At 61.1% G+C, this 56,548-nt stretch carries 55 protein-coding genes (2 of these 55 running past the window's edge); 21 read left to right on the forward strand and 34 right to left on the reverse strand.

Annotation, left to right across the window (positions count from 1 at the left end; translation table 11 throughout):
• Positions 1–822, reverse strand: partial view of a winged helix-turn-helix domain-containing protein gene (locus ACP7EW_RS28300; protein WP_426221400.1) — the 5' portion only. The gene continues 648 nt to the left of window position 1, outside the view; the window shows 822 of its 1,470 coding nt (coding positions 1–822); the start codon lies at positions 820–822; the stop codon falls past the left edge of the window.
• A gap of 148 nt (positions 823–970) precedes the next feature.
• Positions 971–1,921, reverse strand: a complete 951-nt coding sequence (locus tag ACP7EW_RS28305; RefSeq protein ID WP_426221402.1) for a GlxA family transcriptional regulator — start codon at positions 1,919–1,921, stop codon at positions 971–973.
• A gap of 180 nt (positions 1,922–2,101) precedes the next feature.
• Between ACP7EW_RS28305 and ACP7EW_RS28310 the strand changes: the two genes are divergently transcribed.
• Positions 2,102–2,824, forward strand: a complete 723-nt coding sequence (locus ACP7EW_RS28310) for a pirin family protein (protein ID WP_426221404.1) — start codon at positions 2,102–2,104, stop codon at positions 2,822–2,824.
• A 145-nt stretch (positions 2,825–2,969) separates the two neighbouring features.
• On the forward strand, positions 2,970–3,356 hold the full coding sequence (locus ACP7EW_RS28315) for a hypothetical protein (protein WP_061436410.1): 387 nt from the start codon (positions 2,970–2,972) through the stop codon (positions 3,354–3,356).
• Between the two features lie 61 nt (positions 3,357–3,417).
• Here the strand turns inward: ACP7EW_RS28315 and ACP7EW_RS28320 are convergent, their stop codons facing one another.
• A complete protein-coding gene (locus ACP7EW_RS28320; RefSeq protein WP_426221407.1) occupies positions 3,418–4,422 on the reverse strand; it encodes a quinone oxidoreductase family protein in 1,005 nt (334 codons plus the stop codon).
• Positions 4,423–4,523: 101 nt separating this feature from the next.
• Between ACP7EW_RS28320 and ACP7EW_RS28325 the strand changes: the two genes are divergently transcribed.
• Complete coding sequence (locus tag ACP7EW_RS28325) at positions 4,524–5,387, forward strand: LysR family transcriptional regulator (protein ID WP_426221409.1); 864 nt, start codon at positions 4,524–4,526, stop codon at positions 5,385–5,387.
• A 1-nt stretch (position 5,388) separates the two neighbouring features.
• On the opposite strand, the gene ACP7EW_RS28330 is transcribed toward ACP7EW_RS28325, so the two are convergent.
• The gene (locus ACP7EW_RS28330; protein ID WP_426221411.1) at positions 5,389–6,741 is read right to left on the reverse strand and encodes a Fic family protein; all 1,353 of its coding nucleotides are present in this window, start codon (positions 6,739–6,741) and stop codon (positions 5,389–5,391) included.
• Between the two features lie 505 nt (positions 6,742–7,246).
• On the opposite strand from ACP7EW_RS28330, the gene ACP7EW_RS28335 reads away from it, so the two are divergent.
• The 4 genes from ACP7EW_RS28335 (at position 7,247) to ACP7EW_RS28350 (ending at position 10,986) form a co-directional block, all read left to right on the forward strand.
• Positions 7,247–7,975, forward strand: coding sequence for a winged helix-turn-helix domain-containing protein (locus ACP7EW_RS28335; RefSeq protein ID WP_426221413.1), 729 nt, complete (start codon positions 7,247–7,249; stop codon positions 7,973–7,975).
• Positions 7,968–8,663, forward strand: a complete 696-nt coding sequence (locus tag ACP7EW_RS28340; protein WP_033897197.1) for a hypothetical protein — start codon at positions 7,968–7,970, stop codon at positions 8,661–8,663. Before ACP7EW_RS28335 ends, ACP7EW_RS28340 begins: the two co-directional genes overlap by 8 nt.
• A gap of 31 nt (positions 8,664–8,694) precedes the next feature.
• Positions 8,695–9,354 carry a winged helix-turn-helix domain-containing protein gene (locus ACP7EW_RS28345; RefSeq protein WP_033897196.1) on the forward strand — a complete coding sequence of 220 codons (660 nt, stop codon included), beginning with the start codon at positions 8,695–8,697 and terminating at the stop codon, positions 9,352–9,354.
• A gap of 240 nt (positions 9,355–9,594) precedes the next feature.
• Positions 9,595–10,986 carry an undecaprenyl-phosphate glucose phosphotransferase gene (locus ACP7EW_RS28350; RefSeq protein ID WP_269133818.1) on the forward strand — a complete coding sequence of 464 codons (1,392 nt, stop codon included), beginning with the start codon at positions 9,595–9,597 and terminating at the stop codon, positions 10,984–10,986.
• A gap of 35 nt (positions 10,987–11,021) precedes the next feature.
• On the opposite strand, the gene ACP7EW_RS28355 is transcribed toward ACP7EW_RS28350, so the two are convergent.
• From ACP7EW_RS28355 to ACP7EW_RS28450, 20 genes are all read right to left on the reverse strand, one after another.
• Positions 11,022–13,097, reverse strand: coding sequence for a YjbH domain-containing protein (locus ACP7EW_RS28355; RefSeq protein ID WP_426221416.1), 2,076 nt, complete (start codon positions 13,095–13,097; stop codon positions 11,022–11,024).
• Entirely contained in the window at positions 13,094–13,861 is a 768-nt protein-coding gene (locus ACP7EW_RS28360) for a capsule biosynthesis GfcC family protein (protein WP_426221418.1), read from the reverse strand. The genes ACP7EW_RS28355 and ACP7EW_RS28360 overlap by 4 nt, the downstream gene beginning before the upstream one ends.
• Positions 13,858–14,511: a YjbF family lipoprotein gene (locus ACP7EW_RS28365; protein WP_270049165.1), complete on the reverse strand. Its 654-nt coding sequence runs from the start codon at positions 14,509–14,511 to the stop codon at positions 13,858–13,860. Before ACP7EW_RS28365 ends, ACP7EW_RS28360 begins: the two co-directional genes overlap by 4 nt.
• A gap of 12 nt (positions 14,512–14,523) precedes the next feature.
• Positions 14,524–15,636, reverse strand: coding sequence for a polysaccharide biosynthesis/export family protein (locus ACP7EW_RS28370; RefSeq protein WP_033897192.1), 1,113 nt, complete (start codon positions 15,634–15,636; stop codon positions 14,524–14,526).
• Between the two features lie 88 nt (positions 15,637–15,724).
• Entirely contained in the window at positions 15,725–15,964 is a 240-nt protein-coding gene (locus ACP7EW_RS28375; protein WP_426221421.1) for a hypothetical protein, read from the reverse strand.
• Positions 15,965–16,144: 180 nt separating this feature from the next.
• Positions 16,145–17,554: a mannose-1-phosphate guanylyltransferase/mannose-6-phosphate isomerase gene (locus tag ACP7EW_RS28380; RefSeq protein WP_426221423.1), complete on the reverse strand. Its 1,410-nt coding sequence runs from the start codon at positions 17,552–17,554 to the stop codon at positions 16,145–16,147.
• Positions 17,548–18,033, reverse strand: coding sequence for a GDP-mannose mannosyl hydrolase (locus ACP7EW_RS28385; protein WP_033897203.1), 486 nt, complete (start codon positions 18,031–18,033; stop codon positions 17,548–17,550). The genes ACP7EW_RS28380 and ACP7EW_RS28385 overlap by 7 nt, the downstream gene beginning before the upstream one ends.
• A gap of 5 nt (positions 18,034–18,038) precedes the next feature.
• Positions 18,039–19,247 carry a glycosyltransferase WbuB gene (locus tag ACP7EW_RS28390; protein WP_426221425.1) on the reverse strand — a complete coding sequence of 403 codons (1,209 nt, stop codon included), beginning with the start codon at positions 19,245–19,247 and terminating at the stop codon, positions 18,039–18,041.
• The gene (fcl, locus tag ACP7EW_RS28395) at positions 19,247–20,224 is read right to left on the reverse strand and encodes a GDP-L-fucose synthase (protein WP_426221427.1); all 978 of its coding nucleotides are present in this window, start codon (positions 20,222–20,224) and stop codon (positions 19,247–19,249) included. Before fcl ends, ACP7EW_RS28390 begins: the two co-directional genes overlap by 1 nt.
• A 2-nt stretch (positions 20,225–20,226) precedes the next feature.
• Complete coding sequence (gene gmd / locus ACP7EW_RS28400) at positions 20,227–21,348, reverse strand: GDP-mannose 4,6-dehydratase (protein ID WP_033897187.1); 1,122 nt, start codon at positions 21,346–21,348, stop codon at positions 20,227–20,229.
• Between the two features lie 69 nt (positions 21,349–21,417).
• Positions 21,418–22,353, reverse strand: coding sequence for a glycosyltransferase family 2 protein (locus ACP7EW_RS28405; RefSeq protein WP_426221429.1), 936 nt, complete (start codon positions 22,351–22,353; stop codon positions 21,418–21,420).
• The gene (locus tag ACP7EW_RS28410) at positions 22,350–22,919 is read right to left on the reverse strand and encodes a putative colanic acid biosynthesis acetyltransferase (protein WP_426221431.1); all 570 of its coding nucleotides are present in this window, start codon (positions 22,917–22,919) and stop codon (positions 22,350–22,352) included. The genes ACP7EW_RS28405 and ACP7EW_RS28410 overlap by 4 nt, the downstream gene beginning before the upstream one ends.
• Entirely contained in the window at positions 22,916–24,061 is a 1,146-nt protein-coding gene (locus tag ACP7EW_RS28415) for a glycosyltransferase (RefSeq protein WP_426221433.1), read from the reverse strand. The genes ACP7EW_RS28410 and ACP7EW_RS28415 overlap by 4 nt, the downstream gene beginning before the upstream one ends.
• 31 nt (positions 24,062–24,092) lie before the next feature.
• Positions 24,093–25,415: an O-antigen ligase family protein gene (locus tag ACP7EW_RS28420; protein ID WP_269133807.1), complete on the reverse strand. Its 1,323-nt coding sequence runs from the start codon at positions 25,413–25,415 to the stop codon at positions 24,093–24,095.
• Entirely contained in the window at positions 25,393–26,625 is a 1,233-nt protein-coding gene (locus ACP7EW_RS28425; protein ID WP_426221435.1) for a glycosyltransferase family 4 protein, read from the reverse strand. The genes ACP7EW_RS28420 and ACP7EW_RS28425 overlap by 23 nt, the downstream gene beginning before the upstream one ends.
• 1 nt (position 26,626) lies before the next feature.
• Complete coding sequence (locus tag ACP7EW_RS28430) at positions 26,627–27,220, reverse strand: acyltransferase (protein ID WP_426221437.1); 594 nt, start codon at positions 27,218–27,220, stop codon at positions 26,627–26,629.
• The gene (locus ACP7EW_RS28435) at positions 27,210–28,511 is read right to left on the reverse strand and encodes a lipopolysaccharide biosynthesis protein (protein ID WP_426221439.1); all 1,302 of its coding nucleotides are present in this window, start codon (positions 28,509–28,511) and stop codon (positions 27,210–27,212) included. The genes ACP7EW_RS28430 and ACP7EW_RS28435 overlap by 11 nt, the downstream gene beginning before the upstream one ends.
• On the reverse strand, positions 28,508–29,842 hold the full coding sequence (locus ACP7EW_RS28440; protein WP_426221441.1) for a UDP-glucose dehydrogenase family protein: 1,335 nt from the start codon (positions 29,840–29,842) through the stop codon (positions 28,508–28,510). Before ACP7EW_RS28440 ends, ACP7EW_RS28435 begins: the two co-directional genes overlap by 4 nt.
• A 73-nt stretch (positions 29,843–29,915) precedes the next feature.
• Positions 29,916–32,138, reverse strand: coding sequence for a polysaccharide biosynthesis tyrosine autokinase (locus tag ACP7EW_RS28445; protein ID WP_426221444.1), 2,223 nt, complete (start codon positions 32,136–32,138; stop codon positions 29,916–29,918).
• Between the two features lie 122 nt (positions 32,139–32,260).
• A complete protein-coding gene (locus tag ACP7EW_RS28450; RefSeq protein WP_426221446.1) occupies positions 32,261–32,701 on the reverse strand; it encodes a low molecular weight protein-tyrosine-phosphatase in 441 nt (146 codons plus the stop codon).
• A 219-nt stretch (positions 32,702–32,920) separates the two neighbouring features.
• Between ACP7EW_RS28450 and ACP7EW_RS28455 the strand changes: the two genes are divergently transcribed.
• Both ACP7EW_RS28455 and ACP7EW_RS28460 read left to right on the forward strand, forming a co-directional pair.
• Complete coding sequence (locus ACP7EW_RS28455) at positions 32,921–33,229, forward strand: phosphomannomutase (protein WP_241495483.1); 309 nt, start codon at positions 32,921–32,923, stop codon at positions 33,227–33,229.
• Positions 33,226–33,558 (forward strand): hypothetical protein, encoded by a 333-nt coding sequence (locus ACP7EW_RS28460; RefSeq protein ID WP_033897177.1) that lies wholly within the window; start codon positions 33,226–33,228, stop codon positions 33,556–33,558. Before ACP7EW_RS28455 ends, ACP7EW_RS28460 begins: the two co-directional genes overlap by 4 nt.
• Here the strand turns inward: ACP7EW_RS28460 and ACP7EW_RS28465 are convergent.
• From ACP7EW_RS28465 to ACP7EW_RS28475, 3 genes are all read right to left on the reverse strand, one after another.
• The gene (locus ACP7EW_RS28465; protein ID WP_426221449.1) at positions 33,510–34,130 is read right to left on the reverse strand and encodes a hypothetical protein; all 621 of its coding nucleotides are present in this window, start codon (positions 34,128–34,130) and stop codon (positions 33,510–33,512) included. The two genes, ACP7EW_RS28460 and ACP7EW_RS28465, sit on opposite strands and share 49 nt — an antisense overlap.
• 76 nt (positions 34,131–34,206) lie before the next feature.
• The gene (locus ACP7EW_RS28470) at positions 34,207–34,965 is read right to left on the reverse strand and encodes an ABC transporter ATP-binding protein (RefSeq protein WP_033897175.1); all 759 of its coding nucleotides are present in this window, start codon (positions 34,963–34,965) and stop codon (positions 34,207–34,209) included.
• A gap of 1 nt (position 34,966) precedes the next feature.
• On the reverse strand, positions 34,967–35,788 hold the full coding sequence (locus ACP7EW_RS28475; protein WP_426221451.1) for an ABC transporter permease: 822 nt from the start codon (positions 35,786–35,788) through the stop codon (positions 34,967–34,969).
• Between the two features lie 274 nt (positions 35,789–36,062).
• Here ACP7EW_RS28475 and ACP7EW_RS28480 point away from each other — a divergent pair, with 274 nt between their 5' ends.
• Positions 36,063–37,145, forward strand: coding sequence for an LLM class flavin-dependent oxidoreductase (locus ACP7EW_RS28480; RefSeq protein ID WP_061436381.1), 1,083 nt, complete (start codon positions 36,063–36,065; stop codon positions 37,143–37,145).
• Positions 37,146–37,185: 40 nt separating this feature from the next.
• On the opposite strand, the gene ACP7EW_RS28485 is transcribed toward ACP7EW_RS28480, so the two are convergent.
• Both ACP7EW_RS28485 and ACP7EW_RS28490 read right to left on the reverse strand, forming a co-directional pair.
• Positions 37,186–37,980 carry a class II aldolase/adducin family protein gene (locus ACP7EW_RS28485; RefSeq protein ID WP_038846144.1) on the reverse strand — a complete coding sequence of 265 codons (795 nt, stop codon included), beginning with the start codon at positions 37,978–37,980 and terminating at the stop codon, positions 37,186–37,188.
• Positions 37,981–38,087: 107 nt separating this feature from the next.
• Positions 38,088–38,993 carry a LysR family transcriptional regulator gene (locus ACP7EW_RS28490; RefSeq protein WP_016980074.1) on the reverse strand — a complete coding sequence of 302 codons (906 nt, stop codon included), beginning with the start codon at positions 38,991–38,993 and terminating at the stop codon, positions 38,088–38,090.
• 212 nt (positions 38,994–39,205) lie between these two features.
• On the opposite strand from ACP7EW_RS28490, the gene ACP7EW_RS28495 reads away from it, so the two are divergent.
• The 11 genes from ACP7EW_RS28495 (at position 39,206) to ACP7EW_RS28545 (ending at position 52,072) form a co-directional block, all read left to right on the forward strand.
• The gene (locus ACP7EW_RS28495; RefSeq protein ID WP_033897171.1) at positions 39,206–39,817 is read left to right on the forward strand and encodes a cysteine dioxygenase; all 612 of its coding nucleotides are present in this window, start codon (positions 39,206–39,208) and stop codon (positions 39,815–39,817) included.
• Positions 39,814–41,397, forward strand: coding sequence for a rhodanese-related sulfurtransferase (locus ACP7EW_RS28500; protein ID WP_426221453.1), 1,584 nt, complete (start codon positions 39,814–39,816; stop codon positions 41,395–41,397). Before ACP7EW_RS28495 ends, ACP7EW_RS28500 begins: the two co-directional genes overlap by 4 nt.
• A 94-nt stretch (positions 41,398–41,491) precedes the next feature.
• Entirely contained in the window at positions 41,492–42,322 is an 831-nt protein-coding gene (locus tag ACP7EW_RS28505; RefSeq protein WP_426221455.1) for a TauD/TfdA dioxygenase family protein, read from the forward strand.
• A 96-nt stretch (positions 42,323–42,418) separates the two neighbouring features.
• On the forward strand, positions 42,419–44,872 hold the full coding sequence (locus tag ACP7EW_RS28510; RefSeq protein WP_426221457.1) for a TonB-dependent receptor plug domain-containing protein: 2,454 nt from the start codon (positions 42,419–42,421) through the stop codon (positions 44,870–44,872).
• Between the two features lie 10 nt (positions 44,873–44,882).
• Positions 44,883–46,409, forward strand: a complete 1,527-nt coding sequence (locus tag ACP7EW_RS28515; protein ID WP_426221459.1) for an FAD-binding protein — start codon at positions 44,883–44,885, stop codon at positions 46,407–46,409.
• On the forward strand, positions 46,406–46,771 hold the full coding sequence (locus ACP7EW_RS28520; protein ID WP_426221461.1) for a 4Fe-4S dicluster domain-containing protein: 366 nt from the start codon (positions 46,406–46,408) through the stop codon (positions 46,769–46,771). The genes ACP7EW_RS28515 and ACP7EW_RS28520 overlap by 4 nt, the downstream gene beginning before the upstream one ends.
• 156 nt (positions 46,772–46,927) lie before the next feature.
• Positions 46,928–47,902, forward strand: a complete 975-nt coding sequence (locus ACP7EW_RS28525) for an ABC transporter substrate-binding protein (protein WP_426221463.1) — start codon at positions 46,928–46,930, stop codon at positions 47,900–47,902.
• Positions 47,903–47,915: 13 nt separating this feature from the next.
• On the forward strand, positions 47,916–49,265 hold the full coding sequence (locus ACP7EW_RS28530) for an LLM class flavin-dependent oxidoreductase (RefSeq protein ID WP_426221465.1): 1,350 nt from the start codon (positions 47,916–47,918) through the stop codon (positions 49,263–49,265).
• Positions 49,262–49,945: a peroxiredoxin-like family protein gene (locus ACP7EW_RS28535; RefSeq protein ID WP_426221467.1), complete on the forward strand. Its 684-nt coding sequence runs from the start codon at positions 49,262–49,264 to the stop codon at positions 49,943–49,945. Before ACP7EW_RS28530 ends, ACP7EW_RS28535 begins: the two co-directional genes overlap by 4 nt.
• Before the next feature lie 10 nt (positions 49,946–49,955).
• Positions 49,956–51,134, forward strand: a complete 1,179-nt coding sequence (locus ACP7EW_RS28540) for an acyl-CoA dehydrogenase family protein (protein WP_426221469.1) — start codon at positions 49,956–49,958, stop codon at positions 51,132–51,134.
• On the forward strand, positions 51,131–52,072 hold the full coding sequence (locus ACP7EW_RS28545) for a D-isomer specific 2-hydroxyacid dehydrogenase family protein (RefSeq protein ID WP_426221471.1): 942 nt from the start codon (positions 51,131–51,133) through the stop codon (positions 52,070–52,072). Before ACP7EW_RS28540 ends, ACP7EW_RS28545 begins: the two co-directional genes overlap by 4 nt.
• A gap of 7 nt (positions 52,073–52,079) precedes the next feature.
• On the opposite strand, the gene ACP7EW_RS28550 is transcribed toward ACP7EW_RS28545, so the two are convergent.
• The 5 genes in view from ACP7EW_RS28550 to ACP7EW_RS28570 are tightly spaced (at most 47 nt apart) and all read right to left on the reverse strand, a layout consistent with a single transcriptional unit that may run on beyond the window.
• Positions 52,080–52,847 (reverse strand): TonB family protein, encoded by a 768-nt coding sequence (locus ACP7EW_RS28550; protein WP_426221473.1) that lies wholly within the window; start codon positions 52,845–52,847, stop codon positions 52,080–52,082.
• Entirely contained in the window at positions 52,844–53,290 is a 447-nt protein-coding gene (tolR, locus tag ACP7EW_RS28555; protein ID WP_033897159.1) for a protein TolR, read from the reverse strand. Before tolR ends, ACP7EW_RS28550 begins: the two co-directional genes overlap by 4 nt.
• 15 nt (positions 53,291–53,305) lie before the next feature.
• Complete coding sequence (tolQ, locus tag ACP7EW_RS28560; RefSeq protein ID WP_038846126.1) at positions 53,306–53,998, reverse strand: protein TolQ; 693 nt, start codon at positions 53,996–53,998, stop codon at positions 53,306–53,308.
• A gap of 47 nt (positions 53,999–54,045) precedes the next feature.
• Positions 54,046–55,911, reverse strand: a complete 1,866-nt coding sequence (locus ACP7EW_RS28565; RefSeq protein WP_426221476.1) for a phytase — start codon at positions 55,909–55,911, stop codon at positions 54,046–54,048.
• Between the two features lie 24 nt (positions 55,912–55,935).
• Positions 55,936–56,548, reverse strand: the 3' portion of a protein-coding gene (locus ACP7EW_RS28570) for a TonB-dependent receptor (RefSeq protein WP_426221478.1). 1,901 nt of this gene lie beyond the right edge of the window; only the last 613 of its 2,514 coding nucleotides appear in the window; its start codon lies beyond the right edge, outside the window — the gene reads right to left on this strand; the stop codon is at positions 55,936–55,938.

Here is a 56,548-nt window from a genome sequence, read left to right on the forward strand (position 1 = left end):
TGACGGCGCAGGCACCGCCAGCCGGGGCACGCGCTGCACCCATTCGCCGGGGACTTGCAGGGTTTCACGGCTGCTGACCAGTACACTGACCTGGGGCGCCGCTTCGCGTAGCACGCGCACCAGGTGACGGCAGGCGCCGAGCAGCAAGTCGGCACCGTCCAGCACCAGCAGCAACTGACGGGTCGCCAATTGCCGGCCCAGTTCAGCCGCGCTGGCGCGGGGTTCAAGGTGCAGCGCCAAAGCCAGGTGGCGCAACATGCTCATCGGCGCTTCCACCGTGGCCAGGTCGACCCACCACACGCCGTCCCGATAACGCGGCAGCACCCGCTCGGCCAACGCCAGGGCCAGGCTGCTCTTGCCCACGCCGGCACACCCGGTGAGCGTCATCAGGCGTTGGCCGGACAAGCGCCGCACCAGCACACCCAACAGTTCATCGCAGCCCATCACCGGACTAAGGCGTACGGCGAGGTTATGCCGGGGTAACGTGGCCGACATAACGCCGTGTACGGGGGCGGCGAAACAGTAGCCACGCTGCGGATCGTTGAGAATGAAGCGCTGCCCGTCAAGGGCGCGACGCAGTGCAGCGATGTGCACCCGCAGGTTGTTTTCTTCCACCACGCTGCTCGGCCACACGCGCTCTATCAAGACAGCCTTGCTGATGTACTGCCCAGGCGATTCGAGCAGCACCGCGAGGATATCCAGCGCCCGCCCACCCAAAGGCACCGGCCAGCCTGCCTTGCTGACCAGACGTTGTTGCCGGTGAAAGACATAGGCGCCGAAACGCACCGTGCCTTCAGCCTCAATCGCCTGCGGGTTGTTCATCTGTGTAAAGCGCTGAAACACCCGGCCTTGGGCGTTCGCGCATCCTTTTCCATGGGCTTGCCGCTATCTTGCCAGTTGGCGATGACGGGACAATGCTGGCGCGGGGAGCGATACGGACATTCGGGTGCGCGAGACGGACATTCTGTCGTTAACTGAACTGCTGTCGGTATTGGGTCGGGTTGAGGCCCAGTTTTTCACTGAACAGAAAGCGCATGTGCCGCACGCTGCCGAAGCCTGCGTGGAAAGCCACGGTCTTGAGCGGCAGGTCGGTGGTTTCCAGCAATTGCCGGGCGCGGTCGATGCGCGCGCCTTGCAGGAATGCCATCGGCGTCATCTGCACATCCTTGGCGAATAGCCGCGCAAAATGCCGCGCGCTCATGCTGGCCAACTCGGCCATGGACTCGATGGTGAAGGCTTGGTCGAGGTGCTCCAGCACATGCTGCTGCACGCGGGTAATCGCGGTTTCCTGGGGCGCCACCGCCGCCGTCATCGGGCTGAACTGCGCCTGGCCGCCCTGGCGTTTCATCACCACCAGCAGCACCTTGGCCACTTCGACGGCAACCTGCTTGCCGTGGTCCTGGGCTACCACTGACAGCGCCAGGTCAATACCGGCGGTGACGCCACCCGAGGTGATCAGGCGCCCGTCCTGCAAATAGATACGGTCGGTTTCGACAATCGCCTTGGGGAACGCCTTGATCAGCCGCTCGGTGTAGTGCCAGTGGGTGGTCACGCGATGACCGTCCAACAGCCCGGCATGCCCGAGTACGAAGGCGCCGGTGCAGATCGAACCAAAGCGCCGTGCCCGTGGCGCCGCGGCCCTGAGCCAGGGCAATAACGCGGGGTGGCATTCGTTGTAGGCACCGGGACCGCCGGGCACCAGCAGCAGGTCGTAGGCATCCTGGGCCTGGTCCAGCAGCAGGTCGGTCTGTACCGCGACGCCATTGGAGGCGCGCAACGGGCCAGGCTCGGTGCCGAGGGTAAGGATCTGATAGTGATCCGCCGCTGGCAGGTAGCGATTGGCAATGGAAAACACTTCGAGCGGCCCGGCCATGTCGAGCAGGAGGAAGTCCGGAAACAGCGCCATGGCCACGGTTTTCATAAAAAGAAAGGTCCATCGATAAGGAATGCGGCGGCCATTATTACACGTTCACCACTGTCAACTTGAATGAGACAGTTATTCAGATTTCAGCTTCTTAATGAATCTTAGGATAACCATTAACCTTCTTCTCAACGCCGGAGCCCTGCATGTTGCAGCCCGCTCCCACTTGAGGATAAGACCATGCTGACCCTTCGCAAAGCTTCCGAACGCGGCGCCGCCAATCACGGTTGGTTGAAGTCGTTCCACACCTTCTCGTTTGCCAACTACTGGAACCCGAAAGAACAGGGTTTTTCCGACCTACTGGTGATCAACGATGACCGCGTCGCGGCCGGCAAAGGCTTTGGCCAGCACCCGCACCGCGACATGGAGATCTTCTCCTATGTGCTGGAAGGCGCGCTGGAACACAAAGACACCCTGGGCACCGGCTCGGTGATCCGTCCCGGCGATGTGCAGCTGATGAGCGCCGGCAGCGGCGTGGCCCACAGCGAGTTCAACCACAGCCAGACCCGTGGCGTGCACTTCCTGCAGATCTGGATCGTGCCGAATGAAGCCGGCGCCGAACCGCGTTATCAGCAGGAGCACTTCAGCGAGGCGCAGAAACGTGGGCGCTTGCAGTTGATCATCTCGCCGGATGGCAACGACGGTTCCCTCAGCGTGCGCCAGGACGCACGGGTGTATGCCGGGCTGTTCGATGGCGACGAAGCCGCGACCCTGGACCTGGCGCCGGATCGCCACGTGTACATCCATGTGGCCCGTGGCAGCGTTGAAGTCAACGGCCAGCGCTTGCAGGAAGGCGACGGCGCCCGCGTGCGGGATGAACGGCAGATTCATTTGAGCCAGGGCGAGGACGCCGAAGTACTGGTGTTCGACCTGCGCCCGCAGGAACTGCCGCAGATGCCATGACCGGGCTTGCGATGGCTCGCCGAAACGAGCCATCGCTGGCGTCGATAGTCACCATCAGCCCAATGAAGTTCTCTTAAAAAATGCAACGCGTAACATCAACCCCATACCCGCAACAACCCAACTAAAACACTCGGAGCACACCAACATGAAACGCCAAATCTTGCTTAGCCTCGCTTTCTCGGTACTCGCTGCCAACGCATTTGCTCACCCTGTTGTCGCTGAAGGCGGCTCGGATCGACTGATTGAAAGCCGTGTTGCAGAAGGTGGCTCGGACCGCCTGCAAAGTAACCGCGTTGCCGAAAACGGTTCGGACCGCCTACTGGAACGTCGTGTTGCCGAAGGTGGCGCTGATCGTCTGCAGGAACGTGGCCTGGCTGAAGGCGGTGCTGATCGCCTGCAAGAACGCGGCCTGGCTGAAGGCGGTGCTGATCGTCTGCAAGAGCGTGGTCTGGCTGAAGGCGGTGCTGATCGTCTGCAAGAACGCGGCCTGGCTGAAGGCGGTGCTGATCGTCTGCAAGGCAACAACGTTTAATCCCGCGCTGCTGGCGGGAACCCCAAACCGGCCTGATCAGCCGGTTTTTTTTCGCCCTCGTTTAATGCAGGTCGCGGTCGACCCACAGCACGGCCTTGCCAATCTGTTGCCGCGCTTCGATACGCGCATGCACCTGCTGCACGGTCTCCAGCGTGTAATGCCCTTCGATTTCCACCGTCAAAGCCCCTTCAAGCATTGCCGAAAACACCGCATTTGCCCGTCGCTGCACTGTGGCACCATCAGCCATGTGGTCCGCCAGCCGTGGACGCGTCAGAAACAATGAGCCCGCTTCGCCCAGTTCAATCGGATCCAGGTCCGTCAGCGAACCCGAGACATTGCCGTAATTGACGATCAGTCCGCGTGTACGGCAAGCGCGAAAACTGTCGCGCAAGGTGCTTTTTCCCAGGGAATCGAAGACCACATCCACACCCTGCCCGCGCGTGGCCTGCAACACACGGTCGGCAAAGCGGCCGTCGTCATACAGCCAGGCTTGATGGGCACCGCGTTCGTGGGCAATCGCGCATTTCTCGACGGTGCTGCCGGTGGCGAACACCGTAGCGCCCAAGTGCCGGGCCATCTGCACCAACAGCTGACCGATGCTGCCGGAGGCGGCGTGCACCAGGCAGGTGCTGCCTGCGCCCAAGCAGGCCACATCATTAATCAGATAATGTGCGGTGCAGCCCTGGAACATCGCCGCAGCCGCCTGATCGAAGGCGATGGCATTGGGAATCTGCGCGACCTTGGCCGCAGGTACCCGCGCATATTCAGCATAGGCGCCCCAAGCGATGCACCAAGCCACCCGGTCACCTACGTCCAAATGGCTGACGCCGTCGCCCACTTCCACCACCACGCCCGCGCCCTCCATGCCCAAGGTGCAGGGCAGACGCACCGGGTAGGTCGTCGACTGGGCGTATTTGCCCTGGCGCGTATGAATGTCCATGAAGTTGATCCCGGCGCACGCCACTTTGATCAGCACATGGTCCGCCACGCATTGCGGTTTGGGCGCATCCAGATGTAATTGCGCGACTTGCGGGCCGCCGTAGGTTTGCAAGGTAATGGCTTTCATCGGGAACAACTCCGTTCGCACTGGGAAGTCGCCATGGTAAAACGACGCTATCAGTAGGAAAATTCCCCAAACCATCCCAACCTCTGTGCGGAAACAACCCGATGTTCGATTGGCAGGATCTGTATTACTTCACTGTGTTGGCGCGGACTCAGTCGCTGTCGGCCGCCGCCCGTGAGTTGCAAGTGGAACATGCCACGGTCGGCCGCCGTGTGGATGCCCTGGAAAAATCCCTGGGCGTCAAACTGGTAGACCGCCTGCCGCGCAGCCGCCCTCTCACCGCACAGGGCATCGCCCTGGCTGAACTGGCGGCGGGCATGGGTGAACTGGCCACACAGGTCATGCGTCTGTCGAGGGTGGCGTCCATCGAAATGGCCGGCACCGTGCGGGTCAGTTGCCCGCCGTCCATTGCCAATTACTGCATCGCACCCCATGTAGCCCGCTTGCGTGCCAAATACCCGCAGTTGAATCTGGTGTTGATGCCCTCCACGCAATTGGCCGCGCTGGACAAAGGCGAGGCGGATATCGCCCTGCGCACCGTGCGTCCCGATGAAGACGCCCTGGTGCGCCGGAAGGTCGGCGTGGTGCGCTTCGGGCTCTATGGCCCGCCAGGCTTCCTGCAAAAACCCGCCGAGCAGTGGACATTTATCGCCTACGACAGCAGCCGCGACCACCTGCCCCAGCAGGCCTGGATGCATCAGCTGCGCGGCCACCGAGAAATCGCCTTTGCCGCCAGCGATCTGATCACGCAACAAATGGCCGCGCGCGCCCAGGTGGGCGCGGTGGTGTTGCCGACCTTGGTGGGCGATCACGACCCGTTGCTGGTCAAGCTGCCCACCGCGACCGACGGCCCGCTGCGGGATATCTGGCTCACGGTTTATCCGGATATGCGCAGGTCACCGCTGGTGAAGGTGGTGATGGAATTTTTGGTGGGCTGCATCGAGGGTGAAAGGCAGTTGCGGCGTTGAGCTAATGCCCGGACGCGACTTTTATCAAATTGGCCTGTGCATCCTCTCTGGCGATATACAGAAAGCCCTTGCCCTCTTGCACCTTGGATAACACCTTCATCCCGACCCATCGTTCCAAGTCATTGCGGGCCGTGTTTTCCGAAATATCATAGTCATGGGTAAGCTCCTTGGGCGTGAAAATCCGCCCCGGATGCTGCAGCACTTTCTTCAAGAAATGCCCCTGCCGGTAATTCAGCCCGCCGTTCAATTGCAGTGTCTGCACCCAGGCCGTCAGCTCAACGGCCTCCTGCCGTTTGTTCTCGAAATGTTGCATGAACGCTTTGATTGCACGCTCAATCACCCGCAACTGATAGGTCACGAAATAGGTCAAGTCATAGGCGTCGGTTTCCGTATGCACATAGGAACGCCCATATTGCATGGGCGCTTCCTTGAGCAGTGTGCTGATGGAAATGTATTCAAATGGCCAATAGCCGTGTTTGAGCATGAACCAATAAAACAGACAACGTGCCGTCCGCCCGTTTCCGTCCCGGAAGGGATGCTCATAGCCAATCATGAAATGCAGGATGATGGCCTTGACCACAGGATGGATGAAGGGCCTGCCGTTCTGACCATCATGCAGATCATTGGCGAACAGGCAAAGGGCCTCAAGCCTGTCGGGCAGCAGCGAGGCTGGAGGTGGCTGATGGATGATTTCATCCGTTGGGCCGCCCACAAAAATGTCGTCATCCTCACGGATATGGCCAGGATGGGCATCCTCCTCATCAACCCCTGCCGTCGCGATGCTCTGGAACTCGCAGATCAACGCAACAGACAGATTTTCGTCCTTGTTGTACTTCGCATGTTTCATCAGTTGATAGTTGTTGAGGATCATCCGCTCATCATCATTCTGAGGTGCGCGCTCCTTGGCCAACATGTCCTTGGCGATCTTGCGGGTCGTCGACGCCCCTTCCAACTGCGCACTGGAAATGGCTTCTTCCATCATCAACGCGTCAACCAGGTACTTCGCGTTGTCTCGGTAGTGGGGAGAAGACGCCGCGGCGCCCCCCAGCCTGGAGGTCACCTGTTCGATAGCGTGAATCACCGCTTCGCAAAACTCGGTGGTGCACAGGAAAAACGGGCTGCCGCACGCACTACGAAGCTCAAGAGACTTGCTGCCACAGGCCCGGGACAGCTTGATTGCCGCCCACGCTGCCTCCTTCTGTACGCCTGGCGAGGGATACCGACGAAACTCATCCCAATGCAGGTAGCGGCCTTTGTCATCGACCGCCTTGAAAGTGCGGGCGAGCTCAAATACCTGCATGCCGTACTGGTTCAACAGGACATTGAAATCAGTCGGCTTGTGAACTTTCGCCATGGTTGAAACTCAATTTCTGAAAATTGAGTTGATCGTTACGCGAGCGCTTCGCAGTGTCAAGGCCCAAGCCGTAAGGGAATGCACCTATCGGGGTCAGCTGTAAACAGTCACGGCCGGTGTCGCCGGACGACGTGCCACGCTGGCCGCAGAGCCGGACGCCCGAGGCATTCGCTTTGGCTGAAGGTCAGGGTGAAGCGCTCAGCAACCTCGAAAATCTCCACTGCCGCGACGTGCCGTTCCCCCATGGGTGATGCAAGGGTTTTCCCGATTTCGGCAAAAAACCGTTTGGGCTAAAATACTTATCGCGCATTAAAAATTTGCACTAGCATATGTGTACGCCCGTGCAAACATTCCCGCAATAACCGCACTACACCCTTTTCCTTTCTGAAAAAGAAACTGACGAATGTTAAAATTTGTCACGTTTTACCGTATTCAATTCGATTAGTATCTAAACGCTAGCAGCGATTGAACTGACGGCCTTGCATGCTGGAAAAGGGAGTAGGTGATGCAGTTTTCTAATGTCCTCGCTATTGCACGGACTCAATCTAAATCGGAGGACTTTCGGGAGCTGATAGTTCGCACTGTAGCGGATGATTTGAAAGTCGATACACGTTACTACGAACAACTAATTGACACGCAGGAAAGTCACGCAGACTACCGCGCGATCATTATAGAAATCGATACACCCTCGGCCAGCAGCCAAACCCTGGACATCATAAAAAACACCCGAGCCAACAACCCTGGCTGCACCATATTTGTCGTTATCACTTTTGCGTCTACCTTGAGCAAGACCAAATACTATTTGGCCGGCGCGGATTACTGCATCAAAGTGGCAGAGACCTCCCCTGAAAAAAAGTTGAGCCTGTTTGATGAGTTCCTCAGTGCAAACGCACGACTGAACCGGTGCGGCCTGGTGCTCGATCAGGATCGCATGTGCATTTATGGTGACGGTAAGAAACTTGAAATATCCTTCGTCGAAATGAAAGTACTGGAAGCGCTGATCCAACGCCGACTGCTCAGTCACACTGAGATCGCCGCCGCCATGGGCCTTAACACTAAATATTATGACTCTCGAGCGCTGGAGAAATCCATCAGCCGACTGCGCAGCAAGATCAAGGCACACTACGGTGACAATATTATTCAGAATATCCGCGGTTACGGATACAAACTAAGCCGCGGCCTTATTTGCGCCAGCTACTTTCAACCCGCCAAGGAGAGATCGAATCGTGAATAACGAGAAACTGTCCTCTACGCCCAGAGGCGAATTCAACCTTGTCAGGCAGGCCATCGTTGATCGCAACCATTTACTCTGGGGCAATGAAATCAGCCTGACCTGCAAGGACGTTTACGAAAACCATCCACGTGCCTACAACGCGGCGCTACAGCGTATCGGCACACGCCGTAAAACCTCCCACCCGGCAGCAGGCCAGCAGTTTCTGCGGATCAATCAAGCAGCGTTGATGAACGAGAACGTTCACAAAAGCATTATCCAGACTGCCCAGTCACTGGAAAAACACCGACAAACGTTCACCCTCTCCATTGACAACTCGCTGGATGCCCTTCCGGGCCCGGTTGAACGCCGGGCGATGGTGCGCCAGTTATATAAACTGAAAGACCAGTGCAGTATCACGCTTGCCTACAATAACTACAGGCTCGATACAAAACAGGTCGATCTGCTGATCGACCTCAAGCTCTATGACTACATTAAAATGCCGTTCCCGGATTCCGCTCTGCGCCTGAGCCTCAACACCCGATCCGATCTGTTTGATCGGCTCTACGACCGCATGCTAGAGCTGATCAATGCCAGCCAGGTGTCTTTCATTGCCGACACTGTCGAGTTTGCCGACAGCGCCCTGCTGGCTAAAAACCTGCCATTCGAATATTTTCAGGGCGGTTATTACTCCCCTGCTGACTGCTTATAACAACTGCACCTTCCTGATATCGGTGGACACTATGAGCTCCCTCAAGAAATACGCCTTTACACCAACACTTCCGGCCATCGCACTGCAAGACTTCACACCCAACGCAGAGTTGTTCCATTACGATCTGAACGCACCCGCGACAACAGCCGTTGCCGATAACAACCTGGTATTCACTCATCGACAAGCCCACCCCAGCGAAAATCGGCTGGTGAATACCTATGTCATTACCCATACACTCACCTTACCCTCACAACCTTTTAACGCCGTGCGACAAGAATCCAGAATGCCCACGCCCAAGGATGATGACAGCGCACCGAAAAACCATACGTTTCATCCGGAGACAGCATCTGATCGAACTCAACTGTATCCTCAGGACTTCTGGCTGCTGACTCAGCATGACCGAACCCTGGTCAAGGGTGGCCTGCGTATTTCACTGACCACCATTGAGTCCGCGCTGATCAAAAAGATGCTGCACCATGAAGAGCGCGTGGTCAGCAAAGAAGAGTTGATCCGTAATATCGGACGCGAGCCCGATTTATATCGCGGGCTGGAAATGTGCCTGAGCCGACTGCAGGAAAAGTTCAAACGAGCGAATGACGGCGAACGCCTGTTCCGCGCAGTAAGAAACCGTGGTTATTGCCTTACACAGAAAATAAAAAAACCTCTTGAATTGACCCAGACACGCCGATAAAAACAAGACACCTGACACTTTTTATTCACCCTGCCTATTACTACACGCTGATACCTGCCCTTTTATAACATCCCGCCAACACGATGGAACTGAACTTGTTATAAGTCGTCAGCCACTGTTTCCTGCCGTTCATTACTATCCACGGGTACGCGACTGCGCGTGCCTGTCGTTTGCGTGCGGTATTGCACCGCGTGATTAAACCCTGCCACCACGCGCGTGGTCACCAACGGGAGCAGAACTATGCTGAATAATACTAGAATGCATCGCAACCTGACCCCCAAGGGTTTGACGTTCTGGGGCCAGTGGATGCTCGCATCGGGCTTGGTCGTTACAGTACTGTTTATGCTGGCAGTGTTTAAAACCGGTCAACTTGAGTACAACTATCGGGTCTTGGCGGCTTTTACCATACTGGCATCGCTTCCTGCTTATAGCTTATGTGATGTCTACAGTAAAAAGGATGACTATGGGGTCGGCCTGGGTCGCCTGTTCATGGGCTGGCTACTGACCGTAGGCATTGTGTCTCTGGTGGGCATCGCCTGCAATGCCAGTTCATTGTTTCCCCTTGAAATTCTACTGTTATGGGCAGCGGTAAGTTACCCCTTGTTGGCCGTGTGTTATATCCCGCTGCACAGTCTGTCCCGGTATTACCATCGTCAACTTCACCAGCGGCACAAATCCTTGATCGTGGGCACCGGCAAACTGGCGGTCGACTTGGCTAAAACCCTGTCTCGCCAGAAGCGCTCCCCCCTGGTGGGATTGGTCGGCAGTCACGCCGATGCCGCCCAAGGTGCACACCCACAGATACTCGGCGAACTGCCGCAATTACCCCAACTGATCCGCCAGCACGGCATTCGCCGCCTCTACATCACTCACGCCTTGCAGGACGCCACACAGATCGAGGCGCTGTACCTCAACTTGCTGGAGATCAGTGTCGACGTAATCTGGGTGCCCGACCTCAACAACATGCTCCTGCTCAATCATTGCGTGGCCGAAGTGGATGGGCTGCCAGCGATCTTCCTCAATGAAAGCCCGCTGACCAGCCGCCCCACCGCCGCCCTGAGCAAATCGTTGCTGGACAAGAGTCTGGCCTTGCTGGCGATCCTGGTGTTAAGCCCGTTGTTGTTGATATTCGCGCTGTTGATCAAGCTCACCTCCCCCGGCCCGGTGATTTTCAAACAGGACCGTCATGGCTGGAACGGTGAAGTGATCAAGGTTTGGAAGTTCCGCTCGATGCGCGTGCATGACGATCACGAAGTACGCCAGGCCAGCCGCAACGACTCACGCATCACACCGGTCGGGCGCTTCATCCGCCGGACTTCCATCGATGAATTGCCGCAGTTGTTCAACGTGCTGCAGGGTCATATGGCCCTGGTCGGTCCACGCCCCCATGCCATTGCACACAACGACTACTATTCGGGGAAGATTCACGCCTACATGGCGCGCCATCGCATCAAGCCCGGTATCACGGGCCTGGCGCAGATCAACGGCTGCCGGGGTGAGACCGAAACCCTGGAAAAAATGCAGCAACGGGTGGACATCGACCTGCGCTACATCAACACCTGGTCGCTGTGGCTGGATATCAAGATCCTGCTGAAGACGCCGTTCACGTTGCTGTCCAAAGATATCTACTGACATCAAAAGGGGGACCTCAAGTCCCCCTTCCCGCCTCACTCCGTGATCTTGTCGATGTTCTTGTAGAACAACTCACTGTCCCGCCCATCCGTCATCGAATGCAGTGAATACGCGCGGTTCAGGCGTGCCCCGCCGTCGCGGGTCAGCGGTGCCCACACCAGGTTGGCGCGGCGCAGGGTCGACAGGCTCATCAGCTCATCAAAGGGTATCGACAGGTAGAGGCCTTTGTCGAAACTGCCCTCACCAAATTCTTCTTTAGACACGTTGGTGCGGGTAATCCACGCGCCGATACGCACGCCGTTGTTGAATTGCCGCGACAGGTCCAACGTTGCGCCCCAATCCCTGGCCAGGTAGCGCCCCACGCTCAATGCCCCTTGCAGGTTGAACGGCAAGTCGGTGTAGCCGGTGATGTGCCCGGTGACTGTGCGGTAATCGCGCAGGCTGAAGTCCTGCTCGAAACCGCGTTGGCGCACATAGTTCAGGTCCGCACCCAGCGCCCAACCCTGGCCCATCGGCCGGTACAGCACTTCACTGCCGACACCGGCATACATCGACTCCAGCAAACCGCCGTAGACCATGCCATACAGGTCCTGGTCCAGGCGCTGCGCATGGTTGAGCTGGAAGGTCGGCAAGGTGACGTCGGCGCTGGTCATATAGCGGCGCAGGTCAGTCCGCACCCGTGGCAAGCCAGTCGGCGCGTCGTAGGTGAAACCGTCGTAGTTATTCAACAGGTTGACGCTCAGCAAGCCGCTCCACCAGGTGTTGCGGGTGAAGCGGTACTCGGCGTCGAGATCGGCGGAAATCTGGTAGAGCAAGCCATCCGGCCCGCCGACGTTCTGCTTGTAGCCAAGCCCCATCCCATAGCTGAACGCCTTGGGTGGCTGGGTGTAGAGCACGGTCTGGGAGCGCTCGCTGGCGCGATTGACCTCGACCTGGCGGTGCAGGTCCTTTATGTCTTCGCGGTTGTTGACCACCTCGCGAAACGTCGCGCGGGGCACGCTGGTTTCCTCGATCGGCATGGCATACCGCTCGCTGACCAGGGTGAACCAATCGATCTGGTCATTCACGCTGTTGTCCAGAATGCGACTGGCCCGCCCTACCGCTTTGGCGCTGTAGAAATAGCGCTTCTGCTCGCCATACACCACCAACTCCGGCCCGCGTTGCGCAATACGCTGCACGGTGTAGCCGGCGTTGTCATGCAGGCGCTGGGACACTGCCGCCCAGTCCACCTGATCCGGCGGTGTGCCTGGCGTCTGCGCTGGCAACTTGGGGGCCGGCGGATCGTAGGTTTTCAACGGTGCCTTGCGGCTGACAAAGTTGGTGTGCAGCGTGATGCCGAACATCGCGGTGTTGCCCCGTTCCCAGGCCGCACTCACGTCGAGGCCGTCGGCTAGCTTGTAGACCACCCCGACGTTGACCGGCGACTCCTGGCGAAAGCTGTTGCTTCGTGGCTCATGCTTATAGTCGTTGCCTTCCACTTCAAGCTTGACGCTCAGCGGTGCCCAGGGTGTCTGGTAGGCGATGCCGCCAAACAGCGCGGGACGCCCGCGAAAATAGCCATTGGAGAAACTGCCGGACCCCTCGGCGGTAGGGCGCTCATTGAAGCGATCATCCAGCGCACCCAGCGGATTGCCGAAGTCACCCCGACTGCCCAGGTAACCCCAGGCGATACCGGCGCTGAAATCCAAGTCGCCATAGCGCTTGTTGGCCACCAGATACTCACTGGAAAACAACCCGGTGCCGCCCAGGTCCATGAACCCCAGCGCGACCTCTGGCAGCCAATAGCTTTCCTGATACAGGCGCACTTTGGCGTCGACGGCCTTGTCCTTGTAACTCTGGCCGCCGCTGAACGACTCGGCGCCATAAGGACGGTTGGTAATCGCGGTGTAGCGAAAGGTGCCTTCCAGCCAATCCAGCGGCTGCGCCGAAACACTGTAGCGGCTGTAGGGCTCGGTGCGGTTGGCATTGACGCTGAGTTCGCCGGCGGGCGCCATGCGTGCGGTGGGGGTTTGCAGCAGTCCCACACCGCCGAAGTCACTTTGTGTGTAACGGGGATCGCCATGCACGACGCCACAGGGCACCAGCAGCACGGCCGCAATACATAATTTCAAGGCGTGACCTCGGCCAGGGGTTGGGTGGCGAGAAACTCGGCCAATTGCTGATTCAATTCGGGGGTGGGCGGGTCCAGGTCATCGCTGCGAATCGGCACCAGTAAGGTGCTGCCGGGTGCAGGCGGCGCGCCGTCTTCGCGGTTCCAGGGCGCAATGCCCAGGCGCGTGACCTGCCCGTCGGGCTGGACTAGCCAGAGGTAATCGGTATCTGCTTCTTTCGACGAGGGGCACGCGACCAGGTAGTCGCGCGCCTGACGCAACGGCACAAACGGCACCGTGCACCCAGCGGCAACCGCGCCGAGTACCCGTACGCTGTCGGGCCTCGGCGGGTACATCAGGCGGTCGCCATCGCTGACTGGCAGGTTCGGTGCAAACCCCACCTCCACGGTCACCGGGTCCAGCATGGCGACCTGGCGACCCGTCACCGGCAAGGCCTGCACTTGCCGATAAAGCTCGGCCGCCGCATGGGCGCGCCCCTCAAGCCCGGCGGCCAATGCGGCGTGCTGCAAGGTTTGCAAGTCAAACAGCACACCGGCCTTGAACTGCGCCTGACGTTGCAGCAAAGGCTGACGCAACCAGGCCGCACCGAGCCAATAGCCCTGGGCGTCCGGTTGCGCAGCGGTGATCACGTCCAACAACCGCGCCTCGGTTTGCAGCGCGACAGGGCCTGGGTTGCGCACCTGGCCACTCACCGTCATGGCGGCGTGACTCGTACCGGCGCAACTCCACAACAACACCAGCGCCGTGACTGATCGACGGGTCATTGGGCATCCTTACGCGTGGGCTGCAACTGAGTAATGAACAGCGTCAGGCGCGGTGTGAGGTGCTGTTCGCTCTGCACGATAAAGCCGTCGCCGGGATTCACCCAATACCGGTTGCGCGCCTGAAACCCAGGCGCCTCGACGTCTTCGTCTACCCGCAACAAGGTGTAGGGTTTGTCGAGGATTTCGATGGTTTCGAAACCCTTGCGGGTCATGCGGCTGGTGAGCGTGACGCCCATGCGATAGCCGTCCACGACGTCGATCTGCCGCGTACTGCGATAGCCCTCCGGCACGCGGTGCAGGCCAAGCTCGAACGGCGATTGCCCCTGCCAGCGCGTGCCATCCAGGTCGACGCCGAGGCCGACCGTACGGACCACCAAGCCGTCACGCAGCAGCAGCACCTGCTTGCCGGAAGCGACCCAGAACTGCAGGTCGCCACGTTGGCGGATCAGCGCCATCACCCCTTCGCTGGACAGCGTGGTGACCTTGATCTGCGGGTACGGCACAGCATCCACTTGGGCCTGGGTCAACGTCAGCGGCGCGGGGCCGCTCACGGCCGCCTTGAAGGTATCGAGTGAGGCTGTCATCAGCGGATTGCAGCCGGCCAGCAGCCACGCCAATCCCATGCACGTCGCGAGTTTCAGAGTGTTCACGCAGGTTCCACCCTATCGGTTGCTGGCTTCGCTCAGATTGTTCTGAGTGGACGCACCGATACCAACGATCGTGGCGGAAGGAATCAACTGGCTGATGAAGCGGTTCCAACGCGTGATATTGGCTGGGCCGACAAACACCACATCCTGGGGCTGCACCTCAAAGCGCGTGGCCAGCGCCATGGCCGAAGGTGAGGCCGCTTCCAGTTGGAACACCTTGGCCGGCTCGGCAGCACTGTTCTGCGCGCCACGAATCACGTAGACGGCGTCGGCGTTGGAGGTGTTCTGGTTCACCCCGCCGACCGAGCCCAGCACGTCGGAAAGGTTCATGCTGCGGGTCTTGAAGCTCAGCGCGCGCGGTTGCATGACCTCACCCATCACATAGATGCGCTTGCGGTCGTTGTAGGCCAGGTACAGTTGGTCGCCATCCTTGAGGTAGATGTCGTTCACCCGCGACTGCGCGAGGTTGAGCGTGTCGAGGTCGAGGGTGTAGCGCTTGCCGCCGCGAGTGAGCGTGAGGTTCGACAAGTCGGCATTGAGCGGGTCGATCCCTGCGGCGCCCATGGCCTCCATCACATTCAGGGGGATGGTGGTGATCGGCACCGGCCCGGCCTTGGCCACCGCGCCGGTGATCACCACACGCTGGCTGGCAAACCGCAACACACTCACATCCACCTGGGGGCTGTCGATGTATTGGCGCAGCTTGTCGGTGATCTCGCTGCGCAGCGCTTCGATGGAGCGCCCCTTGGCGACCAATTCACCGACGTAGGGGTAAAACAGGTTGCCGTCGGGGCTGACCAAGCGGCCGTTGGCGTCGATCTGTTGTTGCGGGCCTGAGGGTGCCGTCAGTTCGGGGTGATCCCACACGGTGATATACAACGCGTCATTAGCGCCGATCAAATAGGGCCCCGGCTTATAACTCAATAGTTCGGCCGGGATGGAATAAGGCACTTGGGTTGCCGCCTCCATCGCCAGCAACTTTGGCGTGATTGGAATCAAATCCACCCGACTGTTTTCAGCACTACCGCGCTCGGTCAATGCTGCCGTGTCCATATATTGGCCCGGGGCAAACATGCAGCCTTGCAACAATGCGGCGGCCAGGGCCGCCACAGAAAAGATACGCATCATGGTGCTAGGACACTCGTGATAAACGACAAGAAAAAAAAGACCACTTGGGCGGGGAATCCAAGCAGTCGAAAAGCGCAAGGTTTACAACTTAGTTACCGGTCCCCGTGGTGCCGGTCGTGCCGGTCGTGCCCGTGGTGGTGCCCCCGTTGGAGCTGCCGCCGCTGTTGGAAGCCGCGACAACACCAGCAACGATGGCGCTGCCGACCAGCAGGGTTTCCCCTACCGTCACCGACCCCACCACAGCGGTGTCGAGCCCCAACGGCGCCTCGGCCGCCAGTACAGAACCACTCATGACACTCAGCCCAATAATAGCCAGTGCTTTTTTCATACCAGACTCCTTATCGTCAGTGAGTAGTCATTCCGATAGTGCCACCCAACTAAACAGCGCACCAGACAGATAATGTCTAACCGACTTAGTTGAAAATAACGTTTTGCCGATAAACCGCCCGGCCCTCAATGTGTTGCTCGCCACCGAAGTTATATAAAACGTTATTAATTGTCGGAAACTTCAAGCGCGGCCGTACTTGTCTTCGAAGCGCACGATGTCGTCTTCGCCCAAATAAGACCCCGATTGCACCTCGATCAATTCCAGGGCAATCACGCCCGGATTTTCCAGCGCATGCACCTGGCCGATGGGGATATAGGTCGACTGGTTTTCCGAGACCAGGTAGGTCTGCTCGCCATTGGTGACGCGAGCCGTGCCGCTGACTACGATCCAGTGCTCGGCACGATGGTGATGCATCTGCACCGAGAGTTTGGCCCCCGGCTTTACGGTGATGCGCTTGACCTGATAGCGCTGGCCGTTATCCACCGAGTCATACATGCCCCACGGCCGATACACTTCTCGGTGATTGAGATGCTCATGGCGCCCAGCCTGCTTGAGCTGGTCGACAATGCCCTTGACCTGCTGCACCTGGTCTTTGTGGGCCACCAACACGGCGTCTTTGGTCTCGACAATGATCAGGTCCTGCACCCCGACGGTGGCGACCAGCCGGCTGTCAGCGTGCACGTAGGTATCGCGCGTCTCCAGCAGCAAACCATCGCCGCGCAGCACGTTGCCACAGGCATCTTTCTCACTGGCCTCCCACAGCGCCGACCATGAGCCGATATCACTCCAGCCGGCGTGCAACGGCACCATCACGGCGTCGCGGGTTTTCTCCATCACGGCGTAGTCGATGGAGTCGTCCGGGCACGCGGCAAACGTCGCGGCATGCACGCGGGTGAACGGCAGATCCTGGCTTCCACCCTCCAACGCGGCACGGCAGGCTTGGAGAATCGCCGGCTGGAAGCGTTCAAGTTCCTCCAGGTAGCGACGGGCACGAAACATGAACATGCCGCTGTTCCAGGCGTAGTCTCCGCTGGCCACATACTGCGCGGCCGTGGCGGCGTCCGGCTTCTCGACGAAGCGCTTGACCCGGTAGCCGCCCTCGCCCACCGCCGCGCCTTGCTCGATGTAGCCATAACCGGTGTGCGCGCGGGTGGGGGTGATGCCAAAGGTCACCAGTTTGCCCTCCCTGGCCAGGGGTAGCGCCACTTCCAGGCTGGCATGAAACGCCGGGATATCTTCGATCAGGTGGTCCGCCGCCAGCACCAGCAGGATCGGGTCCTCTGACGCGGCAAGCGCCTGGCACGCCGCTAACGCGATGGCGGGTGCCGTGTTGCGCCCCACCGGCTCCAGCAGAATGCTCGCCTGCTCCATGCCCAGCTGACGCAATTGCTCGGCGACCAGGAAGCGGTGCTGTTCGTTGCAGATCAACTGCGGCAGGGCCACGTTGGCGCCCGTCAGCCGGGTGATGGTTTGCTGCAGCATCGACAAGTGCGCATCGGTCAGGCGCAAGAACTGCTTGGGGTTCAACTGCCGCGAGAGCGGCCACAGGCGCGACCCCGAACCGCCAGCCATGATCACGGGTATCAACATGAGAGCATCCTTGGGACAGGGTTTGTGAAGTAGGCGCGGGTGTTTTCATGCACCCGCGAACTGAAGCGCAGCTCATCCTGTGGCCACCAACGGTACTGCTGGTGTTGCTCGGCGGGCGGCTGCAGGGTTGAGTCGTCCAGCTCCAGGCAATAGCTGAGCACCACATAGTGGGTGTCCGGCCCGAACCCGGCATTGGCGAAAACACTGTCCTCGTAAAAGTGCTCGTACACCCCCAGCAGCCGTGCCGTGGCGCGCTCGAATGGACGCCCCAGCTCATCCTGGGTGATGCGCCGGAATGCGCTGTCCAGGCTCTCGTTTTTCCGGATGCGCCCACCGGGTACGAACCAGAAGCCATAGGCCGGCCGGTTGACGCGCAGGCCGAGAAAAACCTCACCACGACCGTTTCTGACCACCAGATCGATCGCCACCAGAGGCGTCGACGCCACGACCGTTTGGAAGGTCGGTAAATCAAGCCACATACCCATCAGACCTGTGCCAGAAAACGTTGCAGAATGCGTTCCTTATCGAGGAACTCCTTGGCGTAGTTCAACGCCACTTCATTGCGCGACGGCAATGCCAATACCCGCTCGATCCCCGCGTTCAATGCCGCGACGGACTCCGGTTCAACCAACACCGCAATGCCTGGATGCTCTTCGCACAGGCGTCCGAGGGTGGTGTCGGGGTCGGCGGTGATGATGGCATTGCCCCCCACGGCCAGGATGTTGGTGAGCTTGGAGGGCAGTACCGAATCCGCCGCGCCGCGCTTCTGGATCACCAGGTGCGCATCGGCCGAGGCCAACAGCGCCGGTAGATCCTCGTAGGCTTGCAAAGGTGCAAACAGCACATTGCGCAGGCCGTCGCGCTGCGCCCGCTCAAGCAGGCGCGCCTTGCCGGTGCCCTGGCCGACGATCAAAAAAAACCGCTCCGGGTGATGGGCGTGGGCCTGGGCTGCGTCGAGGATCAACTCCAGCCCCTGTTTTTCACCGATGTTGCCGGAGTACAACACCACCCTCGCGCCTGGCGGCACGCCGAGGCGTTCAAGCAAAACCTGGTTGCGCGTTACCTGACGGAAACGTGCGGTTTCCGACCAATTGGGGAAGAACACCAGGCGCCGGCCGTGCACGCCCTTGCCGCGCGCCTTGTCGAGCATGCCGCTGGAAATCGTCGACACCCGGTCAAAGCGCCGCAACAGCCAACGCTCGACGCCCAGCGCCAAGCGCCGCAACAGAGAACTGCCACCGATGCCCAGGCCAAACATGGCGTCCACTTCATAATCCTGGATATGCAACACCGACCGCGCACCACTGAGCTTGGCCAGCAACAGCGCTTGGGGCGCACAGAACAGCGTAGGCACCACCAACATCACCAGGTCCGGTTTCCAGCGCAGTTGCCCGAGCACCGCCAACAACGAGCTGGCGGAAAAGCTCGCCAGGTGCAGCAGGCGCGTCACTGCTGTGGGCTGGCGCGGCACGTACAGCGGGCAGCGAATCACCGTCACGCCGGCGTCCTGCTCGGTACAAAAACGCCACGACGAATAGCCCTCGCCCACCTGCCACTGCGGGTAATACGGCGGCGCCGTCACCACCCGCACCTCGTGCCCCTGGGCGGCCAGCCAGCGCGCCTGCTCACCGCTGTATTTGCCGATGCCGGTCAGTTCCGGGCTGTAATTGATGCCATACAGAAGGATCTTCATCACTGGCCCCGAGGCTGCTCAAGCGCTGCGAGATAAGCGTTGTAGGTATCGCGCAAGCCTTCCTCCAGCGGCACGTAGGCTTCCCAACCGAGGGCGTTGATACGGCTCACCTCCAGCAGCTTGCGCGGTGCGCCGTCTGGCTTGCTGGTGTCGAAACGCAAGCGCCCCCGGAAGCCGGTGACCCGCGCCAGCGCCTCAGCCACTTGCGCAATCGTGCAGTCCACCCCGGTGCCGACATTCAGGTGCGAGCGCATCGGCAGGGTCTGTTCGCGGTAGCGCACGGCGTCGAGTTCCATCACATGCACGCTGGCTGCCGCCATGTCATCCACATGCAAAAACTCTCGCCGTGGCCGTCCGCTGCCCCAGATCACCACTTCGTCATCACCGCGCAGGGTCGCTTCATGGAAGCGTCGCAAGAGGGCCGCGATCACATGGCTGTTTTCCGGGTGATAGTTATCGCCTGGCCCGTACAGGTTGGTCGGCATCACGCTGCGATAATCCCGGCCGTGCTGGCGGTTGTAGCTCTCGCACAGCTTGATCCCGGCGATTTTGGCCACGGCATAGGGCTCGTTGGTCGGCTCCAGAGCGCCATCGAGCAGCACCGCTTCGATCATCGGTTGCGGCGCATGCACCGGGTAGATGCACGACGAACCGAGGAACAACAGCTGCTGCACGCCATGGCTGTGGGCAGCGTGGATCACGTTGGCCTGGATCATCAGGTTCTGGTAGATGAAGTCGGCCGGGTATGTCGCATTGGCGTGAATCCCGCCGACCTTGGCGGCCGCCAGGTACACCTGGTCCACTCGCTGGTGGGCGAAGTACGCCTGCACGGCCGCCGGGTCGAGCAGGTCCAGTTCATCGCGGGCGGCGGTAAGGATCTGCGTATACCCTAGGGCCCATAGCCTGCGCACAATAGCCGAACCCACCATGCCGCGATGGCCGGCGACGAAGATCCGTTCATCAAGATCACGTGCCATGCTCAGTTCTCCACCGCAATCGGTGCGTCGTGCCCATGCAGGCGCAACAGGGCGTGGCGCTGGGCGATTTTCAGGTCTTCGCGGACCATCTCGGCACACATTGCCTGCGCCGTGATCTCAGGCACCCAACCGAGAGAACGCTTGGCTTTGGACGGATCACCGAGCAACGTCTCCACCTCTGCGGGACGGAAGTAACGCGGGTCCACCCGCACAATCACATCGCCCACGAGAATGCCGGGCGCCAGGTCGCCGTCGATGTGTTCGACCACCGCCACCTCATCCACGCCCTCCCCCACAAAGCGCAAGCCCAGGCCCAGCTCCGCCGCCGACCAGCGGATAAAGTCGCGCACCGAATACTGCAGCCCGGTGGCGATCACGAAGTCCTCGGGTGTGTCCTGCTGCAGCATCATCCACTGCATACGCACGTAGTCTTTGGCGTGCCCCCAATCGCGCAGGGCGTCCATGTTGCCCATGTACAGGCACGGCTCCAGACCCAAGGCGATGTTGGCCAGCGCGCGGGTGATCTTGCGCGTCACGAAGGTTTCACCCCGACGCGGCGACTCATGGTTGAACAAGATGCCGTTGCAGGCATAAAGGCCATAGGCTTCGCGAAAGTTCACGGTGATCCAGTAGGCGTAGAGCTTGGCCACCGCATAGGGCGAACGCGGGTAGAACGGCGTGGTTTCCTTCTGCGGGGTTTCCTGCACCAACCCATACAACTCAGAGGTGGAGGCCTGATAGAAACGGGTCTTCTTTTCCAGGCCCAGCAGACGGATCGCTTCAAGGATGCGCAAGGTGCCCAGGGCGTCCACATCGGCGGTGTACTCCGGTGAGTCGAAGCTCACTGCCACGTGGGATTGGGCGCCGAGGTTGTAGATCTCGTCGGGCTGGATCTGCTGGATGATGCGCGTCAGGTTCGACGAATCGGCCAAGTCGCCATAGTGCAGGATCAGGTTTTTATGCAGGGCTTGCGGGTCCTGGTAAATGTGATCGATGCGCTGGGTATTGAACGACGATGAGCGCCGCTTGAGACCATGCACGGTATAGCCTTTTTCCAGCAGCAGTTCCGCCAGGTACGAGCCATCCTGACCGGTAATCCCGGTGATAAGCGCGACTTTGTTCATGTCTGTCTCCCGATTGATAGGCGAGCGAAGGCCTTCACCCAAACTTGGGTGTTTGTTAAAAACGGTCAGTTACTGCTGTGTGGGCAGGTTCAAGTTATGTCCGGTCAACTTTGAAAGTTCGCGGACAATGGCGTCCTTATCGTTTAAATGAGCAATTGCGGTTTCCAGTTCGAGCACCTTCGCGCCCACCAGGAAGCGGTACCAATAGCCTTGCAGCAGGTGATAGACCAGGCCGCTGCGGCCATCGAGAAACCCCAGCTGAATGATGTAGCGCCACAAGAAATACGCCGTGGAACTCAGGGTGAACGGCACGCGGTTGTACACGCGGTTCTTGACCAGGCGTTTGGCCTTGGCCTGGAACGAACTCTTGCCGCTGTGCAATTCATCGCGGATGGCAAACAGCCCGAGCCGCGCATTGAGTATTTCGATGGCCTCGCGGGTGGCGTAGCCGTTGTGCTTGTGGGTGAAGAAGGTCAAGTCATGCAGGTTATGGTCGGCAAACCCACCTTCCAGGGTGATGGTGCGACCCTCGGCAACCGAGATGTGCTCGTCCATCCAGCGGTCTTCCATGCGCCCCAGACCCGTGCGCCACAGCCGCAGCATCTTCAACGGGTAGCGGCCGCCATGGCGCACCCAGCGGCCCATGAAAATATGCTTGCGCTTGAAGTTGATGCCGGTGATATCGCGGGCCAGGCCTGGCAGCCGCGTATTGATCTGCGCGGCAAGGTCGGCCTCGATGATTTCGTCGGCGTCCAGGCGCAGGGTCCAATTGCCGGTGATCGGCAAATTGTCCAGCGCCCATTGGAACTGCTTGGCCTGGTTGACGAAGGCGTGCTGCACCACCATTGCCCCATGGCGGCGGGCGATGTCGCAAGTGTTGTCGGTGGAAAACGAGTCCACCACCAGCACTTCGTCACTGAAGGCGCGCACCGAGTCGATGGCCCGCGCGATGTGCAGGCTTTCGTTGTAGGTGAGGATGATCACGCTGACGGTTTCGCGCTTCATGGCTCCACCGCCTGGACGTGCTGGGTACGCAGGCCAATCTGCCGTGATGGATGCCCGGCGTGCACGCTCCACGGCTGCGCGATGCTCTTGATCACCAGGGAGCGGGCCCCCACCACCACACCGTCGGCCACGCTGACACCCAGGGTGACAAAGGCTTCGGCACACACCCACACGTGTTCCCCCAGTACGATGGGCTTGGCATACAGCTGGAAGTTCTTGCTGTTGTAGTCGTGGGAGCCGCCGCACAGGTGCGCGCCCTGGGACACCACGCTGTAGCGCCCGATGCGGATCAACGCCATGTTGTACAGCGTGGTGCCGTCGGCGATCCCGACATGATCGCCCAGTTCCAGGTTCCAGGGGGCCCAGACCTTGGCCCGTGGATACACATGCACGCCCTTGCCCAGCCGTGCACCGAACAACCTGAGCAGGAACGCCCTCCAGGCATGAAATGGGCGTGGGCTGGTGCGAAACAGCACCACGTACACCAGGTTCCAGAGCAGGCGACGCAAACGATGGCCCAGTGAGAAAGACGGCGAGCGATGCGGATCATTGCCTTGAAGAATCACGGCAAGCACTCCCGCACAATTTCCAGCAGGCGCTGCGCACCCCGGCGGATATGAAAGCGCTCGGCAAAACACACTTTGGCCCGTTCGGACATCTGCGCATAAGCAGGCGCATCCAGCTGCAACCAGCGTTGCAGGTTCTGCACGGCACCGGCCGTCGTGTCTGGGCTGACAAACCCCACAGCGTCCTTCTCGATTTCGCGCCAGATATTCACCTTGTCACTGATCAGCACGGGCTTGCCGCAGGCCAACGCCTCCGCCACCACCACGCCGAAATTCTCTTGGTGCGACGGCAGGCAGAACACCTCGGCGGCATAAAACGCGCCCCACTTGGCCGCGCCCTGCAGCATGCCGGGCCAGGTGATACGGTCGGCGATGCCCAACTGCTCGGCCTGGTTGCGCAGCGCCTGCACCCAACCGCCCTGATCCGGACCCGCCATCACCAGGTGTAGGCGCTCGTCTTGCCCGGCTACCTGGGCGAACGCCTGCAACAGGTGGTCACAGCCCTTTTTCGGGTGGATACGACTGAGGTACAGCACCACCCGCTTGCCCTTGAGCTGCGGGTGCGCCGCAACGAAGTCTTGTGCCAGGCGTGCCTCGTCAGCCGGCGGACTGGACGTGCCATAGGCCGTAATCGTTTCATTGGCGCGATAGAGCCAGAACGATTCACGCGCGCGAAGCTGTTCTTCCTCACTGGTAAACACCACGCGCCGCGCATCCCTCAGCACGCGGTATTCACCCCAGGGCCAGTACAGCCATTTCTTCAAATGCTTGAGCGGGTATTCGTGCTTGAACCAGGGGTCGAGCATGCCGTGGGTATACACGATGTACGGCCGGCCGAGCTTGTTCAGTACCTGGCGGGCGACAAAACCGTGGTACTGCCACAACCCGTTGATGATAAAAAAATCATAGTCGCGGGCATGCTGCTCCAACCAAGGGCGCAGGTTGCCGTTCAACCCGTAGCCAAACCGGCTGGGGCCCATGAAATGCACGGTGCCGGGATAGTCGACCGCGAACGCGCCATCCAGCGTCAGCACATCCACACGATGCCCGTCCCGAATGAGCAGCGTGTCGATCTCCCGAGCCGCGTTGATCGGCCCACCTTTTTCCGGTCTGACCGAAGAGATGATTCTGAGTAACTTCAAGTGCTGTCGTCCGCTGATGCGTTGAGTGGGTTCAGGTTTTCTTGCAGGCCGCGAGGATCAGGCAGGCGTAGAACACGCCAAACGCCAGGAACGTGCCCTGCATGGTCATCACGCCGTTGAACAGGATCGGTGCCAGGAACCCGCACAGCAGCAGCGGCACGCCGGTGCCTTGCCTGACCAGCGCCGTGTAGGACTTGAGCAACAACCAGAGCAGGACGAAGATCCTGAACAGGATGAACATCAATCCGGCGGGAAGGCCCATCTCCAGCACGATGCGTGACCATTCATCCTCGGCCAGCAGAAAGCCCGCGCCCTGTTCCCGCCCGGCGCGCAGGATTGTCGAGGCGGCGTTGGTACCTGAACCGATGCCATGGCCCCACAGCGGCGCGTCGTCGACTACACGCGTGAAGGCATACAGGCTGGAGAACGCACGAGTGACCGGCGACCCTTCACTGGCCACCGCACTGCGGTTGCGCTCCACCAGTACCTGGTAGCTGTCGGTGGACATGAAAATCAGCAGGCTGACAAACAACGCGGCCGCCAGGAAAAACAGCGACAGCAGGTTGCGCTGGGATTTCTTGATCAAGGCGACCATCAGCGCGGCCAGCAGCACGATCGCGGCATACGCATAAATGGCCCTGGAGCCCGTGAGGAAGCACATCACCGCCACGGACGCCGCCGACACCGCAAACAGCCCATAACGCCGCGCGAACACCGCACGGAACAAGGCTTTGTCGAAAACCGCCGCGACCAGGAACGCAAAGCAGGCAGACACATACACCACGTGCCCGGCCGTGAAGGTAAAGGTCCCGTACGGCCGCACCACGCCGTCGGCAATCATGAAGATGAAGTCATCATCGCCAATGCCTTTGTTCACGTACGCCTGCGGCCCGGACGAATACTGCAGCACCACCAGGACACTGATCGGGATCGCCGCAAACAGCGTGATACGCGCGAACCGGTAGACATCCGTCAGCCTGAGCGTCTTGCCGGCAACAAAGATCAACGGGAAATACAGCAAGTAGTTGCGCACGCCATAGCCGTAGATGACAACGCCTTCGGGGCTGCTCAACAAAAACGCCGACACCAGCACGAAAAACACCAGCACCAGCACAACAAAGTAGGCCGACACCAGGTTCTTCGAGAAAAACCCGAACCGGTAGGCGCACCCATAAATGTAAAGGACGATCGGGTCCTTGATGAAGTAGATCACTGAGCTGAGCCCCGGCACCACCCACTTGCGCAAGACCCCTTCGAACAGGATGAACAGGTAGATGAGCACGAACGCACTGACCACGCGCAACCGGTAGCGCTCACGCAGGCTGACCGGTTCAGGACTGGCAAAGGATGGCATCCATCACCCCCTTGGCGTAGCTCTCCCAGGTTGTGCCACCGGCGGACAAGACGGCGTTGTGCTTCAGCTCATTGAGTTTTTGCGTGTCCTCGGCCAGGTCCACCAGATGACGGGCGATGGCCTCGGCGCAACGGATCGGCACCACATAACCATTCACCCCCTCAACGATCAGGTCCGCCGCGCCGCAGTTGTGCGACACGATCACCGCCGTCCCCGTCGATAGCGCCTCCCCCACTACCAGGCCAAACGCCTCGGCGAGTGAAGGCAGGACCAATACATCGGCCTCCAGCAAGTGCTGGATCACCTCATCGTGGGAGGCTGAACTGAACCACTGGTACTTCTTCAGCTCGGCGTTGAGCGCCGGGTTGCGGCCATTGGCGTAGTCGCCGCCGATCACCGTGACGTCAAGAGCCACGCTGCTCGCGGCAAGGTTCAGCGCATCGAAGAAATACGAGATGCCTTTTTGCTGGGTCAGCGCGCCTATGTACATCACCTTCAAGCGCCCACCCGGCCGCGCATTGACCTTATGGCGCAGCATCGGCGCGGGGGCACCGTAAGGGGTGATCGCGATGTTGTCTGCAGCGATGCCATGGTCACCCAGTGTGCGCTTGGCAAACGTACTCGCCACGATGATCCGGTCCGCCAGCGCCAGCTCGTCGGTCTGCTTGCGCTGGGTGTCGTCACTGATATTCGGGATGCTCGCCCGCCAGGCCGGGTTGGCCTCACGCTCATGCTCAAGCACCTTGCACGCGTAGGCGATAGAGCCGAAGGCCGCCTCATAGTTGAGGGCAATACCGCCGATGTGCCGGGCCGCTTTGAACAAGCCCAGGCACTTGCCGTCATAGCCATACACCTGGCTGGGTTTGCGCGGGGTCCGGTACAGGAAGTGGGCACTGGCCTGGTCAATGTGCTGGTACACATTTTCCGGACAGAACATTCCAACGTTGCGCTGCGTGAAGCGATACCACTTCAGCTTGTCACACAGCACACGCGGCACATCAACCCGTGGGTAGCTGTGCAGCAAGGCGCCGTCCACTTGATCAAAGGTGCGCCGCAGGCACTCCTTGCCGATCACGGGGAGGCGACAGAGGAATGAATCCTTGTGCAAGGCCAGCGAGGTATGAAACGAGTGCAGCAACTGCCGCTGATTCAACGCGCGCAGCAATGCGCGGACATTCTGATTACCAACCGGATGGGCGACCAGGATCATCTTATTTCCCCATCCAGGCTTCGACCACGGCACTGGAGCGTACCGGGCTGTAGGTGAAGGTCTGCGCAGCGCGCGCGCGAATGAACCGCGCCGGATTACCCGCCACGACGGTGTAGGGCTGCACATCGCGACCGACCACGCTGCCCGCGCCAACCACGGCACCTTCGCCAATCGTCACCCCCGGCAAGATGATCGCGTCGGTGGCAATCCACGCGTAATCGCCGATCACCACCGGCGCCACCTTCAACCGCCATGCAGGATCATCCAGGCCATGGGTGCCGGTCAGAATGCGCACCCCCTCATTGATCGCCACATGGGCGCCCACGCGAACGGGGGCATGCAATTGGATAAAGCTGCGCTTGCCGATAAAACTGCCGGTGCCGAGGCTGAAACAACGCAGGGTGCCTTCGAACTCCACGGCGTTGATCATGACCAATTCACCCAGCGTGGCCCCCTGTCGGCGCAAGGCGCGCTGCCGGCGACTGGCCGTTAGCAGCCGGCCCAGCAAAAGCACGCGTTTGGCCAGGTACTTGAGCCCTTGCGGCGTCAGCAGGCTGACTTTGAGTCGATGGCGGACCAGGTGATCAATCAGCACGGGCCATCCTCACTTCAAGGCGATGGAACCCGCGCTTGGCGAAGCCGAACAGCACCACTTCGGTGGCCACCAGCACATAGCAGACGCCCAGCAGACCGTAGTCCTGCGCCAGGCAAAACACCGCCAGGCTGCTGGCGATCGACACCAGCATGAACACCACGGCAAAGGATGCATAAGACGCCGTCGCCATCAGCGCGACCCAATACACCTGCCAGGCCACGTGGGTCAGCGCGCCGATGATCAGCACCAGCATGATGCTCGATGAGTAATCATCCTTGCGGCCCGACCACACATCAAAAATCGTCCCGCCGTACATCACCACCAGCGCCCCCATCACACAGGCGATGGGCAAGGAGAATTTCAACGCGTAACGGATCATTTTCCTGACCAGCTGGTTGTCACCGATGGAGAACGCATAGGAAATTTCCGGCCACAGCGACTGGTTCACCACGGTCGAAAACTGCACCAGCACCCGAGAAATGGTGCGGTAAAGCCCGAATATCGCCGCATGGGCCGGAGACAGCAGCACCGACAACAAAATGATCAACCCCTGCACGTTCAGCGCCAGGCCAATCGGGAAAGCCAGCGAGGCAATCGACGGTTTGATCAAGGTGACGAACGCGCGTTTGCCGATCATCGAAGGGTTGAATCGCAAGGTGATGCCCAATCGGTGGGCGATCAGGTTCTTGCTCACCAGGCCAACCAGGCGTACAGCCAGCAGCATCAGGCTGGTGGCGACCAAGCTCTGGGTGAGATAAGCGCACAACAAGGCGGCCGACCATTCCAGCATGCGAATGACGTTCATGATGAACGACGATAACGGCAACACCTTGAAGGCCCGATAGCGGATCGAGATCATGTTGGTCAACAGGCACAGCAACGAATAGCCCGTCAGCGCCGACAGGATCAACACCCCGTCGCCGCTCCTGATCGACTTGAGATTGAGCAGGCTGAACAGGTCGAAAAACGCCAGCGATCCCACGGCCAGCAACAACACGCTGAATCCGGCCAGCAGCAGGAACGCAAAGCTGGTGCTGTAGACCGCCCGCGCGACCCTCAACCGCCCGCGTTCATGCCAGATCACCACTTTGCTCGAAGCCGCCGTGGTCACGCCCAGGTCGGACAGCGCCAGGTAGGTCGGAATTGCCGACAGCACCACCCACTCGCTGTAGGCGCCAAACCCCCAACTGGCGATCAGCACCGGGACACTCACCAGTTGAATCAGCAGGTTCACTACCTGACCGAACGAATTGGCGCCAATGCCGCTGACGATTCTTTTGAGCACGCTCATGGGTTCACGGGTCGCCCAATGGAGACGTAGTGAATGCCCTTCTTGTTCATGCTGACCGGGTCGAACAGGTTGCGCCCGTCGAAAATCAGCGGTTGCTGGAGTTGCTGCTGGATCACCCTGAAGTCCGGCGCCTTGAACACCTGCCACTCGGTGACGATCAGCAAGGCGTCGGCACCTTTGAGGCAGGCCTCCTTGGTGCCGCACAGGCGCAGGTCATCGCGGTCGCCATACAGGCGCTGGGTTTCTTCCATGGCTTCCGGGTCAAAGGCTTGCACCTTTGCCCCCGCACGCCAGAGGGCCTCCATCAACACACGGCTTGGCGCCTCGCGCATGTCATCGGTATTGGGCTTGAAACTAAGCCCCCAGAGCGCGAAGGTCTTGCCTGCCAACTCACCCTTGAAATGAGTGGAGATCTTGTTGAACAGGCTGTTCTTCTGGTCAGCGTTGCGCCGTTCCACCGCCTTGAGCAACGTGGCGTCAAAGTCGAGGGTCTCGGCGGTCTGGATCAAGGCCTGCACGTCCTTTGGAAAACACGAGCCTCCGTACCCCACGCCCGCATACAGGAACTGATAGCCGATGCGCGGATCGGAACCGATACCCTGGCGCACCATCTCGATATCCGCACCGAGTCGCTCGGCCAGGTTGGCCATCTCGTTCATGAAGCTGATCTTGGTGGCGAGCAGGCAATTGGCGGCGTACTTGGTCAACTCCGCGCTGCGCACGTCCATCACGATGATCTTTTCGCGGTTGCGATTAAACGGTGCGTAAAGCTCGCGCATCACCGCTTCCGCATGCCCACTGGCGGTGCCGATGACGATGCGGTCCGGCCGGATGCAGTCCGTCACCGCGCAGCCTTCCTTGAGAAACTCCGGGTTGGACACCACGTCGAAGACCAAATCGGTACGCGCACGCAGCGCGAGCATGGCGGCAACGCGCGCACTGACCTTGTCAGCCGTGCCCACCGGAACGGTGGATTTATCGATAACCGTCAGCGGCGCCTGCATGTGCTGCCCAATGGTCTCGGCCACCGCCAGCACATACTTCAAGTCGGCCGAACCGTCTTCATCCGGCGGCGTGCCCACGGCGATAAACTGCACCTCACCATGCTGGACCGCCGCCGCGGCGTCGGTGGTGAAATTCAAGCGGCCGGCCGCATGATTTTCCCTGACGAGGGTCTCCAGGCCGGGTTCGTAAATCGGGATGTGTCCCTGTTTCAGGCGCTCGACCCGCTGGGCGTCGATGTCGACGCACAGCACATCGTGGCCAACTTCGGCGAGCACTGCGCCCTGGACCAACCCCACATAACCAATCCCAAAAACAGTGACTTTCATAACGCTTCTCTTTGAACCTGCGGCCAGTGGTAGACGTGCTGCGCGTTGGATTTCAATTGCCTGCCATCAGGGATCAAACGCTGTCTGACTTGTACTCGTAGTGGTAATAGCTGTAGGCGCCATACCCGTACTTGGCGGATGAGCGCTTCTCGATACCGTTGAAGATCGCGCCTTTGAGCTCGATGCCGTTCTGCTGGTAGCGGCGCATCGTCAGCTCCACTTCGCGCGCCGAGTTCAGTTCGAATCGGGCCACGATCAGGTTGGTGCCGGACTGGCGTCCAACGATGGTTGCGTCGGTGACGGCCAGGAACGGCGGCGTATCCAGGATCACCAGGTCGTAGAGCCCACTGACCTGTTCGAGGAACGCGCTGAAATTGGCGTGCATCAACAGCTCCGAAGGGTTCGGCGGAATGCGCCCACGGGCGAGGATGTGCAGGTTTTCCACCGCCGTGGGGTGGATGACGGCACTGAGCTCGCAACGCTTGGCCAGCAGATCGGACAGACCGTTGTCAGCCGGCACACCAAAGACTTTGTGCAAGTAGCCTTTGCGCATGTCCACGTCCACCAACAACACCCGCTGGCCCGAGTGGGCAACCACCGCCGCCAGGTTCGCTGAGACGAATGTCTTGCCGACTTGTGGGCTGGGCCCGGAAATCATCAGGCGGTTGTTGCTGGCTTCCAGCATCGCGAAATGCAGGCTGGTGCGCAGGCTGCGCAGCCCTTCAATGGCCAGGTCGGTTGGATGACTGAGGGCGAGCAGTTGCGTTGAGTCAGCCTTGCCGCCACGCGAAAGCTTCTGGTCCATGTCCTTCTGAATGGCGCTGAACGGGATCGCCGCATAGACCGGCAAGCCGAGCTTTTCCAGTTCACTGGGGTTGGCAACGCCGCGATTGAGCGCCTTGCGAAACAACACCAGGGCAATCGCGACAAAGGCCCCGAGCAGCGTGGCGATCACCACAATCAGGGCCTTTTGCGGCCTGATCGGGTTGCGCAGGTCGACATCGGCAGTGTCGATCAAGCGCACGTTGCCGACTGTGCCGGCACGCATTACGTCCAGTTCCTGATATTTGTTCAGCAGTTGCGTGTAGATCTCGGTGCTGACTTTGAGGTCTCGGGTCAGGCTCAGCAGCTCTTGCTGAGTGGTGGGCAGGCTCTCGACCTTCTTGGCCAGCTCATTCTGACGTGCAGTGAGCTCTGCCAATTGCGTCAGCAGTGCCCGATACACCGGGTGCTGGGGCGTGAACTTACGTTCGATCTCGGCCTGCTGCATCTTGAGTTCCGAGATGCTGGCATCAAGCGCAACGATCTGGTCAAGAATCGCCTTGGCCTCAAGGCTGATGTCGATGGTCTTGTTGCGGATCTGAAACTTATTCAGCGCTGTCTCGGCCTGTTCGACATCCTTGCGCACCTGGGGCAGTTGATCCTTGAGGAACGCCAGGCTCTGGGCCGCCTCAGCGGACGTGCGCTCGATGTTCTGGCGCACATAGATGCGTGCCACTTCGTTGAGCACTTGAATGGCCGCGGCCGGTCGTGTGCTTTCCAGCGCCAGGCCGATGATGCCCGATTCCTTGCCGCGCTCCGCGACATCGAGCAACTTCTGATAGCGCAGAATACTGGTCAGGCGTGGCGAACGGACCACGCTGAATTGCATGCCAGAGTTGGCTTGCAGCGTCTCGACCCGCAGCTGGATGCCATTGCTTTCGTAGAAGCGCCCCACCTGCCCCGTCAGCAAAACCCTGTCGTCTTGATCCGTCAGGGTAAAGCGGTTGCCACTGTCCGCGGTCAAGGCCAGTTCCTGGCCCAACAGCTCTGCTGGAAGCCGAAACTGCGAGAACTTCAGGTCCTCGCCACCCCAACCGTAGCTGTCCAGACCCAGCCATGGGCTCGCCACAGCGTCAGCCTGTGCAGGTTTGAAACGGCGCGCCATGAAATCACCGATCAACGGAAAACGCTTGGGCTTCACCTCAAGGTCCAGGTTGAGGTTATCGACGGCGGTACCAATGGTGATTCGCGAGCGGATCAGCTCGATTTCGGTGACGGTGGGCGACTCCTTGCCGAGCAGGCTGCCGACATCCGAAAAGCCCAGCATGTCGCTTTTCTTCGGCTCGACCTGGACCAGCGCAGTCGCCTGATAGACGGGAGGTGTCAACACGGCATAGGTCACACCCAGCGCCATAAAGACAAGACTGATCCCACCGATAAGCCACTTATGGTCCAGCAAAGTGCCCAGCAACATCATGAAATCCAGATCTGTTTCTTCGCCGTTGTGCGACGTTACTGCAGGTGCTGATTGCATAAGTCAGTTCTTTTTTTCTAACAGATAGTCAAGCAATGGCACAGGATGATAAGTCGCCCGGCTCCATGCACATTTAACGGCTTCACTCACTACATACACGCTCAATTAACGTGCATAAATACTCAACTGATCAATCTTCGCGCCCACGCCTGTGTCGCTTGTTCTATGAGCGTATAAGCATGAACAAAGGCCGACTTGCCCTGACGATAAGGGTCCATGATTTCCCGATCGGACTGCCATTTACCCAACAGAAACACTTTGCCCCGCGCCTGCGGAGCGAGACTGAGCACCCCTTCGATGTGCCGCTGCTCCATCACCAGGACGAGGTCCGCATCACTGACCGCGTCGCTGGTCAGCTGCCGCGCCTTGTGTGAGCCTGGCGCATGACCATGCTCTTCAAGCACGCGTGAAGCCGTGGGCTCCAACGGGCTGTCACGCAATGCCGCGAGCCCCGCCGAACTGACTTCAATGGCGGAGGACGCAAGTGCATTGCGCAGTAATTGTTCTGCCGTGGGGCTTCGACAGATATTGCCGACGCACACAATCAAAATCCTATTGAACAAGGCAACCTCCCACGCGCCGTACAGTATTAACCCGGTAGTAAAAGGGATGACCTTACTTCAAGCAGCGAGACGATTATGCTCACAAGCCAGGAACTTCGACCACTCATCGAAACAGACTAAAAATAACAAAATCGTATTCACCGACGAAAAATAACATTCCCGTACTTTTAGTCCTTTGCATAATAAAGTGCCGCCCATCCGTAACAACAAGGGGCGGCCATGAACACTTCAAAGTTATTAGTAGAACGTATTGGCCTGTTCCCCTCTTCGGGGAATATTCATATCGAAGTGAATAACTCGACGTGCGTCGTCCAGCGCATGCAGGTGTTGTACAGCGACAACTCGCTGGCCAGCGACGAGTCCTGTTCCGGGCTGTCCATGGTGTTTGCCGATTGGCGTTTCAAGTTGCAGGTGAGTGACCCGTTGTCGGTATGCCTGTGCGTGGAAAGTCGGGGTGATAGCCAGTTCATGCAGGTCAAGACGGCCGAGTTGCTGGCGAACATCTCCGGCACCGAGGAACGGCCATGAGCCTGCTGGATGAGGTGATACGCAGCTATGCGCTGAGGAAACTCACGGGGATGTTCGAAGCCTTCGCCGAGCCGGCAGCGGGCGCGCAGTACCGGCGTAATACCCAGGCCATCGGCCGTTGGCTCAATCAACTGCAGGGCAGTTCCCCGCAGCAAATCACCCACACGCTGTTCAAGCAGATGAAGGAAGCGCGGCGTCGAGGCGATGTGCGGCGCTTCAACGCACAAACGGTGCTGCTGGAACTGTTGGTGGACAGCAACCGGGCATTGGACCTGGTGAATTACTCGGCGTCTCTGTGCGCCGAGTCCAACCGCCACGAAGGCGCTTGATGGGCCTGATCGGCGCCTGACAAGGCGATTGCCACCCGGTTGAGCAACAACTCGGCGTTGTATTTGGGCATCAGGGCGCACACCAGCAAGACCACCAGGCCACCGCTGATAAAAGAGGGTGACACCTTGATCGGGGTGGCTTCTATACGCCACAGAAACGCAATTGCCGCGCAGGCGCCCAACAGGCCGCCGGCCACAGCCTCGTTGAGTGGGTGGATATAGGGTGCGACGCAATAGGCACTGAACCAGAGACTGGCGAACACTCCCACGCCTGCCGCCGGCCAGCGCAGCGCCGGGTTGAACTGGCGCGCCACCAGGCTGAGTGCCACGGTGACCATCAAGCTCGTATTCATGGCATGACCACTGAGCACGGCAATGTCCAGGTGCTGGAAGGACAAGCCCCAGCCCTTGAACAGCAACTTGCTGAACGCGACGATCGAATACGTGACACCGACGGTAATGACCCAGGCTCGAAGCGCCCAAGGGTTGGAATACCTGAGCCACACGGCAATGATGATGGCGGCCGGAATCATGACGGTGATACCGCCATATTGCGCAAGTTCTGCCCGCATATATCCCCAATCTGACGTGGCCGTTTTCGGCGCCCATCAGACCTCAGTGTCGAGGGAAATACAACGTTATCGAGGGTCAGCCTTGGGCCACCCGTCGCAGGCTGACTGCTGTCGGCCGAGCCGCCGGTATGCCCACTTCCACGCCGAGCAGGTGCAGCAGGCGCGCGCGGATGGCCTGGAAGCCGTCCTGGCCGGTGTCCCGTGCGCGGGGAAGATCAATCGTCAGTTGCTCGGCCACCTTGCCATCCGCCAGCACGATCACCCGGTCGGCCAACAGAATCGCCTCGTCCACATCATGGGTCACCAACAACACCGCCGGGGTGTGCTTGCGCCATAGCTCGATGATCAGGCGGTGCATCTTGATGCGGGTCAGGGCGTCGAGGGCGGCGAACGGTTCATCCAACAGCAACAACTTGGGCTCGCGCACCAAGCCACGGGCCAGGGCCACGCGCTGGGCTTCGCCGCCGGACAGGGTGGCCGGGTAGGCCTCCAGGCGATGGGCCAGGCCGACTTCGGTCAAGGCTTGCACGGCACGGGCCTTGGCGTCGGGAATGCGCAAGCCGAGCACGACGTTTTTCCAGGCGCGCTTCCACGGCATCAGGCGCGGCTCCTGAAACACCGCCGCTCGCGCCTTGGGCACACGCAGTTGGCCGCTGTCGATACTGTCGAGGCCGGCCAGGCTGCGCAGCAACGTGGTCTTGCCGGAACCGCTGGCGCCGAGTAAGGCCACGAATTCGCCGGGGGCGATGTCCAGGTCCAGGCCATCGATGACCCGCTGCTGGCCAAACTGGCGAACCACGTTGCGCAGTTGTACGGGAGCTTCTAGCGTCGACATGTCAGTTCCTCACAAAGGATGGCCGCCAGGCCAGGGCGAAGCGTTCGAGGGTGCGGATCAGGCCGTCGATCAACAGGCCGAGCACGCTGTAGATCAACAGGCAGATGACGATGACGTCGGTGCGCATGAAGTCGCGCGCGTCACTGGCGAGGAAGCCGATACCGGCAGTGGTGTTGATCTGTTCGACAAACACCAGGGCCAGCCAGGAAATGCCCAGGGCGTAGCGCAGGCCGACGAAGAACGACGGCAGCGAACCCGGCAGAATCACATGCCAGATCAGCTCACGCCGGTTGAGGCCCAGCGTGTTGGCGGCCTCGATCAATTTGGGATCGATATTGCGGATACCGGCGAACAGGTTGAGATAAACCGGGAAGGTCGTGCCCGTTACAATCAGCGCGATCTTGGTGAACTCGCCGATGCCGAACCACAGGATAAACAGCGGCACCAGGGCCAGGGACGGGATGGTGCGCAGCATCTGCATTGGCGAATCGAGGACCACCTCGCCGCGTTTGGACAGGCCGCAAATCAGCGCCGCGACCACACCTATGCTCACGCCGATACTCAAACCAAACAACGCTCGCTGCAACGACACCAGCAGGTGCTTGCCCAGCTCGCCGGAGGCGATCATCGCCCATAACGTCCCGCCAATCTGCGAGGGCGCCGCGATGACCCGTGCAGGAATCCAGCCCACTTGCGACGCCAGCTCCCACAGCAGCAACAACACAATCGGACTGATCAGCCGTAGCAGGGCATCGGGAAGGCGCCAGGTGCGCACCACTTTCGCTGCGCTCTCGTGTTTGTTGACGGTGATCGTCTCGCTCATCAGGCTTTCATTCCCTAAAAGTCACGGCCAGGCACGCCATTGCAGGTTCATGCTAATCGCATAAAAAACCGTCGTGAAAGTCTTTGTAGGAATAACCTAATGCGCACAAAATGCAAATTACTGATACAAAATCCAAATCATGATTCTACATTTTAATAATTAGGTTAGAACCAATCGGCATTTTACAGCCCTGCCCCCTGCCCCTACTTTGGACGCGAATAACCGACCCCCTGCCCGGTGGAGGTGCCAATCACATCCAAGACAAGGACAGACCATGAGCATCGAATTCATCGGCTATATCGGCGGCCATCACGCTTCCGAGATCCACCCGCGCAGCGGCCCTACCCTGCAACCCGACTATGTGGAGACCGTGGCCCGCGCCCACGAAGAGGCTGGTTTCGACCGCGCGCTGGTGGCCTTCCACTCCAACAGCCCGGACAGCACGCTGATCGCGTCCCACGCCGCCAGCGTGACCCAAAAACTTCAATTCCTCATTGCGCACCGCCCAGGTTTCGCCCAGCCGACCTTGGCGGCACGCCAGTTCGCCACGCTGGATGTGTTCAACGGTGGACGCACGGCGGTGCACATCATCACCGGCGGCGATGATCGCGAATTGCGCGCCGACGGCAGCCACATCGGTAAAGACGAACGCTACGCCCGTACCGACGAATACCTGAGCGTGGTGCGCCAGGAATGGACCCGCGAACAGCCCTTCGATTTTTCGGGCACCTACTATCAGGTCGAAGGCGCGCATTCCACGGTGAAGTCGCCGCAACAACCGCATATCCCGCTGTATTTTGGTGGTTCGTCCAAAGCCGCGATCGAAGTGGCGGGCAAGCACGCCGATGTGTACGCGCTGTGGGGCGAAACTTACGAACAAGTGCGTGAGATCGTGACCCAGGTGCGCGCCGAAGCGGCCAAGCATGGGCGTACGATTCGTTTTAGTTTGTCGTTGCGGCCGATCCTTGCCGAGACCGAAGAACTGGCATGGGCACGGGCCGAGCGCATCTTGCAGCAGGCCACCGAGTTGGCCGAGAAAAATGGCTTTGTGCGGCGTGAACCGCCGAATGAAGGCTCGCGCCGGCTGCTCGCAGCGGCCGCGCAGGGATCGCGGCTGGATAAGCGTTTGTGGACGGGGATTGCGGGGTTGCTCGGTGCACAGGGTAACTCCACCTCGCTGGTAGGCACCGCTGAGCAAGTCGCGGAGGCGTTGGTGGATTACTACGATCTGGGGATCACCACGTTCCTGATCCGTGGGTTTGATCCGTTGAATGATGCCATTGACTATGGCAAGCGCCTGATTCCTCTCACCCGCCAGCTGATCGCTGAACGCGAGCAGGCCCAGCAAGTGGCTTGATCCCCAGGGGAGTTGGTGAGCCAACTCCCTCATTGAAGATTCAGTTCTTGTAGTCGGTATCACTGCGCTCCAACTGCCGGATCAACGCATTCCAATGCCGCGCCACACCCGGCCCATCACCACTGGCAAACACCTTGGCCTGCTGCTCAACCTTCTCCACCACCTCCCTCGGCGGGAAAATCAACTCCGCATTCCCCGCCGCCTGCGCTGCGACCTGGATATTGCACGCACGCTCCAACTGCTGCAGCTGCTGGAACGCATGTTCAACACTGACGCCCGCCGTCAACAACCCATGGTTACGCAGGATCATCACGCTCTTGTCACCCAAATCCGCGACCAGCCGCTCACGCTCGTCAAGGTCGAGGGCAACGCCTTCATACCCGTGGTACGCCACGCGCCCGGAGAAACCGATGGAATGCTGGGAGATCGGCAGCAGGCCGTCTTTTTGCGCCGACACCGCAATACCGTCGCGGGTGTGGGTGTGCAGCACCGCTTGCAGGTCGTGGCGTGCACCGTGAATGGCGCTGTGGATCACATAGCCGGCATAGTTGATGCCCAGGCCGGTAGGGTCGTCGACGATGGTGCCGTCAAGGTCGACCTTGACCAGGTTGGACGCGCTGATTTCATCGAACAACAAGCCAAAGGCATTGATCAGGAAATGCTCGTCCGGGCCCGGTACGCGGGCAGAGAAGTGGGTGTAGATATGGTCGGTCCACTTGTACAAGGCCGCCAGGCGATAGGCGGCGGCCAGTTTGACGCGCACTTCCCATTCTTCCGGAGTGACGCGCTGGCGAACATTGGTGGAAACGCTGGAAATCGAGGTGACGCTGCTCATGGCAAAACTTCCTGGATGGCCTTAAGGACTTCCAGGCAAGCCTAGGGGATGCAAAAAAATAATAAAAAGCACATTTTAATCTAAGCTAATTATTATTTTTTTTCATATCAGGCTGCATCCTTGATCTTGTGCAACGAGGCCGCGACCCACTTGCCAAACGCATCCACCGGCCCCTGCAGGTTACCGAGGAAGTGCGGATAGATCAGCCACAGGTCCATCACCGGCTTGAAGTCCTTGAGCGGCATCACTGCCAGTTGCTCGCGGTGTGCGCTGCGTTCCAGCAACGGACGTGGCACCAGGCCAAGGCCGAGGCCATCCGCCACCAGGCCCAATTGCAGCTCAGTACCGAACGTCTCCAGGTTCACCCGCAATGCCAGGCCCTGATCGGACAGGGTCCGCTGCAACCCCGCGCGGAAACCGCAGCCGTCCGGGTTGAGGATCCAGCCGTTCTGGTACACATCCGCCAGCTTGCAGGGCTTCTTGGGCAGTTGGGCCTTGGCGCAGACCACCACCAGTTCCATCTTGCCGATGGACTCGCCGATGATGTTGTCCGGGAAGATCTTGCCCGCCGGGAACAACGCCGCCGCCGCATCCAGCTCGCCGCGCTCGATCTTGCCGACCAATTGGCTGCCCCAGCCCGTGGCGACTTGGGCACGCAGGTCCGGGTATTCGGTACGCAGGTGCTTGAGCGCATCGAGCAGCACCACATCACCGATGGTCTGCGGCACACCCAGGCGCAGCACGCCGGTGGGCGGAGCGTCGGTGGCCACCAGTTCACGCAGCGCATCCATCTCGCGCAGAATCAGCCGGCACTGCTCGTAGACGCGGGTGCCGATCAGCGTAGGCTTGAGGGGTTTGGTGTTGCGGTCGAACAGCTCCACGCCCAGCGCCTGCTCGAAGTTCTGCACGCGGCGGGTGATGGCCGGCTGGGTCAGTTGCAACGACTCGGCGGCATGGCTGATGGACTGGCAACGAATCACTTCGACAAAGGCATCGATATCGTCAATTTTCATTTGGGCCGCACATAGAGAACAGTCATTAAGATGTGTGCGAAGCATAGTTGCAGGAACGCTGTCTGGATAGCCCGCGCTGTGATCGATAACGTCTAACGCTATTCAGACCTGTTCTAAATTACCTTCAGCTATAAGCTAATCATTAAAAAATAGCATATTAACTATAAACATTATGCTTAGATAATCCCATCACCACCGACCATGGAATTGTCATGACCCAGGCCAAGCACCCCGAAAGACTCAGAGCCTTCATCGGCGCCCTGGCGGAATTGATCGACGGCAATCCACGCGAAGGCGACCTGTTGCACCGTGGCGGCAAGCTACTGGCGCAGCTGGTCAGCCATGACGACTGGCTTCCCGATGCGTTCGCCCAGCCCGATCCCGAGCGCTATCAGCAATTTCTGCTGCATGCCGACTCGCGCCAGCGCTTCAGCATCGTCAGTTTTGTGTGGGGGCCGGGGCAAAGCACGCCTATCCATGACCACCGGGTGTGGGGCCTGATCGGCATGCTGCGCGGTGCGGAATTTTCCCAAGGCTTCGAGCGCGCGCCGGATGGCCGCCTGGTGGCTGAAGGCAAACCGATCCAGTTGGTGCCGGGCCAGGTTGAAGCCGTGTCGCCCAAGGTCGGTGACATCCACCAAGTCAGCAATGCCCACAGCGACCAAGTGTCCATCAGCATCCACGTGTACGGCGCCAATATCGGTGCGGTGCGCCGCGCGGTGTACCAGCCCGACGGCAGCGAAAAACTGTTTATCTCCGGTTATTCCAACGCCTTCCTCCCGAATATCTGGGATTTGTCCAAAGAAAAGAGCCCTGCCCTATGACCACCGCATCCACCCGCAGCTTTGCCCAGATTCGCCAGGCCCTGTTGGACCATCAAGAAGTCGCCCTGATAGACGTGCGCGAAGAGGCGCCGTTTGCCGAATCCCACCCGCTGTTCGCCGCGAACATACCGCTGTCCAAACTGGAACTGGAGGTGTATTCACGCATTCCACGACGCGATACCCAGGTTACCGTCTACGACAACGGCGAAGGCCTGGCGGCCCGTGCTGCCCAGCGCCTGGTTGCGTTGGGCTACACCCAGGTCAGCCTGCTTGAAGGTGGACTGGACGGTTGGCGCAAGGCCGGTGGCGAGCTGTTCATCGATGTGAACGTGCCGAGCAAGGCGTTTGGCGAACTGGTAGAGAGCGAGCGGCACACACCGTCGCTGGCCGCCGAGGAAGTACAGGCCCTGCTCGACAGCCAGGCCGATGTGGTGGTGCTCGATGCGCGGCGTTTCGACGAATACCAGACCATGAGCATCCCCACCGGCATCAGCGTGCCCGGTGCCGAGCTGGTGTTGCGCGCCCGCGAGCTGGCGCCGGACCCGGCCACGCGCATTATCGTCAACTGCGCCGGACGCACCCGCAGCATTATCGGCACCCAGTCGCTGATCAATGCCGGCGTGGCCAACCCGGTGTCAGCGCTGCGCAACGGCACCATCGGCTGGACCCTGGCCGGGCAAAAACTTGCCCATGACCAGTCACGCCGTTTTGCGCCGACCTCGGAAGAACATCGCCAGGTGGCCGCCGCCGATGCGCGTCGCGTTGCCGACAAGGCCCGCGTAGGTCGTGCGACCCTGGCCGATCTCCAGGCCTGGCAGCAGGAAGCCACGCGTACTACTTACCTGTTCGACGTACGCACGCCGGAAGAATTTGAAGCCGGCCATCTGCCCGGCGCACGCTCCACGCCCGGCGGCCAATTGGTGCAGGAAACCGACCACGTCGCCAGTGTGCGTGGCGCACGCCTGGTACTTGCGGATGACGACGGTGTGCGCGCCAACATGTCCGCCTCCTGGCTGGCCCAGTTGGGTTGGGAGGTTTACGTACTGGATATCCTGCAACCGGCGCACTTCAGCGAGAAAGGCGCCTGGGTCGCGCCGGTTCCGGCACCCGCGCAAGCCGAACTGATCAGCCCGCACACCCTCAGCGACTGGCTCGGCCATGGCGACACCGTGGTGCTGGACTTCACCGCCAGCGCCAACTACGTCAAGCGCCACATCCCCGGTGCCTGGTGGGCCCTGCGCGCGCAACTCCCCCAGGCCCTGGCCAAGGTGCCCGCCGCCCAACGCTACGTGCTGACCTGCGGCAGCAGCCAGTTGGCGCGCCTGGCGGTGGCCGAAGTCGAAGCCATCACCGGCAAGCAAGTGTTCCTGCTACAGGACGGCACCGCTGGCTGGATCAACGCGCAACTGCCGCTGGAAGAAGGTGAAACTCAGTTGGCCTCACCGCGCATCGACCGCTACCGCCGCCCGTACGAAGGCACCGACAACCCCAAGGAAGCCATGCAGGCCTATCTGGATTGGGAGTTCGGCCTGGTCGACCAACTGGCCCGCGACGGCACCCATGGTTTCTACGTGATCTGACTCACCCAACCTGCCTGCCCCCACGCTGGGTGCAGGCCCGACATCCGACCCCTCTCCAGGCGGAGGCTGAACCCACATACGAGAGGACACCCGCATGACCCTGCACATCACCCGCCTGGAACCCACGATCGGCGCCGAAATCGCCGGCATCGACCTGCGCCAGCCGCTGACCAACGCCCTGCGTGACGAACTGCGCGAACTGCTGCTCAAGCACAAGGTGCTGTTCTTCCGCGATCAGGCGATCAACACCGAGCAGCAGATCGCCTTCGCCAAGGAATTCGGCGAACTGTACGTCCATCCCACCACCCAGCAGAACGACCCGACGCTGCCGCACGCGCACCTGATCGAAGCCCAGGACGAACGCAAGCTCTACGGCCCGCGCATTAGTGGCCGTTGGCACACCGACACCAGCTGGTTGCTGCAACCCACCCTTGGCGCGGTCTTGCGTGCGGTGGATTTGCCAGAAGTCGGCGGCGACACCCTGTGGGCTGATGCCGGTGCGGTGTACCGTGCCTTACCGGATGAACTGCGCGCCGAAATCGACGACCTGCACGTGGTGCACGACTTCAAGAAGTCCCTGGACAAGGTCGGCTACGATTACCCGATCCTCGCCCACCCGCTGGTACGCACCCACCCGGAAACCGGCGAAGACGGCCTGTTCATCAACTTCTCGCAGAACCCTTCGGTGATCGGCTGGACGCCGCAACAGAGCAAGCAACTGATCGACCGTCTGCTGCTGGAATTCAACAAGCCGGAACACCAGGTGCGTTTCAAATGGCGCCCCGGTTCGGTGGCGTTCTGGGACAACCGCTCCACCCTGCACTACCCGGTCTACAACTATGGCGACTACCCACGTCGCATGGAGCGGGTGCTGATTGCCTATGACGATATTCCGCATCGGGTAAGAGCGGCCAACGCGGCCTGACGCCCTTTCAACCACAACAAAGATCCCCTGTGGGAGCGGGCTTGCCCGCTCCCACAAAGGGTCGGCGGCGCTCTCTCGTCCTTCGGAAATAGTCCCATGCCTCCATCGCGCTTTCACTATTGCGCAGCAGCGCTGAGCCTGCTCGCCATCAACTTCCCGGCCCAAGCCGAAGACCCCGACAAAACCCTCGGCACCGTCGTCGTCACCGGCAACCGTGGCAACCAGCCCCGCACCCTCGCCGACAGCCCCTCGCCCATCGACGTGATCAGCGCCGAGCAGCTGCAAGCCAGCGGCAAGGTCGGCCTCAAGGAACTGCTGGCGCGTCTGTTGCCGTCGTTCAACCTGCCGGCGATCAACGGCGGTGGCACCTCATGGTCGGTCCGCGGCGTGACCATGCGCGGGCTTTCCGGTGACCAGGTACTGGTGCTGGTCAACGGCAAGCGCCGCCACAACACCGCGCTGATCAATAACCTGGCGCGCATCGGTACGGCGGCGGTGCCGGTCAACCTGGACCTGATCCCGGTGTCGGCCATCGACCATATCGAAGTACTGCGCGACGGCGCGTCCGCCCAGTACGGCTCGGATGCAATCGCCGGGGTGATCAATATCATCCTCAAGGAAAACGACAGCGGGGGCAGCGCCGAAACCTCGTTCGGCCGCTACGGTGCGGGCGACGGCGACACCGTGCACCAGACTGTTAACTACGGCCTGGCGCTGCCCAACGACGGTTTCGCCAACCTGGCGCTGGACGTCAAGGAACAGGAACCCTTCGACCGTACCGGCAGCGCCACCGGCCGCCTATACGGCACCGCCGCCGCACCCGACAGCCGCGACCAGACCGTCAACCGCCACGGCTGGAACCCCAGCTATGGCCTGGGCCGCGAGAAGGTCACCAACGCCAGCTATAACCTGGAACTGCCGCTGCAGGACGACCTCAAGTTCTACTCGTTCTCCACCGCCAGCTACCTGGAAACCACCAAGGTCACCGGCAACTACCGCCCCAACGAGATCACCTCCCTCGCCGGCGACCCGAACACGCCCTACCCCGACGGCATCCACGCGCAACGGCGCAACCGCACCAAGGACTTCCAGGTGGCCGGCGGCTTCAAAGGCTTGGTCGGCGGTTGGGATTACGACATCAGCTCGACCTGGGGCGAAGACGACTCCACGCTCAATGCCAACAACACGCTGAACCCGTCCTGGGGTCCCACCAGCCCGACCTCATTCAACCTGGCCTCGCAGATCTTCGACCAGTGGACCAACAACCTGGACCTCAGCCGCCGCTTTGATATCGGCCTTGCCCACCCGCTGCAAACCGCGTTCGGCTTTGAGTACCGCTGGGAGAAGTACCAGATCGAAGCCGGTGACTATGCGTCCTATACGCCCGGCAATTACGTGCTGCCCAGCGGCCCGTTCGCCGGGCAGACGCCACTGCCGGGGCTGGCCTCGTACAACGGCACCAGCACAGCGGATGCCGGGGAGATCAGCCGCAGCAACGTCGCCAGCTATGTCGACCTGGGCCTGGACGTGACCGACCGCTGGTACGTCGGCGCCGCTGCGCGTTACGAGCGCTACACCCAGGACATCGGCAGCACCTGGAGCGGCAAGTTGTCGACACGCTTCAAGCTCACGCCTGAGTTTGCCCTGCGCGGCACGATCAACAACGGCTTCCGTGCGCCCTCGCTGGCGCAGACGATTTACGCGTCATCCACCTTTACTTCCGGCGGCGTGGTCAACGGCCAGCAGGTCTCGGTGCCGGTCAAGGTGTTGCCGGTGGACACGCCTGAAGCCCAGGCGTTGGGCGCCGAGAAACTCAAGCCGGAGAAATCGCTGAACTACAGCTTCGGCTTCACCTACGAACCCACGCAGAACTACCGGTTGACCACCGACCTGTACCAGATCGGCATCCGCGACCGCATCGTGTCCACCAGCCTGCTGGGCGGGCCGGCGGTGTCCCAGGTGCTGGTTGCCAACGGCCTGTCGCCCGGGTTGTACGCGCAGTACTACACCAACGCGGTGGACACCCGCACCCGTGGCGTCGACATCATCAACGAATACCGCCAGCAACTGGACCAGTACGGCCAAGTGCGCTGGAGCCTGGCCTACAACTGGAACCAGACCAAGATCGAAAAACTCCAGGACACCCCGCCCGCGCTGGCCGGGCTGGGCGCCAACTACCAGATTTTCGACCGCCGCCTGCAAAAGGACCTGACCGTCGCCACACCGCAATCCAAATTGATCCTGGCGGCCAACTGGAAAGTCACCGCCTACACCCTCAACCTGGCCCTGACCCGCTTCGGCAGCTACACCGAAGGCGACAACAACCCGATCAACGACCGCACGTTCAGCGCCAAGTGGATCAGCGATATCGATGCCGCCTACGACATCAACAAGCATTTCACCATCGCCCTGGGCGCCAACAACCTGTTCAACGTCTACCCCGACAAAAAAGGCATCAAGGACTGGGCTGGCGGTTACGAATACGGGCAGTTCTCGCCCTTCGGCTTTGGCGGCGCGTATTACTACACGCGCCTGGCGTACAACTTCTGAGGCCTGGTCGATGACTGAATTGAGCTGTGACGTATTGATTGTCGGCGGTGGATTGGCCGGCACCTGGGCCGCCATCGCCGCTGCACGCGAAGGCGTGCGCGTGATCCTGGTAGACAAAGGTTACTGCGGCACCAGCGGCGTCACTGCCACCGCCGGGCCTGGCCACTGGTGGGTGCCGCCCGGCGCCCGCGAAGCCGCCATCGACAAACGCCTGGGCACCGCCTACGGCCTGGCGGATGCACGCTGGATGGCCCGCGCCATCGAGACCACCTGGACCAGCCTGCCAGGCTTGAGCGACTACTACGCCTTCCCGCAAAACGAACACGGCCAGACCCAGTACCGTGGCCTGCGCGGCCCGGAATACCTGCGTGGCCTACGCCGTCGGGTGCTGGACAGCGGCGTAAAGATTCTCGATCACCACCCCGCCCTGGAACTGCTGCGCGACGACCACGGCAGCGTCGTCGGCGCCCGTGGCTGGCGGCGCCAGGCCGGCGGCGACTGGTTGATCCGCGCCGGCGCCGTGGTACTCGCCACCGGAGGGTGTGCGTTCCTCTCCCGCTTGCTGGGCAGCCACACCAACACCGGCGACGGTTACCTGATGGCGGCCGAAGCCGGCGCCGAACTGTCGGGCATGGAGTTCTCCAACTACTACTGCATCGCGGCGGCCGGCAGCAGCATGACCCGTTCGATGGTGTACAGCTTTGGTGAGTACTTCGATGCGGCGGATCGTCCGTTAAGCATCAATGGCGGACCGAGTTTTACCGAGGACCTGGCCAAGGCACTGCTCAATGGCCCGGTGTATTGCCGCTTGAATAGAGTGCCTGCGGACATCCGTGCGCAACTGCCGAGTATCCAGCCGAACCTGATGCTGCCGTTTGACCGACGCGGGGTTGATCCTTACCGCGAGCGATTTGCCGTGACCCTCCACCCTGAGGGCACCATCCGTGGCGTCGGCGGGCTGAGGCTGGTGGATGACGACTGCCAGACCAGCGTGCCCGGCGTTTTCGCCGCCGGTGATGCCGCCAGCCGTGAACCGATTGCCGGCGCCACCTCCGGCGGCGGTGCGCAGAACTCGGCGTGGGCCCTGTCGACCGGGCAATGGGCCGGGCGTGGAGCCGCGCGACTGGCACGGCAGAAGGCCGCGTATCACGGCGCGCTACGCGGGTTCGAAGGTGCCTCGGGGGGCAGCGCAGAATTGGTCCAACGTATCCAGGCCGAAGTGCATCCATTGGACAAGAACCTGTTTCGCAACGGCCATCAACTGGAGCGTTCGTTGCGTGAACTCGACAACGTCTGGGACCAGTTGCAATCCACGCCCCTCACCGGCAACCCCCTGCGCGCCCGCGAAACCGCCGCCATGGCTGCCACTGCGCGCTGGTGCTACACCGCCGCCGCGCTGCGCAAGGAGAGTCGTGGCATGCATCAGCGTAGCGATACGCCTGGGCAGCGCTCGCAGTACGACGCGCATCTGCGGCTGTCGGGCGTGGACCAGATACAGGCGCGCTTTGACTCAATCCATCTAGGCCAACCCCAATGATCGAACTGATCTACTCCGACCTGTGCAACGGCTGCGGCCAATGCGTCGCGGTGTGCCCCACCAATGTGCTTGCCGCCGACACATCCGGCAAACCGCTGATTGCTGAGCAACACGCCTGCCAGACCTGCTTCATGTGCGAGCTGTATTGCAGCAGCGACGCGCTGTACGTCGACCCGGACGTCGAACACCTGCGTCATCCTGACCCCATGGCAGTGCGTGAAGCCGGCTTGCTCGGCCAATACCGCCGCGACTCCGGGTGGGACGAATGGGCCGATGATCCTGCCCATCGTAACGAGCATTGGCGCATGGATGGCATCTTCGCGCTCGCCCGCACCCCACCAACAAATGCAATTAGTGAATAATCAATCTACTCATAATGAATTATTTTGATAATTAACATATAACCAAAAAGAACTTCACAGCGGGTTTTTATGGGAATAACGTTAACTCACTCACCGACCCCTTCTCCAGGCGGAGGTAAACGAACCCCTTCTTGATCTGCCTGGAGCCTGTATCCCATGGTCTTTACCACCCCCTTCAAGCGCCTGCTCCTGGGCACCGCCCTCGCCTTCGGGCTGATCGGCAGCAGCCATGCCGCCGACCTGCAACCGCTGCGCGTGGCCAATCAGAAATCCACGATCAAGGCGCTGCTGGAAGTCTCCGGCGAAGCCAAAAATGTGCCTTATCAGATTCAATGGTCGGAGTTCCCTTCTGCCTCGCCGCTGGGCGAAGCACTGAACGCTGGCGCCGTGGACATCGGCGCCCTCGGTGACGCGCCCTACGTGTTCGCCCTGGGGGCCGGTGCGTCGCTCAAGGTGGTCAGCATCATTCACGCCGAAGGCCGAAACACCACGGCCGTACTGGTGCCCAAGGGCTCGCCGATCAAAACCGTCGCCGACCTCAAGGGCAAGAAAATCGTCACCGGGCGCGGTTCCATCGGCCATTACCTGGCGATCAAGGCCCTGGCCACCGCCGGGCTGACCACCCAGGATGTGCAGTTTATTTTCCTGCTGCCGAGCGAGTCGCGCCTGGTGCTGGATAACGGCACGGCCGACGCCTGGGCCACCTGGGACCCGTACACCACCGTGGTCACCTCGCAAAGCCAGGCCCGCGTGCTGATCAGCGGCAACAAACTGTTAAGCAATCACCTGTACCTCGCGGCCACCAGCCAGGCCATCGCCGACAAGCGCGCGCAACTGGATGACTTTGTCGCCCGTCTTGATCGCGCCTATGCCTGGGCCAACGTGCACCCCAATGAATACGCGGCCGCCCAGGCCAAGATCACCGGCCTGCCGCTGGCCGTGCATGTGGAAGTCGCCAAGGACACCCACCTGACCCCAGTCGCCATCGACGACGCGGTCATCAGCGGCCTGCAAGCGACCGCCGACACCTACCAAAAAGAAGGCCTGTTGCTCAAGCATATCGACGTGTCACAGGGCTTCGACAAGAGCTTCAACGCCAAGCGTGTCCCCCTTTCCCAAGCCTCGCGCTAATCAGGAGCAGAACATGAGCAAGCCACGCCATTTAAAATTGGGTGCAATGGTCCACGGTGTCGGTCACGGCTGGGGCGAATGGCGCCACCCGAACGCCCAACCCAATGCCAGCACCAGTTTTGGTTTCTACAAACAGCAGACAGAACTGGCCGAAGCTGCCAAGTTCGACTTCGTGTTCATCGCCGACAGCCTGCATATCCACGCCAAATCCAGCCCGCATTACCTCAACCGTTTCGAGCCGCTGACCATCCTGTCGGCGCTCGCAGCGATCACCACGCACATCGGCCTGGTGGCGACCGTGACCGTCAGCTACACCGAGCCCTACCAGGTGGCGCGCCAGTTCTCGTCCCTGGACCATATCAGCGGCGGCCGCGCTGGCTGGAACGTGGTCACCTCGTGGCTGAGCGGCACCGCTGACAATTTCGGCAAGGCCGAGCACCCACCCCATGCGGTGCGCTACCGCATCGCCAAGGAACACGTGAACGCGGTCAAGGGCCTGTGGGATTCCTGGGAAGACGACGCCTTTGCCTACAACAAGCAATCCGGCGAATTCTTCACCCCAAGCAAGCTGCATGCGCTGAACCACAAGGGCGAGTTCTTCTCGGTAAAAGGCCCGCTGAATATCGCGCGTTCACGTCAGGGCCAGCCGGTGATTTTCCAGGCCGGCACCTCCGAAGATGGCCGCAACTTCGCCGCAGAAAACTCCGACGCGATCTTTGTGCATGTGGACAGCATCGAGGAAGGCCTGGCCTATGCCCAAGACCTGAAGCGCCGTGCCAAAGGCTTTGGGCGCGACGCCAACAGCCTGTCGATCCTGCCGGGTATCCGCCCGATTGTCGGCCGCGACGAGGCCGAAGTGGAAAGCCGCTACCAGCAGGCCGTGGACCTGGTCACCGTAGAGGATGCGATCGTCGCCCTCGGCCGCCCATTCAACGACCACGACTTCAGCCAGTACCCATTGGACGCGCCGTTCCCGGAACTCGGTGACCTGGGTTCCAACAGCCAGAAAGGCGGTTCCGACCGCATCAAGCAACTGGCCAAGGACGAAGGCCTGACCCTGCGTGAAGTGGCCCTGCGTTTCTCGCGACCCAAACGCGATTTTGTCGGCACCCCGGAGCAAGTCGCCGATGCGATCCAGACCTGGTTCGAAACCGGCGCCAGCGATGGTTTCATCATCAATTCGGTCCTGCCGGATGGCTTGCAGTACTTCACCGAGCTGGTGGTGCCGGTGTTGCAGCAACGCGGCCTGTTCCGCACCGACTACAGTGGCCAGACCCTGCGCGACAACCTGGGCCTGGCGGTGCCGGTCAACCGCTACAGCGTCGCCGCCGAGGTTGAAGAGCAGCAGGAGGCGCTGGCATGAGTGAATCCCTCAACCGTCAGTTGGCCGACCTGCACGCCGAGCGCGTTGCGACCTGGGCGCCGGAGTCGCTGAAGATCAATATCGACCAGCGCCAGCGCCTGGTGGATGAAGCGCGGCCTGACGACTACGTACAGGTGGGCGACGAACTGGACCCGTTCGACCTGCTCACTGTAGAAGGCGGCGAGTTGAACCGTGAGCTGCTGCTGGCCGACGGCCCGGCAGTGCTGGTGTTCTTCCGCTTTGCCGGCTGCCCGGCCTGCAACATCGCCCTGCCCTATTACGAGCGCCAACTCTACCCACGCTTGCGCGAACTCGGTGTGCCGCTGGTAGCGGTGAGCCCGCAGGTGCCGGAGCGCCTGGTGGAGATCAAGACCCGTCACAACCTGCAGTTGCTGGTGGCCAGTGACCCCGACAACAACCTCGGCCGACGCCTGGGGATTCTCTACAGTTTTGATGAAGCGTCGCGAAAGTCGGCGTTGGCCAAAGGCAATCATATTGGTGAAACCACCGGCACTGGCACCTGGGAATTGCCGCAACCAACGGTGGTGGTGATTGCCAGGGATGGCAGCGTGGCATTTGTGGAAGTGAGCCCGGATTGGTTGGTGCGCACGGAAGCTGAGCCGGTGTTGCAAGCCGTTGAACGGCTGCTTGCACAACAGCCTGTGCAACTCGCGATCTAAGGACACCCCCATGAGCCAATCCTCGCAACCTTCCTTACGCTCCGTGGAAGTCGCCCACTTCGACGCCTTGCTCGAACGCCTCACCACCGAGCTGGCCCGCACCGCGCACGTCTATGACGAAAGCGGCGCCTTCCCCCATGCCAACTTCCAGTTACTGCACCAGCATGGCCTGGTCGCCCTCACCGTGCCCAAGGCTCTGGGCGGCGGCGGTGCCAGCCTGCCCCAGGCGCGCAAGGCCATCAGTGCGATTGCCAAGGGCGAACCGTCCACCGCGCTGATCCTGGTGATGCAGTACCTGCAACATACACGCCTGCAAGACAGCAAGACCTGGCCCGCCCACCTGCGCACCCAAGTGGCCGAAGACGCCGTGCGCAACGGCGCACTGATCAACGCCCTGCGCGTCGAACCCGACCTTGGCACCCCGGCCCGTGGCGGCCTGCCGGCGACCACTGCGGTGCGCACCGCCGAGGGTTGGCGCATCAGCGGCCGCAAGATCTACTCCACCGGCAGCCACGGCCTTAGCTGGTTCAGCGTGTGGGGCCGCAGTGACGATGCCGACCCCCTGGTTGGCGCCTGGCTGGTGCCCAAGGACAGTCCCGGCGTGACCATCATCGACACCTGGGACCACCTGGGCATGCGCGCCACCTGTAGCCATGAAGTGGTGCTCGACAACGTGCTGGTGCCGCTGGACCACGCCGTCAGCGTCAGCCCCTGGAGCGCGCCGTCGCCGGAGCTGGATGGCGAAGGTTTCCTGTGGATGTCGGTGTTGTTGTCCTCGGTATACGACGCCGTAGCCCAGGCTGCGCGGGACTGGCTGGTGAACTGGCTGGAAGAACGCGCGCCGTCCAACCTCGGTGCTGCCCTGTCGACCCTGCCGCGCTTCCAGGAAACCGTCGGCCATATCGACACCCTGCTGTTCGCCAACCGCAGCCTGCTCGACGCTGCCGCCGAAGGCCACACCCCCGCCGCCCATGCGGCGCAGTTGAAGTACCTGGTGACCCACAATGCGATTCGCGCCGTGGAGCTGGCCATCGAAGCCTCAGGCAACCCCGGCCTGTCGCGCCATAGCCCGTTGCAACGGCATTACCGCGACGTGCTGTGCAGCCGCGTACATACCCCACAGAACGACGCCGTATTGCAAGGCGTCGGCAAGGCCGTCTTCGCCCAACGCCAGAAGGAACGCACATGAGTCAGGTGATTATCGCCAGCCAACTGGATGAAGATTTCAATGAAGTGATTCGCGACCGCCTGGCAAAGATCCATCCCGAGGCCCAGGTGATCGGCGTGCCCGTTGGCGTACCGAGCGACCTGCCGCCCCAGGCGAATATCCTGCTGCTGCGCCCGATCAATGTGCGCGGCTACACCGCGCCGGACACCCCGCCACCGGGCTGGCCGTACGGCACGCAATGGGTGCACCTGGTGTCGTCGGGCATCGATTTCTACCCGCAATGGCTGTTCAACGGCCCGCCGGTGACCACCTCCCGTGGCAGTGCCGCTGACAACCTGGCCGAGTTTGCCTTGGCCGCGATCTTTGCCGCCTCCAAGCATTTGCCGGGCATCTGGGTAAAGGATTCGCAGTGGAATTTCACCGCGTTGCGTCCATTGAAGGGCTCCACCCTGGGCATCCTGGGGTTTGGTGCGATAGGCGAACGCCTCGCGCAAAAAGCCCTGGCCCTGGGGATCAAGGTCGTAGCGCTGCGCCAAAGCCAGGCGCCGTTCAGCGCGGGCGTAGAAGCTGCCAACGACATCCACGACCTATTCGCCCGCGCCGATCACCTGGTGGTGGCGGCACCGCTGACCGAGTCCACGCGGCAGCTCATCAACCGTGACGTGCTGGGCAGCGCCAAGCCGGGGTTGCACCTGATCAACATCGCGCGGGGTGGGTTGCTGGATCAGGAGGCCCTGCTGGAAGCGCTGGACAATGGGCAGATCGGGCTGGCATCGCTGGATGTGACCGAGCCGGAGCCGCTGCCGGATGGGCACCCGTTGTACACCCATCCGCGTGTGCGGTTGTCACCGCATACCTCGGCCATTTCGACCAACAGCAAAGAGGAGATTGCCGAGACGTTCTTGGCGAATCTGGAGCGGTATGTGGCCAATGTTGAGCTCTACAACCGCGCCAATTGATCGCCGTCTACTTGATGCGGTAGTGGAAGGTATTGCGCACTGCCGGCACCGGCACGGGCTTTCCATCGACGATCCTCGGCTGGTAGCGAAAGGTATTCGCCGCCGCCAGTGAGGGCCGCATGAACAGCGGATGGCAGCCGTCCAGCACCTTGGGGTTTTCGACACGCCCTTGGGTGTTGACGGTGTACTCCACCGAACAATCGCCTTCGATGTTTTTGTCCAGGGCACGCTCCGGATAGTCCGGCGCCTCTTTGCTCAAGGGTTGGTACTGGCGGCTGTCGAAGGCCGGCGCGGCGGCCGGTGCTGCGGGGCGCACGTGTTCCGCAGCGAGGCGCTCCTGGGCCAGGCGCTGCTGTTCCAGCTCGCGATTGCGCTGTTCAGTGGCCAGGCGCTCCTGTTGCTGTTCCAGCTTCTTTTCCTCGACCCGCTTGCGCGCCAACGCGGCTTTTTCCAGCTTTTGTGCCTGGATCTGTGGATCGATCACCGGTTTCGCCGGCACGGGAACGACCACAGGCTCCGGCGCAGGCGCTGCGACGGCCACAGGCTCAGGCACGGGAGCTGGCGTCGGCGCTGGCGGCATCATCACCAACTGGGTATGCATCACCCTCGGCGCTTCCATCGGCGGTCTATCTGTCGACCCGCCCAGCATCAGCGCCGCCAGGACGCCCACATGCAGCGCCACCGCGAGGCTGGCCGCCACGCTGTTTCTCCAGAACCCGGAAGGCTCCCCAGGTGCTACCGCCAGCATCGGACTGTGCATGATCATCGCCGTCATTGCGGGGCCTCGGTCACCAACCCCAGATGGCTGACACCGCCCTTCTGCAACACCGCCATGGCCGCCACGACCCGGCCGTAGCCCGCGTTGTCGTCGGCGCGGATATACACCTGGGTGTCACTGCGCGCCGCCACCACCTGCATGACCTTGGCGCCCATTTCGTCGAGGGTCACGGCGCTGTCGGTCTGGTGGGTGGTGTCGAGTTCGCCGCCCAGGTTCCAGTAGTAGCCGCCGTCGGCCTTTACCGATAGCGTGAGGATCTGTTGGCGGGTGTCGGTGGCCAGGGCCTCGGCGGCGACCTTGGGCAGCTCGATTTTTACGCCTTGGGTCAGCATCGGCGCGGTGACCATGAAGATCACCAGCAGCACCAGCATCACGTCGATGTAAGGCACCACGTTCATCTCGGCCTTGGGCCCGTGCTTGCGTTGCGGCCTGGTCAACATCGGTTTGCTCCTTGCTCAGGCGGCCACGGCCAGGTTGATCGGCGTACCACGCAGGGTGCGGTGCAGGCGCACTTGCAGCTCGTTGCCGAAGGCGTAGTAGCGGGTCAGCAGGGTCTGGCCACGTGCGGCGAAACGGTTGTAGGCAATCACCGCCGGGATGGCCGCAAACAAGCCAATGGCGGTGGCGATCAGTGCTTCAGCGATGCCCGGCGCCACGGTGGACAGCGTGGCCTGCTGCACTTGGGACAAGCCGATAAAGGAATTCATGATGCCCCACACCGTGCCGAACAGGCCGATGTAGGGGCTCACCGAACCCACGGTCGCCAGAAATTGCAGGCCCTTTTCCAGCTCGATTTCCTGCTCGGTGATCGCCACCTGCAACGCGCGCTCGACCCCTTCCAGCACGGCCGGATCGTGGCCCTGCAGGTGCTGGTATTCCTGCACCCCCGCGATAAAGATCGGCGCAATGCCGCCCTCGCCCGCCTGCACGGTTTCGCGGTACAGCGGCTGCAAGTCCGCAGCGCTACGAAAGCGCAGCACAAAACCCTTCAACTGGCGCTCCAGGCGGCGCAACACACTGGCGCGCTGGATGATCAGGTACCAGCTGAGCAAGGAGGCCAGCAGCAACGTCACCATCACCGCCTTGACCAACAGGCTGGCGTCACTGATCAAACCCCAGATCGTCATATGTTCCATCGTCGCGTGCATAGTGGGTTCCCTATTCGATTAAAAAGTGATGACCGGGTGATGACGACTCACGGCAATTTCAGTGCGCGGGTCACGTCGGCCCACGGCACGAACTTGAAGTTCTGGGTCTGCTCGGGCATGCGCTTGCGGCCGTCCTGCACCACCAGCAGGCCCTTGCTCCAGGGTCCGCCGAGGTTGATGGCGGTGACTTCCAGGCCGTCGGTTTCCGAAGCACCATCAATCCCCGCTGCCGCATTCAGGCCGACACGGAAGGCGCCGTGGGTGGCGAACGGTGGCTCGGCATCCAGCACCAGGTAGCTGTCATTGCCTTGGCTGGAGACCACCAGGTAGTCGCGTTCATGGCTCTGGTAGAGCGCCAGGCCCTCGACATCCGCATGCAACTGCGGGCCGACCTTGATCACGCTGGTGAGCGTGGCCGGTTGGTCAGCACGGGCATCCACCGCCCAGACGCCGACGTCTTCTTCACCAATGAACAGGCGCTGGCGCTGGTCATCGGCCACGCAGCCCTCGGGTTGGCTGTCGACTTTGAACTGGCGCACCAACTCGCCCTGCACTCGGCCGTCCGGCGCACTCAGGCGGTATTGCAGGAAGGTGCCGTCCTTGCCATTGGCGATCGCGTAGATCTCACCGCTGGCAGGCTGGAACAGGCAGATGCCGTAGATTTCCTTGAGCGGCGTCGGCACTTCACCGGCTTCGCGCAGTTCGCCGCTCTGGCGGTCGATGCTGAACAGGCTCAGGCTGTTGTGATCGCGATTGCTCGCCACGGCCAGGTCGACTGTGTGCGCGCCGAGCTTGAAGTTGGGGCGCACATCGACGTTATTCAGGCGGCCGACCGCCAGTTCCTGCAGCAGCTTGCCGTCGAGGTCATAGGCCAGCAGGCCCTGCTTTTTGTTGGTGCCGAGCACGCGGCTTTTGGCCGGTTGTTCGGGGTGAATCCAGATCGCCGGGTCATCCGCCGCATCCCCCTGGCGACCGACCGGGTCGGTCTGGCGCAGGGCAGCGACTTCCGGCACTACCGGCTCGGCGGCCACAGGCGTTGCCTTCCAGTCGAGTTTGCCCTGGTAGAGCCTGCCGGTGTCGTCATCCCGCACCAGCACGTGCTGGCCGTTGACGCTCAGTTGCTCCGGCTCTTTCAAGCCTGGCAGCGTCAGGCTGCCCTGTTCGACCCAGCGCTCGCCGGTTTGCTGGAACAGATGCAGTTGGGCCGTCTTAGGATCCAGCGTCACCACCCCGCCCGGCACCAGCGCCATGGCGCCGGCCTCGCGTTTGGGGTTGTCGAACAGTGCCACCGGCGTGCGTTTCACCTCCGCCTCGGGGTGCGCCGGGTAGGCCCACCAGCCGACGTTTTCTTCATTGACCAGCAACTGCTGGGTCGCATCATCCACCTGGCAGAACTGTGCCGACGGCGGCAATGGCAAACCGCGCACGCGCTGAGGCTCGCCTAACAACGTCGAACCGTTGCCTACCAGCCATTGCTCGCCCTTGCCCTCTTCCCCCACCAGGAATACAAACAGGTTGGCGGCTGCGTCGCGGAACAGGCACAGGCCATTGACCGGGTAGTCGCGGGTGGGCAGATACAGCGGTTTGCCAAAGGTCTTGCTCGCGGCATCAAGGCTCACCAACAGCGCCTGCTGGCGGTCGTTGTCGAGGCTGGCCACCAGCACCTGGGCACCGGCGCCGCGGGTGTCGAGGCTGCTGAAATTGCCTTTGAAGCGGGCCAGTTCAGCACCTTGATGGTCGAGCAGTTGCAGGCCGTCGCGGGTGCTGGTGGCCACGCGTTCAGTGCGACCCGGCAGAAAAGCCACCGCCTGCGCATTCAGGCTCGGCGCCCAAGGAGTCAGCGCCAGGTCAGCGGCCATGACCGGCGAGCAAGCGGCCAACGCGATCAGCAGGTACAGCTTGGAAATTCTCATGAACAATCAAAATCCTTGGGGCAATCAGAAATGGGTGAAGGTCAGGCCCAGCTTGTAGGTCGGGCCATACTCTTCGTACTGGCCGTTGTAGCTGCGGTGGCCGGTGTAGACGAAGTAGGACTCATCGGTAAGGTTCTGGACCTCGAAGCTGACTTGCAGGTTCTTGGTCAGCGAATAGCGCGCGCTGAAATCGACGAAGGTCTGGGCGTCGACATGCAGGTCGTGGGCCTTGTCGTTGATCGAGGCCAGCTCAAAGAGGTAGGCCGATTTGTAGTTGGCCGAGAGACGCAGGCTGAGCTTGTCGTTTTCCCAACCCAGCATCAGGTTACCGACGGTGTCCGATTGGTTGGGCAGGCTGATATTGCGCTTGCGATTCGTGCCGCTGGCGCTGTCGAAGCCTTCGATGTCAGCACTGGAGCGGCTGAACGTGGTGTTGGCACCGACCAGCAGGCCGTTCCACGGTGCCGGCAGCCAATCGAATTTCTGTGAGTAGGCCAGTTCCAGGCCGTAGAGCTTGGCGCTGTCGCCGTTAGCGTAGGTATGCGCCTCGGAAAAGTTGGTCCAGGCCCCGGTGCCGGCCAGGTCGGTGTTGTAGACGAAGTTCTTGATGTCCTTGTAGAACACGAATGCCGATACG

It is taken from the genome of Pseudomonas sp. DWRC2-2, assembly GCF_049897885.1.
In the GTDB taxonomy this organism is placed as follows: Bacteria; Pseudomonadota; Gammaproteobacteria; order Pseudomonadales; family Pseudomonadaceae; genus Aquipseudomonas; species Aquipseudomonas azotoformans_A.

What these genes read in the sequence shown, in the direction of transcription:
- ACP7EW_RS28330 (WP_426221411.1), bottom strand. Translation starts at nt 6,741, where the DNA reads ATGGCGAAAGTTCACAAGCCGACTGATTTCAATGTCCTGTTGAACCAG.
- ACP7EW_RS28320 (WP_426221407.1), bottom strand. Translation starts at nt 4,422, where the DNA reads ATGAAAGCCATTACCTTGCAAACCTACGGCGGCCCGCAAGTCGCGCAA.
- ACP7EW_RS28375 (WP_426221421.1), bottom strand. Translation starts at nt 15,964, where the DNA reads ATGAAAAAAGCACTGGCTATTATTGGGCTGAGTGTCATGAGTGGTTCT.
- ACP7EW_RS28500 (WP_426221453.1), top strand. Translation starts at nt 39,814, where the DNA reads ATGACCACCGCATCCACCCGCAGCTTTGCCCAGATTCGCCAGGCCCTG.
- ACP7EW_RS28535 (WP_426221467.1), top strand. Translation starts at nt 49,262, where the DNA reads ATGAGTGAATCCCTCAACCGTCAGTTGGCCGACCTGCACGCCGAGCGC.
- fcl (WP_426221427.1), bottom strand. Translation starts at nt 20,224, where the DNA reads ATGGCACGTGATCTTGATGAACGGATCTTCGTCGCCGGCCATCGCGGC.
- ACP7EW_RS28505 (WP_426221455.1), top strand. Translation starts at nt 41,492, where the DNA reads ATGACCCTGCACATCACCCGCCTGGAACCCACGATCGGCGCCGAAATC.
- ACP7EW_RS28465 (WP_426221449.1), bottom strand. Translation starts at nt 34,130, where the DNA reads ATGCGGGCAGAACTTGCGCAATATGGCGGTATCACCGTCATGATTCCG.
- ACP7EW_RS28425 (WP_426221435.1), bottom strand. Translation starts at nt 26,625, where the DNA reads ATGATCCTGGTCGCCCATCCGGTTGGTAATCAGAATGTCCGCGCATTG.
- ACP7EW_RS28540 (WP_426221469.1), top strand. Translation starts at nt 49,956, where the DNA reads ATGAGCCAATCCTCGCAACCTTCCTTACGCTCCGTGGAAGTCGCCCAC.
- tolQ (WP_038846126.1), bottom strand. Translation starts at nt 53,998, where the DNA reads ATGCACGCGACGATGGAACATATGACGATCTGGGGTTTGATCAGTGAC.
- ACP7EW_RS28565 (WP_426221476.1), bottom strand. Translation starts at nt 55,911, where the DNA reads ATGAGAATTTCCAAGCTGTACCTGCTGATCGCGTTGGCCGCTTGCTCG.
- ACP7EW_RS28460 (WP_033897177.1), top strand. Translation starts at nt 33,226, where the DNA reads ATGAGCCTGCTGGATGAGGTGATACGCAGCTATGCGCTGAGGAAACTC.
- ACP7EW_RS28440 (WP_426221441.1), bottom strand. Translation starts at nt 29,842, where the DNA reads ATGAAAGTCACTGTTTTTGGGATTGGTTATGTGGGGTTGGTCCAGGGC.
- ACP7EW_RS28520 (WP_426221461.1), top strand. Translation starts at nt 46,406, where the DNA reads ATGATCGAACTGATCTACTCCGACCTGTGCAACGGCTGCGGCCAATGC.
- ACP7EW_RS28515 (WP_426221459.1), top strand. Translation starts at nt 44,883, where the DNA reads ATGACTGAATTGAGCTGTGACGTATTGATTGTCGGCGGTGGATTGGCC.
- ACP7EW_RS28470 (WP_033897175.1), bottom strand. Translation starts at nt 34,965, where the DNA reads ATGTCGACGCTAGAAGCTCCCGTACAACTGCGCAACGTGGTTCGCCAG.
- ACP7EW_RS28480 (WP_061436381.1), top strand. Translation starts at nt 36,063, where the DNA reads ATGAGCATCGAATTCATCGGCTATATCGGCGGCCATCACGCTTCCGAG.
- ACP7EW_RS28315 (WP_061436410.1), top strand. Translation starts at nt 2,970, where the DNA reads ATGAAACGCCAAATCTTGCTTAGCCTCGCTTTCTCGGTACTCGCTGCC.
- ACP7EW_RS28350 (WP_269133818.1), top strand. Translation starts at nt 9,595, where the DNA reads ATGCTGAATAATACTAGAATGCATCGCAACCTGACCCCCAAGGGTTTG.
- tolR (WP_033897159.1), bottom strand. Translation starts at nt 53,290, where the DNA reads ATGTTGACCAGGCCGCAACGCAAGCACGGGCCCAAGGCCGAGATGAAC.
- ACP7EW_RS28380 (WP_426221423.1), bottom strand. Translation starts at nt 17,554, where the DNA reads ATGTTGATACCCGTGATCATGGCTGGCGGTTCGGGGTCGCGCCTGTGG.
- ACP7EW_RS28475 (WP_426221451.1), bottom strand. Translation starts at nt 35,788, where the DNA reads ATGAGCGAGACGATCACCGTCAACAAACACGAGAGCGCAGCGAAAGTG.
- ACP7EW_RS28385 (WP_033897203.1), bottom strand. Translation starts at nt 18,033, where the DNA reads ATGTGGCTTGATTTACCGACCTTCCAAACGGTCGTGGCGTCGACGCCT.
- ACP7EW_RS28525 (WP_426221463.1), top strand. Translation starts at nt 46,928, where the DNA reads ATGGTCTTTACCACCCCCTTCAAGCGCCTGCTCCTGGGCACCGCCCTC.
- ACP7EW_RS28310 (WP_426221404.1), top strand. Translation starts at nt 2,102, where the DNA reads ATGCTGACCCTTCGCAAAGCTTCCGAACGCGGCGCCGCCAATCACGGT.
- ACP7EW_RS28495 (WP_033897171.1), top strand. Translation starts at nt 39,206, where the DNA reads ATGACCCAGGCCAAGCACCCCGAAAGACTCAGAGCCTTCATCGGCGCC.
- ACP7EW_RS28420 (WP_269133807.1), bottom strand. Translation starts at nt 25,415, where the DNA reads ATGCCATCCTTTGCCAGTCCTGAACCGGTCAGCCTGCGTGAGCGCTAC.
- ACP7EW_RS28445 (WP_426221444.1), bottom strand. Translation starts at nt 32,138, where the DNA reads ATGCAATCAGCACCTGCAGTAACGTCGCACAACGGCGAAGAAACAGAT.
- ACP7EW_RS28335 (WP_426221413.1), top strand. Translation starts at nt 7,247, where the DNA reads ATGCAGTTTTCTAATGTCCTCGCTATTGCACGGACTCAATCTAAATCG.
- ACP7EW_RS28305 (WP_426221402.1), bottom strand. Translation starts at nt 1,921, where the DNA reads ATGAAAACCGTGGCCATGGCGCTGTTTCCGGACTTCCTCCTGCTCGAC.
- ACP7EW_RS28530 (WP_426221465.1), top strand. Translation starts at nt 47,916, where the DNA reads ATGAGCAAGCCACGCCATTTAAAATTGGGTGCAATGGTCCACGGTGTC.
- ACP7EW_RS28390 (WP_426221425.1), bottom strand. Translation starts at nt 19,247, where the DNA reads ATGAAGATCCTTCTGTATGGCATCAATTACAGCCCGGAACTGACCGGC.
- ACP7EW_RS28485 (WP_038846144.1), bottom strand. Translation starts at nt 37,980, where the DNA reads ATGAGCAGCGTCACCTCGATTTCCAGCGTTTCCACCAATGTTCGCCAG.
- gmd (WP_033897187.1), bottom strand. Translation starts at nt 21,348, where the DNA reads ATGAACAAAGTCGCGCTTATCACCGGGATTACCGGTCAGGATGGCTCG.
- ACP7EW_RS28360 (WP_426221418.1), bottom strand. Translation starts at nt 13,861, where the DNA reads ATGACCCGTCGATCAGTCACGGCGCTGGTGTTGTTGTGGAGTTGCGCC.
- ACP7EW_RS28490 (WP_016980074.1), bottom strand. Translation starts at nt 38,993, where the DNA reads ATGAAAATTGACGATATCGATGCCTTTGTCGAAGTGATTCGTTGCCAG.
- ACP7EW_RS28405 (WP_426221429.1), bottom strand. Translation starts at nt 22,353, where the DNA reads ATGAAGCGCGAAACCGTCAGCGTGATCATCCTCACCTACAACGAAAGC.
- ACP7EW_RS28325 (WP_426221409.1), top strand. Translation starts at nt 4,524, where the DNA reads ATGTTCGATTGGCAGGATCTGTATTACTTCACTGTGTTGGCGCGGACT.
- ACP7EW_RS28455 (WP_241495483.1), top strand. Translation starts at nt 32,921, where the DNA reads ATGAACACTTCAAAGTTATTAGTAGAACGTATTGGCCTGTTCCCCTCT.
- ACP7EW_RS28435 (WP_426221439.1), bottom strand. Translation starts at nt 28,511, where the DNA reads ATGAGCGTGCTCAAAAGAATCGTCAGCGGCATTGGCGCCAATTCGTTC.
- ACP7EW_RS28345 (WP_033897196.1), top strand. Translation starts at nt 8,695, where the DNA reads ATGAGCTCCCTCAAGAAATACGCCTTTACACCAACACTTCCGGCCATC.
- ACP7EW_RS28550 (WP_426221473.1), bottom strand. Translation starts at nt 52,847, where the DNA reads ATGACGGCGATGATCATGCACAGTCCGATGCTGGCGGTAGCACCTGGG.
- ACP7EW_RS28510 (WP_426221457.1), top strand. Translation starts at nt 42,419, where the DNA reads ATGCCTCCATCGCGCTTTCACTATTGCGCAGCAGCGCTGAGCCTGCTC.
- ACP7EW_RS28545 (WP_426221471.1), top strand. Translation starts at nt 51,131, where the DNA reads ATGAGTCAGGTGATTATCGCCAGCCAACTGGATGAAGATTTCAATGAA.
- ACP7EW_RS28370 (WP_033897192.1), bottom strand. Translation starts at nt 15,636, where the DNA reads ATGATGCGTATCTTTTCTGTGGCGGCCCTGGCCGCCGCATTGTTGCAA.